This is a genomic window from Azospira sp. I13, from assembly GCF_003112695.1.
GTDB lineage: Bacteria > Pseudomonadota > Gammaproteobacteria > Burkholderiales > Rhodocyclaceae > Azospira.
This window is the reverse complement of the sequence record NZ_BFBP01000002.1, coordinates 259178-299678: the sequence shown is the minus strand read 5'-3', so window position 1 is coordinate 299678 and position 40501 is coordinate 259178. Positions and strand designations below refer to the sequence as shown.

The window sequence follows — 40501 nt, the reverse complement described above, 5'->3', positions numbered from 1 at the left end:
TAGCTCAGTTGGTAGAGCAGCGCATTCGTAATCGGAGCGTTGCTCTAGACAGTCTGGACTACAAGGCAAGCAATACAAGGCTTCGGGAGTGCCAGCGGCGTANNNNGCCGCAGTGACGAACGAACACGGTTTGAACAAGTTTCGGTTTTTGCCGGCATAGCTCAGTTGGTAGAGCAGCGCATTCGTAATGCGAAGGTCGGGGGTTCGACTCCTCTTGCCGGCACCACTTGAAGTAGGAAGGGCAGCTCACGCGAGCTGCCCTTTTTGCTATGGAGGCTCGGCAGCGATGGCAGACAACGGGAACGGTAGCGCGACTCTAGACCCGCAGCTCACGGGCAACGTGGGGCTGTACTACTGCTGCTACCGCCTGTCCCTGCTCGGGTGGAATGTCATGCCGACCGCGCGCAACGCCCGCGGCGTCGACATCATCGCCTATAGCCGCGACGCCTCCCGCTTCGTCGGCGTCCAGGTCAAGGCGCTGAGCAAGCGCAACCCCGTTCCGCTCGGCACGAGCCTCGACAAAATCATGGGCGACTTCTGGGTCATCGTGAACAAGGTCGCCACGCCCACACCATCCGCTTTCATCCTTCTGCCGTCCGAGGTGCGCGAGCGCGCCCACCGGGGCGAGAAGGACGGCCGGGTGTCCTTCTGGCTGCAACCGACCGACTACGAGCAGGACCCGTTCCGCGAGGCTTGGGAGCGCATCGGCCACGGCGGCGTCTGAGAAGGTCTCGCGTCAGCGGCGATTTCTCGTCTTCTTGTCCCTCGGGAACAGTCCTCGGTCCCGCTTCTCCAGATATTCGCCAAAAAGTTCCAGCGGCGGGACACCAAGCGCTTCGGCGAATTCCACCAACTCCACGGCGTCGATCCGACGTTCACCACGCTCGCACTTGGACACGAAGGTCTGGGTGTTTTCAAGGCGCTCGGCCAATTCGACCTGCGACACGCCCACGCGCTTACGGGCCGCCTTGAGGACGGACAGCAAGAGCTGATAGTCGGTGTTGTGGGTCGATTGGGACATCGTGCAGTGACTCGAAGATCAGTGCACGCTAAAGTCCGTGTTGGATTAGTCCAAAATCGACTATTTATTGATAGGAGGATGCATGAAGCGAACAGCGATTCTTTTACTGGCGGTGGTAGTTCTGGCCTGGGTCGGGTCGAAGATGGTTCCACAATCTGAACCCACCTCAGCGGCAGCGCCATCGGCGCAGGCAGCGAAAGCACCACCGCCACCCGAGAGCCCCCTCTCCGCCGCAGAGAAGAAGGCCCAGCAGGAAAAGTGGTTCGGAGCAGAAACGATCGTGGCTGCCCAGCGGGCAGTGAGGGCCTCGCTAAAAGATCCGGATTCGGCGCAGTTCAAGGATGTCTACGCGAACTACACCGAGGAATTCCAGGTGGTCGCCTGCGGCCGGGTCAACTCCAAGAACAGCCTCGGTGGGTACACAGGCTTCAAGCGCTTCGTGTCAAATGGCAAGAGTGCCATCATCGAGGGACGAGACAACGTTGCCGACGCATGGGCTGGGGCATGCCTGTAGCACGCCTCCACGGGCTTAAACGTCCTTTCTAGCTACCCACTGCGTGTGCTCACGAGAGAAGGCATTCTCAGCGTCACCCACAAACAGCGAGAACTTCTCGGGGGTATCAGGGAGCAGGGATTGCTCCTTGATGAGGCCAATCTCGTGGGAGGCAAGCGCATAAGAGGCGGCCAACTCCGAGAACCTCTTGGCCTGCATCCAGCTCAAGACACTGGCCGCCATCGCAACGAACACGTCCGTGGGCCAAAAGGGCTGGTCCACGTAGACCATGCGCAGCACCGCGCAGACTACTGCGATAGTGTTCACACCGATCAGCGCCCAGAAGAAGTGCCGCGACATCCGTCGATTGAACGCGGCCTTCTTCGCATACCAAGTGAGCTGGTCTTTGATTCGGCAGTCCGCGTAGGTTGCTTTGCGCTCTTCCAGCGTGCGGGCGCGCATCTGCTCCATCACCGGCGTGAACTGCTGGCCATCGAGGTGTTCAGTCAGCGACTGGCACACCTCACGGTTCTGCTCGACGATCTGCTTGAGCGTCTGACGAAAGTCGTTGCGGGCGCTCGTATCATCCCCTTGGAACGGCTCTGCTCGGCAGACGTAGCGCCAGGTGATGGTCTTGATCGATTCGGCCACGGCCCTGCCTGCGTACCAGAATCGGTCAGGGCGCATGGCAAACAGGTATATCGAGCAGCCCAACGCACCCAGCAGGGCGAGAAGTTGGGCTGCTGCGACCGACCAATGGGGAATGCTGACGATCGACAGGATCGCAGCAACAACCAGCATCACGAGATGGACGCGCAACGCTCGAAAGAAGTGCTGCTGTGACTTCAGGGACAGGTCATCGGCAGATCGATAGAGTGCGGGGAAGTCTTGCTCCTGCATGCAGCCTGACCCCGTCACTTGTATCCAAGCCGCTGGTAAACCTCGTCCTTATAGTGCCAGTTGCCCTTCGCTTCCATCTTCCAGTTCGCGAGAGCATGCGCAACGATTTTCGGAGAGAACGGAACGAAGATGGCGCCGATGTCCTTGATGATGGGCGGGCACGTAGCATCGACCATCTGACGCGAGCCGTCGAGATTGATTCCGATGATCCGGCAGCCCTTTTCCCGAGCCACCTCCATCTCCCAGCGTACGTACTTGTGCTTGCTGCGAGTGTCTTGACCGATGAGGACTGCAAACGTGCCGGCCATGTCGATGCGCTCGCGACACTTGCGTTTGATGTACGCCTCGTCCTCAGAGTTGATTTCTTGCCCAAGCTGGCAATTGGCGAAGTTGAAATCGATGTGCTCGTTTTCTTTCCAAGCGAGCATCAAGCGGTAGTAGTGAATGTCGGTGCTGCTGAAGCCTACAAAGGTTCTCGGAAGTCCCATTCCCCTATCTCCCTGCGATGGATGATTAATTCGGCATATGTGGGGGACATTATCCGTATTTCAAGGCATTCTCGCTCGATGAGTTCGGCTGCACGGTCTCAACAGGCGGCCCGTGTCGCGTCCGGATGCCTCGGTCTAGGCGCTGAGCTACGCCGAGCCGAATCGGCGTCCTGGACTCACCGGGGCGATGGGCAAAGTGTTGGTATCGACGAGCGACTATCTCGGGCATTATTTGATTCGTCGGCGCCAACAGTCGGCGCTCGGCCTTCGGCGGCCCAAACAGCCGAGACCCGCCCCCGCAGACTGAGGGGAGCGCGCGGGTCCATCTCTGCGACGCACAGCAGGCAGTCCCCATGCAGCAGGTCGCTGCTTGGGGAACTCCAACTGGAGCCGCTGAGATGGCATACGAACCGAAGAAACTCACCCCCGCAGAGCTGGCCGAGCTCCACGCACTCCCCGACGAATCGCTGCTGACCGCCCAAGAGGCTGCCGCCTTCCTGCGCCTCAAGTACGGCACCCTCGCGTGGTATCGCTGCCAGGGCGGCGGCCCCGCGTTCGTCCGCGTCGGGCCGAAGCTGATCCGCTACCGCCTGGGCGACCTGCGCGAATACGCGAAGGGCCAGCCGATGGGCGAAGGCGTCCAGCGCGCGGCCATGGCGATGCTCGCAGCCCGCACCGCCAAAGCGGAGGGCTGACCATGTCCGCAAAAGAAAACGCCCGCGGGCAAGGCGGGCGCAAGGAGTCCTACAGGAGGGAGATGGAGCATGTACAAGCTCACGAGAGCAATCATGCCCCGGCCCAAGCTGGTCTTACGCCATCGTTCGAGGCAGCACGCGCCTACCGCCAAGCCCGCCTGGAGCTGATCCCGCTGAGGGCGCGCGACAAGGTGCCCGCAGACCGTCGCTGGCAGGCCCGCGAGTATGACGACGCGCAGACCCTGGAGCGCGCCCAGCGCGGCGGTCTCAACCTGGGCGTCCGCCTGCCCGCCGACGTGGTCGTGGTGGACGTCGATCCGCGCAACTTTCCCGAGGGCCACGACAGCCTGGCCGAGCTCGCGGCCGCCGTCGGCCTCGACCTCGCGTCGGCTCCCCACGTCATCACCGGCAACCTGGACCAGCCCGGCCACCACTACTACTTCCGCAAGCCCAAGGGCGCGGTCCTGCTGGACAGCGTGGAGGGCTTCGAGGGCGTGGAGTTCAAGTCGCTCGGCCGCCAGGTCGTCGCGGCCGGGTCGGTGCACCCGACGGGCGGGCGCTACGAGTGGGCGCCCGACTCGCCGCCTCTGCCCGAGATGCCCGACCTGCCGCCGAAACTCCTGGAGATGGCGCGCCGCCCCGAGCGCAACACGGCATCGGACGCGGGCGAGATAAGCCCCGAGCAGCTCGCGCGGTCGCTGGAGCACCTCGACCCGACCGAGTTCCGGGACCACGACAAGTGGCGCGAGCTGATGATGGCCTGCCACCACGCGACCGACGGCGAAGGGCGCCAGGAGTTCATCGACTGGAGCACCTCGGACCCGGCATACGCGGACCACGAGTGGCTGGTCGGTCGCCGCTGGGACTCCCTGCACTCCGACCGGGACGACGCAGTCACCATCGCCACCTTGCGCAAGCACCTGATCGAGGCGGGCGCCGACGTGGAGCCCTCGGACCCCGAGGACGACTTCGACGTGTGGGAGGAGGACGCCGAGCCCGCCCAGCCGCAACGTCGCAGGAAGTTCATCACCATGGACGAGTTGGAGGCGCTTCCGCCGCCGAAGTGGCTGATCCCCGGCGTGCTCACCGAGGGTAGTCTTGCGGCGATCTACGGCGCCCCCGAGTCGGGCAAGTCGTTCCTCGCGGTGGACATGTCCATGGCCGTCGCGGGCGGCATGAGCTGGCACGGCCGTACCGTCGAGCGGGGCGCGGTTCTCTACATCGCGGCCGAGGGTGCGCCGGGTCTGGGCAAGCGGGTTCGCGCCTGGAAGGTCGAGCACCGGGCGCAGGGGCGGGAGTTCTCGTTCTGGCTGGACAGGGACGAGCTCAACCTCGCGGCTGAGAAGGACGGCGGCGTGCGCGCCTTCGTGCGGGAGGTCGTCGAGGCGCTCGGCCCGCTCAAGCTGGTCATCATCGATACCCTGAACCAAACGGCGGCAGGCGCCGACGAGAACTCGGCGAAGGACATGGGGCGCTACATCTCCAGCATGAAGCGGCTGAGGGATGAGACGGGGGCGACCGTGGTGGTCGTGCACCACTCGGGCAAGGACCTGAGCAAGGGGATGCGCGGCAGCACCGCCCTGCTCGGAGCGATGGACACCACGATCGAGGTGGAGCGCTCGACCGACGGTCGCTCGCTGGTCGCAGCGGTCAAGAAGCAGAAGGACGCCGAGCGCGAGGTGCCGATGCGCTTCAACCTGGAGAAGGTGGCCGAATCCCTGGTCCTGCGGGCGACCGTGATGGCCGACGCGGCGGGGGAGTTTGACGGCAGGGCGGACCTGACCTTGGAGCTGGCACGCCAGATCGCCGCAGAGCGCGGGGGACGCGTCGCGCTGAAGGAGCTGGCAGAGATTCTCTGCCAGCGGGACGGCGTGTCGGACAAGACGGCGCGGCGCAGGATCGAGGACGCGGTCCCGAAGGGGCGGGACAACGCGAGGGCCTCGGGCGACGGCGGAGTCGTGTGGCAGGAGCCCGCGAACGCTAGCAACCCGAAGCTGGGAATCGACGTCAGGACGGAGGGGTGAGCGCGGCAAGTCGATTGTCACGGGGCACCGAGAATCGAGCTCGATTGTCACGCCCAGTGACAATCAGATTGTCATCGATAGTCGCGTTCGATTGTCACGGCGACAATCTAAGCAGAACAAGGACTTGGGACAAGTTCGGCCACCCGATTGTCAGCTCGATTGTCACTGGCTGGATTGATTGTCACGACGGTCGTCAGTCTATAGACGACGACCGTGACAATCGCGGTGACTATCAAGAACGACGATCGAACAAGGAGGGAAGCGGTGGCCGAAAGCGCCCGACCCTGGCCGTTATGGCCCTCGCGCGCGAGGTGGAACGGAGGCCGACCGGACCCGCTGATCGTTGATTCGCGGGTCGATGCCTCCTAACTGGTTGATCCGCAAGGCGGAACGATGGCGTCCTGCGCACGCCTGACACGACACGATCACGCCGTAAGCCATTTTTTCGGAGACCGGCGATGATCCCCAACAGCTTCACGCCCGAGCGGCGGGAGGTGTTCTTCCAGGTGCTGGAGGACACCTGCTCGCCGAAGCAGGCAGCCGCCGCGGCAGGCATCAGCCGCAATACGGCCTTCTATCACAAGGCCAACGATCACGAGTTCCGCAGCCGCTGGGATAAGGCGGTCGAGGTCGCGCTCGATGCCCTCCTGGACGAGGCGTACCGGCGCGCGGCCCTCGGGTACGACGAGCCTGTCATCCACCAGGGCCGCGTCGCGACCGTGGCCGACCCGGAGACAGGCGAGGAGCGCCCGCTAACCGTCCGCAAGCACAGCGACCGCCTGCTGGAGGTGCTGCTCAAGTTCCGCTACGGCGAACAGATGGCCGACAGGCTCAAGGTCAAGGTCGAGGACACGGGCCTGGACGCCGACGCGCTGCTCAGGATGCCGAGCGAGGAGCGCAAGGCGCTGACCGAGCTCCTGGCGAAGTACAAGAGCAACCGCCGCGAGGAGGACGACGATGAGTGAGAAGCTGACCGTGGCCGAGGCCCTGGCCCGCGCCGAGATGATCGACCGCAGCCTGGACGCCTGGCAGGGGACCGCCCCGCAGGGCATCGAGGAAATGGGAGGGCGTGACGCCCTCGCCGACCGCTGCGAGATGGCCTGCTTCGGCCCCGTGCCGCGCCTGGACCATGACGAGTGGGAGCGCCTGAGCCTGGAGTACGAGGACAGGCGCGCCCACGGAAGCATCAACCGTGGCGAGCGGTAACGGGTACGCGGTCGGCGTCGAGGTGGATGGGGTGCGATACCCCAGCGCCCGCGCCGCCGACCTCGCCCTGGGCCTCCCGCCCAACACAGTCTGCCACCGCGCGCACAGTCGCAACTACCCGACCTACCGCTGGCTGGGCGAGACGCCCGGCAGGCGCCCGGTCAGGCGGCCCGAGGACTGCGCCGTCGGCAGGCCGCTGGCCGAGCCCGAGCGCTGGAACTACGACGGAGGCGCGCGACGCGCTCCCGTGATGGACCCGAACTTCGACCCGCCCCGGCTGGTGCGGCGCGTCGGCTGGCTCCGCTGCATGGCCTGCGGCCGCCCGCACTTCTCCGAGGACGTGGCCCGCGTCCGCCTGTGCTGCACCTGCGGCGGCCTTGGCGGGCTGCCCATCGGCGCCGATCCCGACGGGGACCTCTGATTGGTTGTCGGGACGCCGACGACCGCAAGCCCCTGATCCGCAAGCCGCTGTGATGGCGGCAGCGACACTGGAACACGGCGTGGCAAACGTTGGCTCGCTCCGGGCCGCCCGCACGACACATTGACAGCATCCGGTCGCGCATTGGCGCGTGACCACCCCGAAGGCTCGGGGATGCGCTCGTGGAGGCGACCGGAGGAGACCAACCTCACAGGAGCCAGAAGCCATGACCATCCTCGCAGACGCACCCCTCCTCACGCCCGCCCAGATCGGCGAGCTCGCATCCTCCCTCGACGGCCTGCACGGCCGCGTCCTCAAGGTCATCGACCGCCTGCAGAAGGACGTCGAAGCCCGCAAGAAGGACATCGCCAGCCGCTGGAAGAGTGCCCCCGGCGTCTCGGCTGGCGACCTCGCCCGCTTCGCGCAGAACGAGACCGTGGCCGCCGTCCGCCAGATCAAGGACAACAGCAAGGCCGAGCTCGACAAGATGCTCAAGGAGGCTGGCCCCGCCCACGCCCGCCTGATCGCCCAGCGCCCGTTCTACGACAGTCCCGTCAAGGTGCTGAGCCGCGCCGCCCTCGGCGACACCCGCCGCACCGAGTACCTGAACCAGCTCGCCTACGCCGGCCCCGCCGAGCTCGGCCACATGGCCCAGGTCGCGGTCGCCACCCAGAACGTGCCGCTGGCCGCCGCCGTTCTCTCCCTGCTCGACCGCATGCCCAGCAAGGACCGCCCGGTCGGGCCCGCCGAGCTGGCCCACGCCATGCGCCTGGACGACTTCCTCAAGGTGCAGGAGTACATCAAGCTGGGTGACGTGCGCCTTCAAGGGATTCTCGTCGCCATCCGCACCTGGACCGCCGGCAAGTCCAACCCGCTCGACACCGTGCAGCTCGCCATGCGGGAGCGCGGCATCGACCGCGACCTGATCGGGGGCGGCGATGAATAAGCAGCCCGCCTACGAGGCCAGCCACCCGGTGGCCGTCGCCCTCGGCGGCATGGTCCGCGCCCTGCGCAGCGGCGCAGACCTACTCGAAGCCCTGGCCGAGCAGGCCCGCCGCGTGGGCGTGGCCCCGTACTCGCCCGAGTTCGACGAGGCCGCCGCACTGGCGGGCATGCCCTACAGCCGCGCGTGGGATGCCTACCTCGACCGCGAGACCTGGGCGCAGGCCGAGCGCCAGCCCCTCGCGCACATCCACTGATTGTTTGGTGCCTGCGGCCGGGGTCGGAACAGAGGCCGAGGTGCCCCGGCCGTGCTTCGGAGGGTCGTCCCACAAGGACGGCCCTTCTTTTTCATGCAGTTGCGCGGCGTCGCGCGCCGATCGACAGTCGGAGGGCAACTTTTTGAGGGGGCCCCCGCTCCCGGAACCCCACGAAAGCGACCTAATGCTCCTACGGACCAACCAAATAGGAGAGCACCATGGAACTGCAACAGATGAGCACCAAGTCCCTGCTGGCCCTGCACAACGCCATCGCCGGCGTGCCGGCAGGACCCAAGACCTTCGCGACCAAGGCCAAGCTGATCGCGCGGATCGAGCAGATCGCGGCAGCCGGAAGCATCGACCTCGCGTCGTTCGGGCAAGGCACCGAGCCCGAGGTGACCGAGCATCGCGCACAGCCGCAGGCCGAGGCCGCCGAGACGACCGAGGCCCCGACAGAAACCGAGAAGAAGCCCAGCGGCAAGGGCATCGGCCGCCTCGCCCGCGAGTTCCTGATGGACCCGGCAGGCTACCCCCACGCGCTGATCGCCGAGATGGTCAATGCGCAGATCGAGGGCGCGCAGGCCACGGCCAAGTCAGTCAGGTGGTACGCCCACGACATGCGCAAGAAGGGCATCGAGGTCCCGCCCCGGCAGAAGGTGCACGCCGCCGAGATGAACGAGGAGGAGTCGGCCGAGTGGCTGGCGACCGTGGTCGTGGTCGAGCCCGCACGCACCGATGAGGGCTGAACGTTGCCCGGACGTGTCATTAAAAAGGGCCACCTCGACGGTGGCCCTTTCGTTTCATCGCCTTGGGCGCGACGGCGCCCCGATAGAGGATCAGGCAGCGCTCGGCCGCTTGAAAAGCGACAAGGCAAACTGGAAGCGGCTGGACAGGTGCTCGATGGATTTCCCGAAGTCCTGACCGAGCTTGAACAGCAGGGCGTCGTGCAGATTGTCCCGTGCGCGTCCGATCAAGTCCTCGGCCTGCTGTGCGGGGTCGCTGCGCAGAGCCACGCTGCCGAAACCGCCTGCGTAGTCGGTCAAAGCGTCCAGGAGCCAATCGTTCCCGTAATGGGTCCGCAGCGCGACGTAAGCCTCAAGAGACGGGAAGGGGCAACCCTGGCCCAGCACCAAGTCGCTGGGCTTGGCGTTGAGCGGGTCGTCGTAGGACTCGAATACGGCAGGAGAGCCGACCAGTTCCTCGCACGCCTGGAAAAGATCGTCGGGATCGGTGATGCCCTGCTCGTTCATGATCTTCTCTGCCGCCAAGGCGCGGATACCCGACGCGAATTCAAGCTCCTTACCCAGCAGGACCAGATGCTCACGGATGGCTTCGATAGTGTTGATGGCGTTCATGCTCATTTCTCCAAAAAGTAGGTTGGTGAGACGCTCGGTCGAGGTGGCCTACCTCGGCGAGCGCCTCGTTCAAGTAGCGCGCTGGAGAGGAGTTTCATGCGCCGATCAAGTGCGCGTCCACCAACGTTTGCATCGGCGCGTGCGCGCTACGCTAGGACCAATTCGTTGATTGACGCGGCGTCCGCAGGCGTGGTTGCGAGGCGGGGCGGCCACTGTCCTTCAGTCCATTCGAGGCCAAGGGCGTCGAGCACGTAGGCGCTGGCCTTCTCCTGGTAGCCGCGCAGGTGGTCCAGCGTCGGGTTCAGGTAGCCCATCGTCACGTTGCCCGCGGCGTGGTTCAGCAGGAACTTCAGCTCGGCAATGGGGACGCCCGCCTGCAATGCCAGCGTGGCGTAGGTGTGCCGCAGGGCGTGCCCCGTCAGGCCGTCCAACTCGTGCTGCGCCACCTCGGCGACATGCCCTGACTTCGAGTCGGCGGGGAACAGCCACGGGCTCTTGCGGTGGAGCTTCGGGTTCTCGGCTAGGCGGTGGCCGAGCAGGTCGGCGAGTGGCCCCGACAGCGGCAGGTCGAATGCTCGCGCTGCTCCACCCTTGGGCTTGGGTACGTGCAGGCGACGCGCGCCTAGGTCCAGCTCTGACGCCCGCGCCTCGCAGGCCGAGGTGCGCCGCATCCCCGTCAGGATCATGAACAGGTGCAGGTCGCGCCGCACAGGGTGGAGTCCGAGCACTGCCTTGCCCCACGCCCGCAGGCGCTCGGCCTCGACGTCCACCTTGCGCCGCCGCAGGCCGTGGTAGTCCACGTTCGTGGTCGGGTTCGACGGCAGGTCGGGGTGCTCCCGCAGGCCGCGGTTGTAGACGGCGCGCAGAACGCGGAACACGTTGTCGGCCGAGGGCGCGCCGTGCTTCTCGGTGATCTTGCGGTGGCGCTCGCGCACGCCCGCGCGGTCCGCGCCGAGCTCGGCCAGAGGCTTGTCGAGCCAGTCGGCGAGGTACTGCTCGCAGTTGTAGCGGTAGTCCTCCTTGGTCCTCGGCGACAGGGGCTTGGCCGCCAGGTGCAGGTCGAGCGCGTCGCGCAGTGTGATGCCCCGCGCCCTGGCCTTGCGCCGCTCCTCGTTCGGGTTGGCCCCGCCGCGCATATCGACCAGCGTCTTGCGGGCGGCGTCGCGCGCCTGCTTGGCGTCCATCGCCGGGTGGTCGCCCAGCTTCGTGCGGACCTGCTTGCCGTTGACGAGGGACTGGACGTAGAAGCTGCGCTTCGTGGGCGTGACGATCAGGTAGAACCCGCGCATCTCGCTGTCGGCGTAGAGGACGGACTTGCCCCGCTCGGGGGCTGGTGCCCTCTCGACGAGGGCTTGGGTTATCTTCGACTTCATGTGCTGGCTCCGAGTTACGGGGCCACGGCACGAACACAGTTTTGCACCAAACAGTGCTGTGTTCAGACGTGCCGTCTTTGCCCCTGTAGAGCCATTAAGTCGTGGATTTCCCTTATTGTAAGCGCCCCTGGGCCATCTAATTTCAAATCATGGCAAAGCTCGCGCGCGCCGATTCGTAATGCGAAGGTCGTAGGTTCGACTCCTATCTCCGGCACCAAGTAAACGGGTTTGTGTTGAAAAGCCGCCATGGGCGGCTTTTTTCATTTTTTGCGCAGCGCTCTGCATGCTTGTGGCTGACCGGAAATGGTTCTGAGGGGCTGTGTTTGGCTGCCTGCCTTCCCATGGGGGCGAAATAACTTATACTGGGGACCGTTTTTCTTCCCCAGAGGCGTGGGCGGTGATGCCCTCGCCTTTCTTATTTCCAAGCCATGAGCCAAGGCCCCTGTTACCACTGCGGTCAGCCCGTCCCCGATGATGTGGATCTTCAGGTCCGTGTCGCCGAATCGTCCCAATCCATGTGTTGTGTCGGTTGCCAGGCAGTGGCTCAGGCCATTGTCGATAACGGTCTGGCCGACTACTACCGCAATCGTGATGCTCTGCCGGAGTCGCGCCGGGAGGCATTGCCTGAGGTGCTGGATAATCTCCGGCTCTTTGATCACGTGGACTTTCAAAAGAGCTTTGTTCGTGCCCTTGGCGAGCATGAGCGGGAGGCTTCCCTCATGCTCGAAGGCGTGACCTGTGCAGCCTGCATCTGGCTGAACGAACAGCACGTCTCCCGTCTGCCCGGGGTTTCCGGGGTAGATATCAACTACACCACCCGGCGAGCGCGGGTGCGTTGGGATGAGAGTCGGATTCAGCTGTCCGACATCCTCGCAGCGATTGCGGCGATCGGCTATCGCGCCTATCCCTATGATCCTGCCCGTAATGAGGAACTGGCCCGTAAAGAGCGCCGCGATGCGCTCTGGCGCGTGTGGGTGGCCGGCTTCGGCATGATGCAGGTCATGATGTACGCCATCCCTGTCTATATGGCCGAAGGGGATATGACGGCGGATATTGAATCCCTGATGCGCTGGGCCAGCCTGTTCCTCACCTTGCCGGTAGTTTTCTATTCTGCAGCCCCCTTTTTCCGCAATGCCTGGCGAGACCTGAAACTGCGCCGGGTCGGCATGGATGTGCCGGTGGCCTTGGGCGTTGGGGCGGCTTTTCTGGCTAGCCTGTGGGCGACTTTCACGGCGGCGGGAGAGGTGTATTTCGATTCGGTCACCATGTTCGTCTTTTTCCTTCTTGGCGGACGACTCCTGGAAATGAGCGCTCGACAGAAGGCGGTTGGTGTGACCGAGGCATTGGCCAAGCTGCTGCCCGCTTTTGCCGAGAAGCTACTGTCCTATCCGGCTGACCGTAGTTTGAGTCAGGTGGTAGTTGCTGATCTGGCGCCTGGCGATGTGGTGCTGGTGCGGGCTGGTGCGGCTATTCCTTCCGATGGGCGGGTGCTGGAGGGCGTTAGTTCGGTGAATGAGTCCTTGCTGACCGGGGAGAGCCTGCCGGTTGCCAAAGGCGTGGGCGACTTGGTGACAGGCGGTTCTGTGAATGTGGAAAGCCCTCTGGTGATCCGCGTCGAGAGCGTGGGGGAGGGGACCCGTCTGTCGGCTATCGTGCGCTTGATGGAACGGGCTGCTATGGAAAAACCCCGGGTGGTGGAGATGGCTGATCGGATTGCCAGTCGTTTCGTCGCCGCCCTGTTGCTGGTGGCTGCGCTGGTAGCCGTGGTGTGGTGGCAGCTGGATCCGAGCAAAGCGTTGTGGATTACCGTTTCCGTACTCGTCGTTACTTGCCCGTGTGCCTTGTCCCTGGCAACGCCGATTGCCTTGACGGTGGCGAGCGGGGCCTTGGCTCGGGAAGGCTTGTTGGTGACCCGCGGCCACGGCATCGAAACCCTGGCGCGCTCCACACATTTCGTTTTTGACAAGACGGGAACCCTAACGACCGGGCACATGCGCCTCCTGGAGATACTGCCTATGAATGGCTGGGTGACGGAGGAGGCATTATCTTTGGCCCAGGGGCTTGAGGCGATGTCTGAACACCCCGTTGGCAAGGCCCTGCGGGCACACGGTGGCGGGCCAGGAGGGGGCGATGGCTTGTCGGCCGAACTCAATAATGTTCCCGGGCAAGGTATCGAGGCCGTCGTGAATTCGCAGCGCTGGCGTATTGGCCGCCCTGACTTCGTTGCCGAGCTGGTGGCAGGCGCGATCCCTGATGCTGTGGCAACCCTGGCGGCACGTGGTGATACGGTTGTCGCCTTGGGTGGTACGGCTGGCTGGGCAGCCTTTTTTGCCCTGGGTGACGATATTCGTCCGGAAGCGCGGGCCCTTGTGGATGACTTGAAAGCCTCTGGCCGGCGGGTGATTTTGCTTTCCGGGGATGCTCCCAGTGCAGCGGGGCGTGTTGGTAAGGCGCTTGGGGTGGATGAAGTGCGGGGTGGGGTTTCTCCCCAGGGCAAGCATGATTACGTCTCCCAGCTTCAGGCCGAGGGTGCTGTGGTGGCAATGGTAGGGGATGGTGTCAATGACGCACCGGTTCTAGCCCAGGCGCAGGTATCCATCGCCATGGGCGGCGGTGCCCAGTTAGCGCGGGCCCAGGCAGACTTTGTCCTGCTCTCGGAAAATCTTGACCATTTGCGGCGGGGTGTGGCGCTCTCAACTCGTGGTTTGCGCATCATTCGCCAGAATCTGCTGTGGTCCTTTGCCTATAATTTCATCGCCCTGCCGCTGGCCATGCTGGGTTTCATTACCCCCTGGATGGCGGGGATCGGCATGTCAGGCAGTTCCCTGCTGGTCGTGCTTAACTCGCTGCGCCTGCAGCGTGCGACTTAAGGATGGTTGCTGATGGAAAGCCTGTACCTATTGATTCCCCTATCCATTGTTCTGGTATTCGGGATTGGTGTCACTTTCTGGTGGTCGGTGCGCAATGGTCAATTTGATGACCTGGAAGGGCCGGCCTACCGCATCCTCATGGATGACGAGCCAAGCCCCCGTAAGCCCCAGGAAATAAGGGCTGACGAAGGGGCGGAGGATGGGGGCAAATAGGTCCCGTTTGATCTGGGTCAACAACCGGGGGCAAGGTTTTCAGGGAGAATGCTTCTCGATTTTCAGGGCCCGTTTTCATCGAAAACGGGCTTCTGGCGAGTTTGTTTCTCTGTTGGGGTTGGGGTGCGTGCGTAACGCACCCTTTTTTTTTCTGTACGTCCTTTTTTGATTTGCCCCGAGCCCCTTTTGACTTTGTGCGAAGCGGCTTGATCTATGTCAAAAGCGATGGGGCTCGGCTACAATAGCATCCCTGCGAGTGCTGCCCAAGGGTCTTTAGGGAGGTGGCATGAAGATTTTCTTTTTCTAGTCGAGAGGTGGGTCCATGTCGGAAACGCAATCCACATACAACTATAAGGTAGTACGGCAATTTGCCATCATGACCGTAGTTTGGGGCATTGTTGGCATGCTTGTCGGTGTCATCATCGCCGCCCAGCTGGTTTGGCCGGAGCTCAATTTTGGGCCTTGGCTGACCTATGGTCGTCTGCGTCCGCTGCATACCAATGCAGTGATTTTTGCTTTTGGTGGTAGCGCACTGTTCGCCACCTCATACTGGGTTGTGCAGCGTACCTGCCATACCCGCCTGTTTGCCGATGGTCTGGCTGCCTTCACCTTCTGGGGATGGCAGGTCGTGATTCTGCTGGCCGCTGTTTCCCTGCCCCTGGGTATCACCACCGGCAAGGAATACGCTGAGCTGGAGTGGCCCATCGACATCCTGATCACCCTGGTGTGGGTTGCTTACGCCCTGGTGTTCTTCGGTACCATCATCAAGCGTAAGGTCAGCCACATCTATGTGGCCAACTGGTTCTACGGTGGCATGATCCTGGCTGTGGCACTGCTGCACTTGGTGAATAGCGCCGAAGTGCCTGTTTCCCTGCTGAAGTCCTACTCCGCCTACGCTGGCGTGCAGGATGCAATGATTCAGTGGTGGTACGGTCACAACGCCGTGGGTTTCTTCCTGACCGCTGGTTTCCTGGGCATGATGTACTACTTCGTGCCGAAGCAGGCTGAGCGTCCGGTTTACTCCTATCGCCTGTCCGTGGTGCACTTCTGGGCCCTGATCTTCACCTACATGTGGGCAGGTCCTCACCATCTGCACTACACCGCCCTGCCTGACTGGACCCAGTCCATCGGTATGCTGTTCTCCCTGATTCTGCTGGCTCCCTCCTGGGGCGGCATGATCAACGGCATCATGACCCTGTCCGGCGCCTGGCATAAGCTGCGCGACGATCCCGTCCTGAAGTTCCTGATCACTTCCCTGTCCTTCTACGGCATGTCGACCTTCGAAGGTCCGATGATGTCCGTGAAGTCCGTGAATGCACTGTCTCACTACACTGACTGGACCGTTGGTCACGTGCATGCTGGTGCTCTGGGCTGGGTGGCCATGGTTTCCGTGGGTTCCCTGTACTATCTGATCCCCCGCCTGTTCGGCACCAAGCAGATGTATAGCGTCAAGCTGGTTACCGTGCATTTCTGGATTGCCACCATCGGCGTCGTGCTGTACATCGCCTCCATGTGGATCGCCGGTGTGATGCAAGGCCTGATGTGGCGCGCTTTCAACCCTGATGGCACTCTGACCTACAGCTTCGTTGAAGCAGTGAAGGGCTCCTACCCGTTCTGGACCATCCGTCTGGTCGGTGGTGTTCTGTTCCTGGCCGGTATGCTGATCATGTTCTACAACGTGCTGAAGACCATCGGTCAGAGCCAAGGCGCCGACGAGCGCATCCTCGCTCCTGCCGCTCATCACGCTTAATCAGGGAGAACGCTACAAATGCTTACGCATGAAAAAATCGAAAAGAACGCTGGCTGGCTGATCGTTCTGACCGTTATCGTGATCAGCTTCGGCGGCCTCCTGGAAATCGTTCCGCTGTTCTTCCAGAAGTCCACCACCCAGGCTGTGGAAGGCGTCAAGCCTTATGACGCCGTCCGTCTCGCCGGTCGTGATGTGTATATCCGGGAAGGCTGCTACAACTGCCACTCCCAGATGGTGCGTCCGTTCCGCGCTGAAACCGAGCGTTATGGCCACTACTCCGTGGCTGGCGAGTTCGTGTATGACCATCCGTTCCAGTGGGGCTCCAAGCGTACTGGTCCGGACCTGGCCCGGGTTGGCGAGCGCTACTCCAACGAGTGGCATGTCGCTCACCTGAACAATCCTCGCGATGTGGTTCCCGAGTCCAACATGCCGGCATACCCGTTCCTGGCCAAGACTGCCGCCAAGAACAGTGTGGGTGCCGATATTGAGGCCAAGATGCGTGCGCTGCGCAAGGTCGGTGTTCCTTACACCGATGCTGAAATTGCCGGTGCCAAGGCTGAGATTGGTGATAAGACCGAGCTTGATGTTCTGGTTGCCTATCTCCAAGGCCTGGGTCTTGCCCTGAAGAATACCAAGTAAGGTATGGACATCAACGATCTGCGTTCCATCGTAACGGTGCTGGCGTTCTTTTCGTTCGTCGGCATCGTGTGGTGGGCATACGGCAAGGGGGCCCGCAAGGGTTTTGACGAAGCGGCCAACCTGCCGTTCGCAGATGACGATGCGGAGGTGATCAACGATCACTCCCGCAAAGAACTGAGGAAAACATCATGAGCGATTTCGTTAGCGAGTTTTGGAACTTGTACGTCGTCGTAATCTCGCTGGTATCTATCATCGGTTGCGGCATTTTTTTGAAATTCCAGAGCGTCCATAAGGGCTCTACGGACACGACCGGTCACGTCTGGGACGAGACCCTGGCTGAGTACAACAACCCTCTGCCGGCCTGGTGGAAGTGGATGTTCTACATCACCATCGTGTTTGCTCTGGCCTACCTGGCCCTGTACCCCGGTCTGGGCAAGTTCCAGGGCGTCCTGGGCTGGTCCTCCGTTGGCCAGTACAAGGATGAAGTGAAGAAGGCCGATGCTACCTACGGCCCGATTTACGACAAGTACCTGAAGATGGATCTGAAGGCAGTGGCTGCCGACAAGGAAGCCAATGAAATGGGCAAGCGCCTGTTCCTGACCTACTGCTCCCAGTGTCACGGTTCCGATGCCCGCGGTTCCAAGGGCTTCCCCAACCTGGCTGATGCCGACTGGCAGTGGGGTGGTGATGCTGACACCGTTAAGACCACCATTCTGGAAGGTCGCAACGGCGTGATGCCTCCTCACGCTCAGCTGGGTGACGAGACCATCAAGGATCTGGCTAACTTCGTCCGCTCCCTGTCCGGTCTGCCCCATGACGCCGCTCTGGCTGCCAAGGGTAAGGAAGCTTTTGGCACTGTTGGTTGCTCCGGCTGCCATGGTCCTGAGGCCACCGGTACTGCTGCGCTGGGTGCTCCCAACCTGACCGACAAGGTCTGGCTGTACGGCTCCTCCGAAGCCACCATCACCGAGACCATCAAGAACGGCCGCAACAACCGCATGCCGGCTTGGAAGGACTTCCTGGGTGAAGGCAAGGTGCACATTCTCGCCGCCTACGTGCTGAGCCTGTCCGGCGCCGAGAAGAAGTAATGCTGTAAGTTCGTGGAAGGCGCGGTGCAGAGTATTCTGCGCCGCGCTTTTTTTTCTTTAACCATCAGAAGCGGTGACCTCTATCAAAATCGCAGCTATTCCCCGGGGAATAGTGTGATTCTGATAAACGTTACGAGCGTGCCATGAGTCAGATCGAGAACAGCACGACGTCGGCTGCCGCCGATGTCGGTTCGCTTTACGAGAAGCACAAGAAGATCTACGTCCGGTCGGTTTCCGGCTTGTTCAGTAATTGGCGCTGGGGCTTCGTGCTGCTGACCCAGGCTCTTTTCTATGGACTCTGCTGGGTCGATTGGAACGGGCGTCAGGCGGTCCTGTTCCATCTTGTCGAGCGCAAGTTCTACATCTTCGGCATGGTGTTTTGGCCTCAGGACGTGTTTTACCTGGCCTTGCTGCTCATTATCTCGGCCTATGCCCTGTTCCTGTTTACCGCGGTTGCCGGGCGTCTATTTTGCGGCTATGCCTGCCCCCAAACCGTCTATACCGAAATATTCCTTAGAATAGAATCCTGGGTTGAAGGTGACCGTCCGGCCCGCCAGAAACTCGACAGGGCCCCGCTGGATGCACGCAAGGTTCGCCTCAAGACCACCAAGCATGGCTTGTGGCTGCTGCTTTCCTTGTGGACCGGCTTTACCCTGGTTGGCTATTTCACACCTGTCCGGGAGCTGACGGCTTCCCTGGCCTCCCTCGACTTTGGGCCCTGGGAATATTTCTGGATCTTCTTCTACGGTGGCTTCACCTACATGCAGGCAGGCTTCCTGCGGGAGCAAGTCTGTAAGTACATGTGTCCCTACGCCCGCTTCCAGGGGGTGATGTTTGACCCAGATACGCTCATCATCACCTATGACCCCGAGCGCGGCGAGCCCCGTGGTACCCGCAAGAAGGGAGCAGACCCGCGCAGCCTGGGTAAGGGCGATTGCGTGGATTGCGGTATCTGCGTTCAGGTTTGCCCTACCGGGATCGATATCCGCGATGGTTTGCAGTACGAGTGTATTGGCTGTGCCGCCTGCATCGATGCTTGCGATGCCGTTATGGACAAAATGAGCTATCCCCGGGGCTTGATCCGCTATTCGACGGAAAATGCGCTCGCTAAGCACTACACCGCCCGCGAGATGATTGCCCACGTGATGCGGCCGCGTGTGTTGCTCTATTCGAGCATTCTTGCGTTGATCACCTTGGCGACCATCTGGGGTTTGAGTGTCCGGGTGCCGTTGAAGGTGGACGTCATTCGCGACCGGGCCACTCTGGCTAGGGAAGCGGACGATGGGCGCATAGAGAATGTCTACACCTTGCGCATCATGAATACGGAAGAAGTGGTCCGCCGCTACAGTCTTGGTGTGGATGGCCTGCCTGGCGCTGAGATCGTTGGTGAGCGCATCGTCGAGGTGGGTGGCGCCACCACCGAATCGGTCCTCGTTTCCGTGCGAGTCCCGCCTGATGCCGGCCCCAAGGGTGGCAATCCTATTTATTTCGATATCAAGGCCCAGAATCACGACAAGGTAGCCGTGCGTGAAAAGGCCAGCTTCATGCTTCCCTGATTGACTGAGTGAGACCCCATGAGAACTGCATCCCAACCCTGGTATCGCGAACCCTGGCCCTGGATTCTGGCGGCCGGCCCTATCGCCGTCATTCTGGCAGGTGTGGTCACCGTCTGGCTGGCCATCACCAGCAATGACGGCCTGGTCGCCGATGATTACTACAAGCGCGGTCTGGAGGTGAATCAGGTCATTCAGCGCGATCGGAAGGCCGAGGAGCTAGGGCTTCAGGCAGAGATATTTCAGGGGGGAGAAGGTGCATTCCGAGTCATGCTGTCGAGTACCCGCGGCGCCGCACTGCCTGAGAAAGTGAAGCTCTATCTGGCCCATCCGGCCAAGGCAGGTTTTGACCTGGAAATTACCCTGGCATCCGATGGGCAGGGTGTTTATAGTGGCAAATTGAATCATCCGATTACGGGTAGCCGCTGGCTGGTCCGCCTTGAGGACGAAACCGGTGCCTGGCGCCTCTCCGCTGATTGGGTAATGGAAAAACAAGAGTCGCTCTCCATGAAGGCGACCTCATCGGTTTCTTCTTCTAATCGTTAAAAACGGGAGGTAATACCATGGCTTGGAAGGAATTGTTTACTACTGATATCGGCTTGCTGAGTGCTTTCACCATCGGCTTCGTGGTGGTGATGGGGGCTTATTTCGGCATCTACTTCAGCAAGAAAATGAACGAACAGCCGGGACAGAAGTAAGACTGCGTTCCATCAGTCTGGATAAAAAAAGGCCTGGGATTTCCCAGGCCTTTTTGTTAGGTAGTGCTGCCCAATCAGCGATAGACCAACACAGGAATCTTGGAGTGGGTCAGTACCTTGTTTGTTTCGCTGCCCAGCAGCAGCCCGGTAATGCCCTTGCGGCCATGGGAAGCCATGAAAATCAGGTCACATCCCACTTTCTCAGCGGCGTCGATGATGGCTTCGTAAGGAATATCGCTGGTGACTGCAAGCTTCTGGCACTTGACGCCGGAAGCGCCGCACAGTTGCTCGACCTGGCCGAGGAATTCCTCGGCCTGCTTGTCGGCTAGCTCGGAAAATTTTTCCGGGGTGGTTGGATCAATCAGTGCTCCTTCGCCGTAGTAAGTCACCGGGTATTCGGGCTTGGCGTAGAAGGCGGTAATGGTGGCACCGCTTTCCTTGGCGAAGGACACGGCCTTCTGGGCGGTTTCACGGGATAGCTCGGAGCCGTCGGTGGGGAGTAGGATGTGCTTGAACATGCAGGGTCTCCTTGAGGGGATCAAATTGTCGTAGTCCCCATCCTATGCCACTTTGGGCGGAAGGCCAAATGGCAGGCGGGGCGCCATATCTTGGAGCGTAGCGATGTCCAGCGGGATTCGAGTCAGCATGCACGGTGCGGCGGGAGAGGTTACTGGTTCCTGCACGCTTGTTGAATGGGAAGGGGGGCGTTTCCTCGTCGATTGCGGCATGTTCCAAGGAGGAGGAGATGCCTACGGCAAGAACCAGCGCGCACTGGGTTTCAATGTCAGGGATCTGGATTTTGTGCTACTGACCCATGCCCACATCGATCATTCCGGGCTGCTGCCACGTCTCTCGGTATTGGGTTATCGGGGGCCCATTTATGCTACCGCGCCGACAGTGGACCTCCTGGAGGTGCTGCTCCTGGATTCTGCTCATATCCAGGAGAAAGAGGCGGAATGGCAGCTGCGTCGGCGCAATAAATTTGGCCGCACCACCCGGGGGGTCTTGCCTCCTCTCTATACCGTGACCCAGGCTGGCACCTGCCTGAAGCAATTGCGTCCTGTCGAATACGGCGAAGTTCAGCGGCCGCGAGAGGGGGTCGAAGTAGTCTTCCGGGATGCCGGCCATATCCTCGGCTCGGCCATTCTGGAAGTGCGCCTGCAGACTTCGGCCGGACGTCGTGTATTGGTCTTTTCCGGCGATCTGGGCCAGCCCGGACGACCTGTCTTGAGGGATCCCGAGTTCATTACCCGGGCCGACCTGCTGTGCATCGAATCCACCTACGGCAACCGCTTGCACCGCCCCCTGGCGGAAACGGAAACAGAAATCGTCCGGGCTTTTGACCATACCTTCAAGCAGAAGCGCGGCAACATCATCATTCCCGCTTTTGCCGTCGGCCGAACTCAGGAAATTCTATATGTACTTGGTGGATTGGTCCGCCAAGGGCGCCTGCCGCCGCAGAAGATCTACGTCGACTCCCCCATGGCCAATGCCGCGACCCGCATCACCCTCAAGTATCGGGATCTCTGGGATGAGGAAACCCGGGATCTGATGGCCTGGCTGGCTGCCAATCCTCAGGCAGTCCAAGTGCGTTTCACCTCCGACGTGGAGGAATCAATGGCCCTCAACGATATCCGGGAAGGCGCCGTCATCATCTCCGCCAGCGGCATGTGCGATGCGGGGCGGATCAAGCATCACCTGGCCTACAACCTGCCAAGACCCGAATGTACGGTGCTCATCACCGGCTTCCAGGCCGCTGGCACCCTGGGGCGTCGCCTGGTGGATGGGGCTCGGCTGGTACGGCTTTTCGGCCAGGTAGTACCCGTTCGAGCCGACATCTACACCATCGGAGGCCTCTCCGCCCATGCCGACCAGGCAGCACTATTGGACTGGGCGGGGCATTTCCAACAGCCTCCGGGGCAGACCCGGGTGGTACATGGTGAAGCCGATGCAGCACGGGCCCTGCAGGAAGCCCTCGGTGATCGCCTGGGCTGGCCAAATGTGCTGGTTGCCAGCGGCGACGCACCCGTCATAGTGTGATATAAAATTCCTAATATTCCGGCTTCACTGCAAAAGGCACTGACCATGGCAGCCAACACCCCTTCCTCCGCCAAGCATCACAAGAATTTCAACCTCTCGGGGGCCAGCCCTCTTGAGAATCTCGGCGAGCAGATGGAAAAGCAGCTTGATCCTTTCGGCATCACCACCTCCATGCTCAATGCCCAGGCGGCCTGGCTGATGCATCCCCAGGAATTGAGCCGCGTTCTGACGGGATTGTCAGAAGATTTGCTGGCCCTCCAGGCCCACGTCATGCGCCGTGCCATCGGCCTGCCTTCCGAAGATGTCATCAAGCCCCACCAGGATGATGGCCGCTTTTCTGATCCGGTATGGGAGCAGTCCCCCACTTGGGACATCATGAAGGAGTGGTATCTGGCGTTCACCCACCGCCTGGAGGACATGTATTTTGAAACACCGGGCTTGTCGGATAAGGAGCGGCGCCGTGCCGCCTTCTGGTTGCGCAAATGGCTGAATGCAGTGGCGCCCACCAATTTCTTCTGGAGCAATCCGGTTGCCCTGCGCAAGTTCGTTGAGAGCAACGGCGAATCCCTGACCAAGGGGCTGCAGAATTACCTCAAGGACAGCCAAGCCGGATCCATCCGTATGGTGGAGGAAGATGCCTTCACGGTGGGCCAGGATCTGGCCACCACGCCGGGCAACGTGGTTTTCCGCAATCGCCTGGTGGAGTTGATCCAGTACACCCCCACGACTGCCCAGGTCCGTCGCCAGCCCCTGGTGATCATTACCCCCTGGATCAACAAGTACTACATCCTCGATCTGACCGCCAAGAAGAGCCTGGTCAAGTATCTGGTGGATAAGGGCTTTACCGTCTTCATCACCAGCTGGAAAAACCCCACCGAGGATATGTCCCAGGTTGCCTACGAAGACTATGTCGTGGAAGGGGTTGGCGAGGTGATCGAAGCCGCCCGAACCATCGCCAAGGTGCCTCAGGTCAATGCGGTGGGTTATTGCATCGGCGGTACGACCCTCTCGGCCTACATGGCCTGGGCCAACCGCAAGTTCGGCAGCCCGGAGAAGGTGCCGGTCGCTTCCTGGAGTCTGTTCACCACCCTGACGGATTTCTCTCGGCCCGGCGATATCGATGTCTTCGTCGATCGGGCCAGCGTCAAGTGGATCGAGGATTCCATGGCCAAGAAGGGCTTCCTCGATGGCAAGGATATGGCCTCCTCTTTCCGCATGCTGCGCTCCAACAGCCTGATCTGGCACTACTACGTCCATAGCTATCTCTATGGCGAGGCCCTGGCGCCGTTTGATGTGCTGTTCTGGAACAACGATTCCACCCGCATGCCCTACGCCATGCACTCCTACTACTTGCGGGAGATGTACCTCAACAACAACCTGATCAAGAAGGATGCCCTGACCCTGGGCGGGCAACCCATCGATCTGGAACGCATCACCCAGCCGCTTTACGCCGTTACGGCGGAGGACGACCACATTGCTCCCTGGCGCCAGTGCTATCGCATCCGCAAATACGTCAGCAGCCCGACCCGTTTCGTCCTTTCTTCCTCCGGCCACATCCTGGGTATCGTTAATCCACCCGTGAATCCGCCCAAGCGTAGTTACTGGGTTGGCGAGCCGGCCCGCGGCGAGAACGTCGAGCGCTGGGAGGCTGCTGCCACCAAGCATCCCGGCAGCTGGTGGGAGGACTGGGTACAGTGGCTGCTGCCCCGTAGTGGCGAACTCGGTGCGCCGCCCAAGCCGCACAAGGATTTTCCCGCCCTGGCCGCGGCTCCCGGGACCTATGTTCTCGAGCCCTGAAACCCGGGTGTGGCGCTGCTTTCCAGGGTGCTCGACTTAATCCAGATCAAGCTAATCATCCCGGATTGTGATATCGTGAGCGGCTTTGTTTTTTAGGCCCCAGACGCAATGAGTACCAGCCCGTTTCCCCCTCTCAAGATCAAAGGTAAGTCCCTGGTGCCCATCGTCCAGGGGGGAATGGGGGTTGGCATTTCCGCTCACCGCCTGGCCGGTACCGTGGCCTCCCTCAATGGCGTCGGCACCATCGCCAGTGTGGATCTGCGCCGCCACCATCCCGATCTGATGGCCGAAACCGGCCGTTCCCGCAACCGCGAAGCCATTGAAAAGGCCAACCTGATCGCCCTGGACCGGGAAATCAAGATGGCCCAGGACATCGCCCAGGGGCAGGGTGTCATCGCCGTCAACGTGATGCGGGCCGTGACCCAGTACCAGGACTACGTGCGTCAGTCCTGCCAGTCCGGTGCCGATGCGATCGTGATGGGGGCTGGCCTGCCTCTGGATCTGCCCGAGCTGACCGATGGCTACCCCGATGTTGCCCTGGTACCGATCCTCTCCGACGTGCGCGGCATCGTTCTGCTGCTGAAGAAGTGGATGCGCAAGAACCGCCTGCCCGACGCCATCGTCATCGAGCACCCCAAGTATGCCGGCGGCCACCTGGGCGCTGCCAAGAAGGAAGACGTGGATGATCCCCGCTTCGACTTCGAGGTGGTTATTCCCGGCGTCCTGCAGGCCTTCGAAGAAATGGGCATTGCCTCCGAAAAGATTCCCCTGATTCCAGCCGGTGGCATCAACAGCCATGAACGGGTGCGCGAGCTGATCGATCTGGGCGCTTCCGCCGTCCAGCTGGGCAGCGCTTTCGCCGTGGCCGAAGAGGGCGATGCCGACATCGAATTCAAGAAGGTCCTGGCCGGCGCCAAGGACAAGGATGTGGTGGATTTCATGAGCTGTGCCGGTCTGCCGGCCCGGGCCGTGAAAACCCCCTGGCTGGAAAAGTACCTGAACCGGGAAGAGAAGCTCATGGCGGCCGCGGCCGGCAAGGAGCACAAGTGCACCCTGGCCTGGGATTGCCTGCTGCAATGCGGCCTACGGGACAGCAACCCGAAACACGGCCAGTTCTGTATCGATAACCAGCTGGCGGCCGCCGTCACCGGCGACGTGCAGAAAGGCCTGTTCTTCCGCGGCGCTTCCAGCCTGCCTTTCGGCTCGGCCATCCGCCCCGTCAAGGAACTGGTACATTACCTGCTCACTGGCGAAAAACCCGTCTTCACATGATTCCCTCTGCGCTTCAGGACGCCTCCTCCTCTTCCGCTTCCCGCCCCGGTATTTCGGTACCGGCCGGGGGGGGCAAGGATTCCCTGGACCTGTTGCGCATTGTCCGCATCAACGAGCAGATCAAGGCGGTGGTGGCCGTCGCCTTCAAGATCAACATCATGGCGCTCAACGCCATTTTCCTCGCCAAACGGGCCGGCAGCGCCGCCCTGGGCTTTGGTGTGCTGTCCAACGAATTGCGGGTCTTCTCCCGTGATTTGCGGACCCAGATGGAATCCCTCCGCCAGCTGATCCACGGTTCCGTCATCGAAGTTTCCCGTCTGCTGCAGCATTCCCGCTACTCCCGCCTGCTTGAGGCCGGCGCCCGGCTGGCCGGCGGCAATGCACGCCTGGCCGAGGTGCTGGCGCGCCGGGACAAGGAAGCGGCAGTGCGCCTGGAGCGTCTGGCCAAACTGCGCCGGGAGCTGAAGCTGGCCCTGGAGGATGCCTTCCAACTGGTGGAGTTGGGCGGTGTGCTGGCCAAGTCGGCCAAGATCGAGGCTGCCTATGGGCAGAGCTTTGCTGCCTCACTGGCCCAGGTGTCCGGTGAATTCGACGGCATCGTCGAGGAAATCCGCGTCTCCCTCGAAACCCTGAAAAAATCCAATTTCTTCGGCGGCAAGCAATGAAGACCATCCAGACCATCTTTCAGGACGGCACCCACAAGTGGGTCGCCATCGTGCGCGACCCGGAGCGTCCCGGCTCTCTCATCGATACCAACGAATATCTGGTAGCCAATGGCGTCCAGGGCCTGATCCTGGACCCGGGCGGGGCAGAAATATTCCCCGCAGTGTTTTCTGCGTTGGCGGCGGAGTTTGATCCCTCTTCCCTGGTTGGCCTGTTTGCTTCCCACCAGGATCCGGACATCATTTCCTCCCTGGCCATGTGGCTGGAGTTCAATCCCAAGATGCACTGCTACGTCAGCTGGCTCTGGGAGAGCTTCATTCCCCACTTCGGCGGTACCAGCGATACCTTTGTCCCCATTCCCGATGAAGGCATGGATATCGGCCTCAATGGACTCACCCTGACGGCCGTGCCGGCCCACTACCTGCACTCCTCCGGCAATTTCCATCTCTACGATCGCCAGGCCCGCATCCTCTTTTCCGGTGACGTCGGTGCCGCCCTGTTGCCTCCGGGCGAGGGCGGTCTGTTCGTGGAAGATTTCGACCGCCACATCAAGCATGCCGAAGGCTTTCACCGCCGCTGGATGGGCTCCAACGAGGCCAAGCGTCGCTGGTGCGAGCGCGTCTCCCAGATGGAGATCGATCTGCTGTGCCCCCAGCACGGCGCCATCTACCAGGGGGCGGATGTGCATCGTTTCATCAACTGGTTCGACGAACTCCAGGTCGGCATCCTGCGGGCCTGATGCGGCACTTTTTCGGCCTCTCCTGTGAGGCCGAAGCGCGCCTCCCGGCGCTTTTGATTCCCGTCAAGGAGTCGGTCCGGCCCCCTGGGCCAGAATCCATCCGACCCCCAGCGAGGATTCCGGCATGACCCCCATTCGAGATTACATGAGCGCCGACCATCGGCGCTGTGACGACCTGTTCGCCGCCGTCGAACAATCCCTGACCCGTTCCGGCACGGCCGCTGCCGACCTGTTCGAGGCCTTCTGTCATGCCACCCTGGCCCATTTCCAGGCGGAAGAGGAGTTGCTCTTTCCTGCCTTCGAGCAGGCCACCGGCATCCGCATGGGGCCCACCCAGATGATGCGTCTTGAGCACCAGCAGATGCGCACCCTCATGGACGAAGCCCGTGCTGCCCTGGTGTCTGGTGATGAGGAGGGCTATAGCGGTGCAGCGGAAACCCTCTTGATCCTGATGCAGCAACACAACATGAAGGAAGAAAACGTGCTGTACCCCATGTGTGACGAAAATCTGGCAGCCTACCAGGCCGAGTTGATGCCCCTGCTGCAGAAGGCGACCGGGAGCGAGCGTTCATGAGCGCCCGGGACCAGGCCGCCGTCGTCGTCGACGCCCGGCAGATGGAGCCCCCCGAGCCTTTCGTGAAAACCATGGAAGGCCTGGATGAGTTGAAGGACGGCGAAAAGCTCTTGCTGATGCTCTACCGGGAACCCCATCCCCTGTATCGCACCCTGGCGCTCAACGGCTACACCTACCGCGCCAGTACCGAGCCGGACGGCACGGTGGAAATCCTCATCTGGAAGGCGGTCTGAAGCACTCCGCTCCCCGTCGAGCCAGTCTTCCCTCCGCCCGCCCTTGCCCCTTTCTGCTGCCGTCCCCATGCAATCCCTGTTGTCCTTCGACCAGGCGCCTCCCCTGGCTGGACCCCTGCGCTTCTTCCTGACGGCCCCCGCGTTTGCTGCCGGTGCCGGCCTGCTCCTTTTGCTGCTGGGGCCGGGCCTGCTGGCTTCCCGGTGGACGCCGGGAGCACTGGCCTTCACCCACCTGCTGACGGCCGGCTTCATGCTGCAGACCATGGTGGGGGCCCTGCTGCAGATCCTGCCGGTGGCCACCGGCGCCGGGGTCGAGCATCCCCTGGGCGTGGCTCGGGCCGTCCACGGCCTATTCACCGGCGGCCTGCTGTTGCTTCTGGGCGGCTTTCTCAGCTTTCGTCCCCTCTACTTCCAGGCGGCTGTCGGCCTGTTCGCGGCGGGGCTGCTCATATTTCTCTGGGCGGCAGGGCGTGCCCTGGCCCGGGTGCCTGCCAGCAGCCCGATCCAGTGGGCCCTCAAGCTGGCTGCGGCGGGGCTGGCCATCACCGTGCTGTTGGGCCTGGTTCTCGCCAGCGCCCTGGGATTTTCCCTGCCCTGGCCCCTGTTGCAGATCACCGGCATCCACCTCAGCTGGGGGCTGGTGGGCTGGGGCGTGTTGCTCCTTTCCGGCGTCGCCTATGTCGTCGTGCCCATGTTTCTCCTGACGCCATCCTTTCCCGGCTGGTTGTCCCGCATCCTGGCCCCCGGCCTGTTCCTGGCCCTGGCTCTGTGGAGTGGCGCCGAGGCGGCTGGGCTGGCCCTGGCGCCCTGGCTGGGGGGCGTTCTGATGGCCGGTTGCGGGGTCTTTGCCGGCGTCACCCTGTGGCTGCTGGTTCGCAGCAAGCGGGCCCGCCTTGATGCCACCCACCGTTACTGGCGCCTGGGCCTGGGTAGTGGATTGGCGGCCCTGACCCTGCTGGCCCTGGGCCTGCTGATGCCTTCCCTGGGCGGGTGGAACGGCTGGCCCTTGCTGTTCGGTGTGCTGATCCTGGTGGGCGGGTTCATGTCGGTGATTAGCGGCATGCTTTACAAGATCGTGCCCTTCCTCATCTGGCTGCATTTGCAGAATGCCGGCCAGGGCCAAGTGCTGGCGCCAAACATGAAAAAGATCATGCCCGAGAGCGCCATGGGGCGGCAGATGGCCTGTCATGCCGCTGCCTTGGCCCTGCTGGCGGCGGCCGTACTCTGGCCCGAGTGGCTCGCTCGGCCGGCGGGTGCTGCCCTGCTGGTTTCCAGCCTGTGGCTGATGCGCAACCTGATCGGCGGGGTACAGGTCTATCGCCGGCATCTGCAGACCATTCGCGGGCAGCTGGCTGCCAGCAGCTGAAACGGAGCCTTCATTTTGCGGAACTTCCTTAGCGCCCCTCATCGGGTCATGTTTGCCCTGGGGGCGAGCCAGTCACTTCTGGCCATGCTGTTCTGGGTCGTAGACCTGGGCGGGCGTTACGCCGGGCTGTATTCCCCGCTGGGCTGGGCCTTGCCGGGCATTTGGCTGCACGGCGCCGTCATGCTATTCGGCCTGTTTCCGCCCTTCATTTTCGGCTTTCTCATGACGGCCTTGCCCAAGTGGGTCAGTGCCCCGGCGCTGGAACGGGGGCGTTACCTGCCGGCCTGTGCCGCCATGGCCCTGGGCTGGGGATTGTTCTGGGCGGGCCTGGCCTGGGCACCGGCCGCCGGGATCGGCCTGCTGACTGCCGGCCTGGGTTGGGCCTGGGGCCTGCATGCCCTGTGGCGGGCAGTGACCTGGCCCCAACCCCAGGCCTTCGTGCCGGATCGCAGCCATGCCTGGGCGCTCCTTGTTGCCTTGCTGCTGGGGCTGGTGGGGCAGGCGGTGTACGGTCTCGGTCTTTTGCTGCACGAAGCCGAGTGGGTGCGGGCGGGTATCGTCCTCGGCCTATGGGGGTGTCTGCTGCCGGTCTTTTTCAGCGTCAGCCATCGCATGCTGCCCTTCTTCACTTCGGCCGTGCTCAAGCACTATCAGTTGTACCGGCCCATGTCCCTGCTGTGGCTCATCCTCGCCTGCTTTGGCGCCCATGGCCTGCTGCTTCTGCTGAGCTGGACGGGCGCCCTCTGGGTGCCGGACTTGGTGGCCGCCGCCACGGTGTTCCATTTTTCCTGGAAGTGGCAACTGCGTCGCAGCTTCGTCGCTCCCATGCTGGCCATGCTTCATGCCGCCACCCTGTGGTTGGGCATCGGCCTGCTGCTATTCGGCATTCAGAGCCTGGCTACCGCCTTGGGCGGGAGTTTCGGCGGTCTGGCACCGTTACATGCCTTGGGTGTGGGTTACTTCGCTTCCATGGTGCTGGGCATGGTGACCCGGGTGACGCTTGGCCATTCCGGCCGGGCTATCCAGATGGGGGATGAAACTACCTGGCCGCTGTTCGGGCTGTTCCAGGCGGTGCCGCTGCTGCGGCTGGCTGGGGAATTCCTGATGCTGCCGGGGTTGCTCAACCTCAGCTGGCTGGCGGCCATCGGCTGGTTGCTGGTGTTCGCCCTGTGGGTGCGTCGCCACGGGGCCATGTATTGGCGGCCACGTCCCGACGGCCAGCCGGGCTAAGCGACGAGTAACGGGGAGCGGGCATGTATCTGGCGTTGAAGCATCTGCATGTCACCTGCGTGGTGCTGTCCGGCCTCGGCTTCATGCTGCGGGGCTACTGGATGCTGGTGGGTTCGGCCCGCCTGCAGCGTCCCTGGGTTCGCGTATTGCCCCATGGGGTGGATAGCCTCTTGCTGGGCAGTGCCCTGACCCTGGCGGTTCTCTCCGGCCAGTATCCCTTCGTCCTGCCCTGGCTGACGGCCAAGGTGCTGGGCCTGCTGGCCTATATCGGCTGCGGCACCGTCGCCCTCAAGCGGGGGCGCAGTGCCGCTGTGCGGGGCACCTTTTTCGTCCTGGCGCTGCTCTGCTTCGCCTATATCGTTTCCGTGGCCCTGAGCCGCAACCCTGCCGGCTTTCTTGCCGGCCTGTGAAAGGAATGCCATGAGCAACAGCCTCTTGGGCGCTGCCGCCCCGAGTTTCGACGAGCCCCTGGAAATGCTCGATGCCTGTCATGGACGCATCCAGGCCCAGATCGAAACCCTGCGCCGCCTGGCGCAGCATCTGCCGCGCCACGGCGCCGACCAGGCTGCCCGGGATGCGGCCCAGGGCGTGTTGCGGTACTTTTCCGTGGCGGCCCCCCACCATCATGCGGATGAGGAGGAGGATCTCTTCCCCGCGCTGCTGGCCAGCCAGGCCGTTCAAGCCGATGGCGAGACGGCGGCCGTGGTGCAGGCCCTGATCGAACGCATCCTGCGGGAGCATCGGCAGATGGACCGCTTGCGGGACGAGGTTCTCTCCCGCCTGCAGTGCATCATCGCCGCCCAGCCGGGGGAGTGTAGCGAGGCCTTGCCATCCGCCATGGTGGAAGACCTGGCGAGCCTCTACCTGGGCCACATCGATCTGGAAACCCGGGAGCTGCTGCCCCTGGGGCGGCGTCTGCTCTCCACCGAGCAGGCCATGGCCGTAGGCCGCAGCATGGCTGCCCGGCGCGGTGCCGTGTTCCCGGAAGGCGAGCGTTCCGCCTGAGCAGCGGTGCGGTGCCGAGGCCATAAAAAAACGGCCCGTAGGCCGCTGGGGATGTGCAGAAGGCTGGCGGTGTGTGCAGCGCCGGCCCCGGCATCGCATCCGGTGGGGCTCAGGCCGACTGATGGGTCATCAGCTTCTTCAAGCCCGGAATGTCCAGGATGCGGATGTGCTTCTGCTGCACGGCGATGAAGCCTTCTTCCTGGAAGCGGGAAAAGGCCCTGGAGACGGTTTCCAGTTTGAGGCCCAGATAGCTGCCGATTTCCTCCCGGGTCATGCGCAGGTAGAACTCGGCGTGGGAATAGCCCCGGGCAGTGAAGCGTTGGGAAAGATTGAGCAGGAAGGCGGCCAGGCGCTCTTCCGCCCGCATGGTGCCAAGCAGCATCATGACCCCATGGTCGCGCACGATTTCCCGGCTCATCACCTTGTGGAAGTGGTGCTGCAGGGCGACGATTTCCCGGGAGAGGCCTTCCAGACGGGGGAAGGGGATGATGCAGACTTCGCTGTCTTCCAGGGCGACGGCGTTACAGGAATGGTGCTCGGTGCTGATGCCATCCAGGCCCAGCAACTCGCCGGCCATCTGGAAACCGGTCACCTGGTCGCGGCCGTCTTCCAGCAGCACGTCGGTCTTGAAGAAGCCGGCGCGGATGGCGTAGATGGATTCGAAGCCTTCCCCGGCCCGGTAGAGGTGGTCGCCGCGCTTGATCTTGCGCCGGGTGCTCACCAGTTCGTCCAGCTTGGACATTTCGGTCTCGTTGAGACCGTAGGGAAGACACAGTTCTTGTAGGTTACAGTTCGAGCAGGCGGTCTTGATGACCGACAGGGTAATTTCTTGGGCGCTGGTCTTCTTCAACGGCATGCTGTTCCTCGCTGGGCCAGGGGCTTTTGAATGGTGCTGACCTGCGCCGGAAGGCCCTTTGGAAGCCTTTGATCCAGGTCAACGTGCCCCAGTTCCTGCACCACGATAATAAGCCGCACCTAATGTGTGGTTCTGCAATGACTGTTTTTAAATGACATTTACCGCCAACAACCTGGTTTTCGATCCCCAGATCATCCGTCGCTTCGATGTGAATGGACCGCGCTACACGTCCTATCCGACGGCCGACCGCTTTGTCGAAGCCTTCGATGCCGAGGCCCTGAAGTTGTGGCTGGGTAAACGCAATATCGGCGGTATCAGCCGACCCCTGTCATTATACTTCCACATCCCCTTCTGCAACACCATTTGCTACTACTGCGCCTGCAACAAGATCATCACCAAGGATCACGGCCGCAGCGCCAAGTACATCAAGTACCTGGGCAAGGAAATGGCGCTTCAGGCCGAGTACCTGGACGGGGATCGGGAAGTCTCCCAGCTGCACTGGGGCGGCGGCACACCCACCTTCCTTTCCCATGAGGAAATGCACCAGCTGATGGATCTCACCCGTCGCCACTTCAAGCTGGTGGATGGGGCCGAAGTATCCATCGAAGTGGACCCGCGCAAGGTGGACCGGCCCACTGTGGCCCTGCTCGGCGAGTTGGGCTTCAACCGCATGAGCCTGGGGGTCCAGGATTTCGATGAGCGGGTGCAGCAGGCCATCAACCGCATCCAGACCGAGGAAGAAACCTTCACGGTGATGGATGAAGCGCGCAAGAGCGGCTTCAAGTCCATCAGCGTGGACCTCATCTACGGCCTGCCCCACCAGACGGTGATGGGCTTTAACCGCACCATCGAACGGGTCCTGGCCATGGATCCGGAGCGCCTCTCCATCTACAACTATGCGCACCTGCCGGGCCTCTTCAAGCCCCAGCGGCGCATCAATGAGAGCGACCTGCCCAACGCCGACACGCGCCTGCAGCTGCTTTCCCTGGCCATCAAGAAGCTGACCGATGCCGGCTACGTCTTCATCGGCATGGACCACTTCGCCAAGCCCGACGACGAGCTGGCCGTGGCCCAGCGCCAGGGCCGCCTGCACCGCAATTTCCAGGGTTATTCCACCCATGCGGATTGCGACATGCTGTCTTTCGGCATCTCCTCCATCGCCAAGGTGGGGCCGACCTACAGCCAGAACTACCGCACCCTGGACGATTACTACGACCGTCTGGATGCCGGCGTGCTGCCGGTGCTGCGCGGCATCGAACTGACCGCCGACGATCTGCTGCGCCGTTCCATCATCCAGGCCCTGATGTGCCATTTCGAGATCTCCACCGAGTCCATCGAAATCGCCCACCTGATCGACTTCAAGAAGTACTTCGCCGCCGAATTGGAAGACCTGAAGGAGCTGGAACGGGGCGGCCTGGTCAAGGTGGACGACAAGTGGATCACCGTGCTGCCCCCGGGGCGGCTCCTGGTGCGGGCCATCTCCATGGTTTTCGACAAATACCTGCGCGCCGATCGGCAGCGCACCCGTTACAGCAAGGTCATCTGACCGGAGCGAACGGGTACCGCGTTTAACTTGAGGCAAGCCTCAGGGGGGAAAAGCCGGGCGCTGGGGGAAACCTCAGTGCCCGGTATAATTTTGGGCACCCGGTTTGTGGTGTTTTACCTGCGGAGGCGTGGGCTGGCTGGGTGGCCTCACGGGCGGCCTTCTCAGCCCGCCACCGTTGCTACCCCCGACTTCCAGCGATTCCAGCCCCTTCTTTCTTTGCGGTGACCGACTTGGCCGACTCCCTCCTTCCGACCCTGCTTTCCGTCCTCCTGGTAGGTTTTCTCGGCGGCACCCACTGCATCGGCATGTGCGGCGGCATTGTCGGCGCCCTGTCCCTCGGCGGTGGGAGCAATCGCTGGTCCCTGCATCTGGCCTACAACCTGGGGCGCATCGCCAGCTACGGGCTGGCCGGCCTGCTGGCCGGCGCCCTGGGCGCGGCCAGCGCCCACCTGGGGGAGCAATGGACATTGCGTATCGGGCTTTATCTGCTGGCCAACCTGATGCTGGTGGCCATGGGCCTGTACCTGCTGGGCCTGACCCGGGCCCTGGCCTGGAGCGAACGGGCCGGCCAGGGGTTGTGGCGGCGCCTACAACCCCTGACCAAGCGCTTCCTGCCGGCCCGCCGGGCCAGCCAGGCGTTTCCCCTCGGCCTGCTGTGGGGCTGGCTGCCCTGCGGGCTGGTCTATAGCGTGCTGGCCACCGCCCTGGTCAGCGGCAGCCCCCTGCGAGGCGGGGCGGTGATGCTGGCGTTCGGCCTGGGCACCCTGCCCAACCTGCTGCTCGCCGGCCTGCTGGCGACCCGTTTGCAGGCCCTGGTACGCCTGCCCTGGGTGCGGCGGGTGGCGGGCGTCGGCGTGCTGGGTTTTGGCGTCTGGGGGTTGGTGGGCGTCTGGCAGTTGTGGCGACAGCTTCCTGCCTGAATCCCGCCTGAACACTGCCTGCGCCGGCTGCGGTGTGCTGCTGCTCCCGCCGGTGTGTGGTGCAGCATGTGGGGGAAAAGCTACTGCCTGCCCGGAGAGGCAATAGGGACGGGCATTTCCATGGGGTACCCGTGGAACGCCGCGACACAGGCTGGTGTCCGGGGTTGGGTTGGGAAGAATGGCGTCCCTATTGCCTTCCAGGACTATTCAATCTTTCGGACCTTGCCGGGCATCTCGGTGCCGAGTGTTCGCTCGGGATTTGCTGGCTCCGCCGGGGTCCTTGAATTTTCCTTCGCCAGCGATCCGTAACCCGCAGCTGAAACTTGTAGCTGCGGCCTTTACGTTGCTGCGATGAACGCTCTGCTCCTGCCTTCTTGGCAAGCGCCGGCTGTTGTTGCCGGCTTAGCTGGAGGCAGCCTGGTAGAGGGCGCGGAAGACGCTCCAGCGCCGCGGGTCCACCTGGCCGGCATCGAGGGCGTTGCGCAGGGCGCAGTCCGGCTCCCGGTCATGGCGGCAATCGCGGAAGCGGCAGTGGCCCAGCACCGGGTGCAGTTCCGGGAAGGCGTGCTCGATCTCACCCCGCGTCAGGTGCTGCAAGCCGAAATCCTGCAGGCCCGGGGAATCGATCAGGTCACCGGCCTCCGGCAGGGCCGGGTCCAGGTGGTAGAGCCGGGCGTGGGTGGTGGTGTGCTTGCCCGAATCCAGGGCTTCGGAAATTTCCCGGGTGGCGGCCCGGGCTTCAGGAATGAGGGCGTTCACCAGGGTGGATTTGCCCATGCCGGATTGGCCCACCAGCAGGCTGGTATGGCCCGCCAGCAGCGGGCGCAGGGGCTCGGCGCCTTCCCGGGCGGACAGTTCCAGTACCGGCACGCCGAGCGCGATGAAGGGGGCCAGGGCCTGGCGGGCCGTTTCCAGTTTGTCCGTCAGGTCGCACTTGTTGAGCAGGATGCGGGCCGCCACGTCCTGGGCCTGGGCCGCCACCAGGGTACGGCAGACCAGATCGAAGCTGAAGCCCGGTTCCGTGGCCACCACCACCAGCACCTGGGTGACGTTGGCGGCGATCAGCTTCTGGCGGAATTCGTTGGAACGGTAGAGCAGGGAAGAGCGCGGGGTGATGGCCTCGATGGCGCCCTGGTCCCGGGCGGGGCGGCTGATCTCCACCCGGTCGCCGCAGGCGATGTCGCTTTTCTTGCCCCGGGGGAAGCACAGCAGGGTTTCTCCGCCGGCCAGTTCCACCAGGTACTGGCGGCCGTGGGCGGCAATGACCTGCCCGGAATCTCGTTTGCTCATGGATTAGGAATGAAAGTGGGGCTGCCTCGCAAGGCGGCCGGGGAAGGGACGATGGGGAAAGGAGCGATGGGGAAAGGAGCAGGGCACGGCAGCGCCCGCTGGCTCGCCAGGGAGCAGGACGACGCCGGGTGACAGCGAGGGTGGCCCCTCATAGCCCGGCCATGGCCTCGATCTTGGCGGCGCAGATGAAGTCGTTGCGTGACAGCCCTCCCACATCATGAGTGCTGTAGGCCACGAGCACCGTGTTGTAGCCCACCTGCATCTCCGGGTGATGGTTCTGCCGCTGGGCCAGCCAGGCGACGCCGTTGACGAACAGCATGGCGGCCTCAAAGCCGGTGAAGCGGAAGGTCTTGGCAATACCGCCGTTTTCCCGGGCCCAGCCCTGCAGCAGGGGCAGCCACATGGCCACCGTGGGGTCATCGAGGCGATGCTGGGCGCCCGAAAGGGGGCGGCAGGTATCGCGGGCCAGGTCGTCCAGGATCATGGCGGGCTCCTTCAGGGCTGGCCGGCAACCGCAGGCTGCTGGCCGAGCCTGGCAATGTGGGCAATGCGCAGGGCGGCCGGCGGGTGGGAGTCGTAGAACAGGGAATGCAGCGGGTCCGGCGTCAGGGTGCTGGCGTTGTCTTCGTAGAGTTTGACCAGGGCAGCCACCAGTTGTTCGCCATCCGCATGGGCCACGGCATAGGCGTCGGCCTCGTATTCATGGCGCCGCGAGAGCAGGCTGGAAAGGGGCGTGAACAGGAAGGTGAACACCGGCAGCACCATGAAGAACAACACCAGGGCCAGGGCCGTGTTCTGGGCCGTGACGCCCAGGCCGGTGTAAAACCAGGGCGCCCCCATGAGCTGGCCGAGGAGCCAGAGGAAGGCCAGGGAGAGGCCGAACAGCATGGCGATGCGTTTGACGATGTGGCGATGCTTGAAGTGGCCCAGCTCGTGGGCCAGCACCGCTTCCGCTTCCGCCGGGCTGAGGCGGGAGAGCAGGGTGTCGAAGAAGACGATGCGCTTGTTGCGGCCGAAGCCGGTGAAGTAGGCGTTGCCGTGGGCGCTGCGCCGGGAGCCGTCCATGACGAAGAGGCCGGCAGCGGCGAAGCCGCAGCGCGCCAGCAGGGCTTCGATGCGCTGCTTCAGCTCCCCGGCTTCCAGGGGGGTGAATTTATTGAATAGCGGGGCGATCCAGGTCGGGTAGATGAAAAGCAGCAGCAGGTTGAAGGCCGACCAGAAGAGCCACACGTAGAGCCACCAGTAAGCCCCCATGGCGCCCATCAGCCAGAGCACGGCAACGATCAGGGGGGCGCCGATGGCGGTGCCGAGCAGACTGCTTTTGAGCAAATCCTTGAAAAACAGGGCCGGCGTCATGCGATTGAAGCCGAAACGCTCTTCCAGGACGAACTGGCGATACCAGGCTGCTGGCAGGTCCAGCAAGGAGGTGATGGCGGCCAGGCTGCCGATCACGCCCAGGCCATAGGCCAGGCTGTTGTCCGTGCCGAGCCAGGCCAGCCACGTTTCGTGCAGGTACTGCAGGCCGCCGCCCAGGGTGAAACCCAGCAGGATGATGGCTTCCAGCAGGGTGGCAAGCATGGCGAAGCGGCTACGGGCAACGGTGTAGTCGGCCGCCTTGTGGTGGGCCTCCAGGGCGATGCGGGCGGCGAACTCCGTCGGAACGGCATGCCGGCAGGCCTGCACATGGCGAATCTGGCGGCGGGCCAGGATCAGCCGCAGGGCCAGGGAAAGGAAGAGAGCGGCGAGAAAGATCAGAGTGAAGGTCACGGTCGGGCTAGGGCAGAGGGGTGGCTGGGGACGGCAGTCAATCTGTTCAGAACTCGGGAGCCCCGGTGAAATCAGGGTGTTGGCGCGCCGGGCGGCGGTGGCTATGCATTAAGGCAATCCGTCGGCATGAAGCTGTGACAAAATAGAGCCTTTGCAAGTTTCCCCTCGGATTATGGCACAGGACGCAAACCACCTCGTCTGGCTGGACATGGAAATGACCGGTCTGCAACCGGATCATGACCGCATTATCGAAATGGCCATGGTGGTAACAGATGTGAATCTGGAAGTGCTGGCCGAATCCCCCGTCTGGGTGGTGCATCAGAGTGATGCGGTGCTCGACGGGATGGATGACTGGAACAAGAACACCCACGGCAATTCCGGGCTCATTGCCCGGGTCAAGGCATCCACCACCGACGAAGCCCGGGTGGAGGCCGAGGCCCTGGCCTTCATGGCAGAGTGGGTGCCGCGGCGTGCTACGCCCATGTGCGGTAATTCCATTGGTCAGGATCGCCGTTTCATGGCCCGCTACCTGCCCACCCTAGAAGATTACTTCCATTACCGGAACCTGGATGTCAGCACCCTCAAAGAGCTGTGCCGCCGCTGGGCACCGGAGGTGGCCAAGGGTTTCACCAAGGTCGGCTTGCATACGGCAGTCTCGGACATTCACGAATCCATTGCAGAACTGCGGTACTACCGCGAAAAATTCCTCCGGGTCTAAGAACCTGGAGACAAACTCACCACGTTGGGAGGAACGATGAGAAAAATCCTGGGAATGGCCAAGCCTTTGCCCCTGACCCTGAGCCTGGCCCTGTCGCTGGGGCTGTTGGCTGGCTCGCTGCATGCGGCGCCGCCCAAGAAGGAAGTCGCCCCTGCGCCAGCCCCTGCGGCCGCGCCGGCAGCACCCCAGACGCCGGAAGAGCGCCTCAACGCCATGAAGGCCAACATTACGGCCTCTGTGGCTGCCGGCAAGAAGGCCTCCTTCTTCTGTGCCAACTGTCACGGTGAAGACGGCAACAGCAAGTATCCGGAAGTACCGAACCTGGCCGGCCAGAATCCCGCCTACCTGCTGGAGCAGATTCGCAAGTTCGGCTCTGGCCAGCGTAAGGACGAGTTCATGCAGGGGCTGATCAAGGTGCTGTCGGAAGACGAGCGGGTGCAGATTTCCCTGTTCTACTCTGAAGCCAAGGTTGTCCCCAGTGCCGCCGATCCTGCCCTGGTGAAGCGGGGCCAGGAAACCTATGGCAAGCTCTGTGTGCGTTGTCATGGCGACGAGGCTCGGGGTAGCGACAAGATTGCCCGTCTGGCTGGCCAGCAGAAGGAATACCTGATCCGCTCCATCACCCGTTATCGGGACAAGACCGGCGAGCGTATTGACCCCCTGATGCAGATTGCCACGGCGCCGTTGAACAACGATGAGATCAAGGCGGTCGCAGCCTTCCTCTCCAACAAGCGCTAAGCAGTACTGAAGGCGCAGCGGAGTACGCCGCGATCCATGCCCGGAATACCCTAGATGGGGTGCTCCGGGCATTTTTATTGCCGCAGGATTGATTCAGGGGGGGCGAGGGTGCGGACTGGGGCTATTCCGGCGGGTGCTGCTTGACGGAGTTGGATGCTTCCCGGCCCTTAGTTGCGGCGCTGGTACAGGCGCAGGTGTTCGTACTTGTCGCCGGGGCGGGAGCCTTCCCAGACCCGCTCCCAGCCGCCGCCACCAGCGCTGGTGCTCTTGATCGGCACCAGGGCCAGCAGCCAGTTGCAACGGCGCCCGGCACTACTGTTCTGGGCCAGGGGGCGGATGTCACCGAAGATGTCCAGGGAGGCCCGCAGGGCTGGCGGCAATTCTCCACGCACCGCCACACAGTTGGCCTGTGCGGGCAGGGCCCGGCTTAGTCCGGCCACCACGGGGCGGTAGCTCTTGCCGTAGTCCACCCAGGGGAACCACAGGGCGACCACCAGGCCCCACAGCAGCGTGATGCCGGCAGTCCAGTGGGTCAGCCCCCGGTAGGGGGAGCGGGGGGAGGAGTAAACCAGCCAGATCCAGGCAGCGGTGAGCGCCAGGGCGAAGAGCGTCGGCAGGAGGGCGAAGCTGCCTTCGAAGCCCGGTGCCAGCTTGATGAAATTGCGGGCGATCTTCGGCGGCACCCCGAACACCATGGCGCTCCAGCCCAGCCAGATGAGGCCGGCGGCGAAGGTGAAGGTGGTCATGCCGAACCAGTCGAAAAGGTTGGCCGTACCACGGCGCAGGGTGCGCAACCCGCCGGCGGCGAAGAGCGCCAGGGGCGGTAGCAGGGGCAGGGCGGCGACACTCTTGATATCCACGCTGCCGGCCAGGGTGAGGAAGCTGGCCGCAAAGGCGGTGAGGGGCAGTAGCAGGGCCATGGCTGGGCGAGCACGCAGCAGTTCCGTGCGGCGGGCCCACAGGGTCCACAGGGCCAGGGGCAGGGCCGGCCAGCCGTACCAGGGCAGCAGGTTGGTCAGGGCCAGGGCGTTGCGCAAGGCGGCTTCCCGGGGGCGCCACTGGGCTATTTCACCGCTCCACCAGATGTCCGCCTGGGCAGGCGTCAGCACTAGGGGCCAGAGCAGCGGGCCAAGCAGGGGGATGCCCAGGGTCACCAGTAGCAGTCCCGGAATCAGGGTACGGCGGGGGGCAAGCCACGGCAGGAGAATGAGGGGTAGCAGAATGCCCGGCAGAGCAGCCAGGCCGGCGGCAAGAAAGGCACCGAGTCCCGCTACGCCAAAGAGAGCTGCACCCTGCCAGGGGCGGCGGGGTATCAGGGCCAGGCCGGCCAGGCTGGCCGCCTGGGCGGCGAGAAAGGCGATGGCTGGCTGGGTTTCATGGATGTGGACCAGCAGGCCGAGGCAGCCAGCCAGGAGTAGCGGGGCGCTTGGCCCTTCTTCCCGGCCGTGGAGTTCGCGACTGGCCAAGGCCAGGGCCGCCAGGGCCAGGGCGGCGAAGAGGGCGGTGGCCAGGCGGGCGCCATCGAACCAGGGCAGGGCCCAGGAGAAGGCGCGGGCGCAGAGGGCGGCCACCCAGTAGTAGAGAGGCATGGCATCCGGCCAGGCCTCGCCGCCCAGTTGCAGGACCAGGCCCCCATCCCCCTGCAGCAGACGCCAGACGATTCCCAGATGGGTGGCGTCTTCTGCCTTCCAGGGGTCGTGACCGAACAGTCCGGGCAGCAGGAAGAGGGCGAGCAGGCCCAGCAGGGGCAGGCCGCGGAAGGGC

45 protein-coding genes and 1 tRNA gene (1 of these 46 only partly in view) are annotated in these 40501 nt (G+C 63.0%); 35 read left to right on the top strand and 11 right to left on the bottom strand.

From position 1 onward, the window contains the following. Positions 1-150: 150 nt before the first annotated feature. Together AZSI13_RS01445 and AZSI13_RS01440 are read left to right on the top strand one after the other, a co-directional pair. A tRNA-Thr gene (locus AZSI13_RS01445) sits at positions 151-226 on the top strand. A gap of 60 nt (positions 227-286) precedes the next feature. Beyond that, positions 287-724, top strand: coding sequence for a hypothetical protein (locus AZSI13_RS01440; RefSeq protein ID WP_109039401.1), 438 nt, complete (start codon positions 287-289; stop codon positions 722-724). A 12-nt stretch (positions 725-736) separates the two neighbouring features. Here AZSI13_RS01440 and AZSI13_RS01435 read toward each other — a convergent pair whose 3' ends face one another. Further along, positions 737-1021, bottom strand: a complete 285-nt coding sequence (locus AZSI13_RS01435; protein ID WP_109039400.1) for a helix-turn-helix domain-containing protein — start codon at positions 1019-1021, stop codon at positions 737-739. Between the two features lie 82 nt (positions 1022-1103). Between AZSI13_RS01435 and AZSI13_RS01430 the strand changes: the two genes are divergently transcribed. Beyond that, complete coding sequence (locus AZSI13_RS01430) at positions 1104-1535, top strand: hypothetical protein (protein WP_109039399.1); 432 nt, start codon at positions 1104-1106, stop codon at positions 1533-1535. Between the two features lie 15 nt (positions 1536-1550). Here the strand turns inward: AZSI13_RS01430 and AZSI13_RS01425 are convergent, their stop codons facing one another. Together AZSI13_RS01425 and AZSI13_RS01420 are read right to left on the bottom strand one after the other, a co-directional pair. After that, a complete protein-coding gene (locus AZSI13_RS01425; RefSeq protein WP_109039398.1) occupies positions 1551-2414 on the bottom strand; it encodes a DUF4231 domain-containing protein in 864 nt (287 codons plus the stop codon). Between the two features lie 14 nt (positions 2415-2428). Further along, positions 2429-2902: a TIR domain-containing protein gene (locus AZSI13_RS01420; RefSeq protein ID WP_109039397.1), complete on the bottom strand. Its 474-nt coding sequence runs from the start codon at positions 2900-2902 to the stop codon at positions 2429-2431. A gap of 398 nt (positions 2903-3300) precedes the next feature. Between AZSI13_RS01420 and AZSI13_RS01415 the strand changes: the two genes are divergently transcribed. From AZSI13_RS01415 to AZSI13_RS01380, 8 genes are all read left to right on the top strand, one after another. Next, a complete protein-coding gene (locus AZSI13_RS01415) occupies positions 3301-3597 on the top strand; it encodes an AlpA family transcriptional regulator (RefSeq protein WP_109039396.1) in 297 nt (98 codons plus the stop codon). Positions 3598-3599: 2 nt separating this feature from the next. Beyond that, a complete protein-coding gene (locus tag AZSI13_RS01410) occupies positions 3600-5621 on the top strand; it encodes an AAA family ATPase (protein WP_201262273.1) in 2022 nt (673 codons plus the stop codon). A 458-nt stretch (positions 5622-6079) separates the two neighbouring features. Continuing rightward, complete coding sequence (locus AZSI13_RS01405) at positions 6080-6586, top strand: hypothetical protein (protein WP_109039395.1); 507 nt, start codon at positions 6080-6082, stop codon at positions 6584-6586. Continuing rightward, positions 6579-6827, top strand: coding sequence for a hypothetical protein (locus AZSI13_RS01400; RefSeq protein ID WP_109039394.1), 249 nt, complete (start codon positions 6579-6581; stop codon positions 6825-6827). The genes AZSI13_RS01405 and AZSI13_RS01400 overlap by 8 nt, the downstream gene beginning before the upstream one ends. Beyond that, on the top strand, positions 6814-7248 hold the full coding sequence (locus AZSI13_RS01395) for a hypothetical protein (protein WP_109039393.1): 435 nt from the start codon (positions 6814-6816) through the stop codon (positions 7246-7248). The genes AZSI13_RS01400 and AZSI13_RS01395 overlap by 14 nt, the downstream gene beginning before the upstream one ends. Before the next feature lie 223 nt (positions 7249-7471). Further along, the gene (locus AZSI13_RS01390) at positions 7472-8191 is read left to right on the top strand and encodes a hypothetical protein (RefSeq protein WP_109039392.1); all 720 of its coding nucleotides are present in this window, start codon (positions 7472-7474) and stop codon (positions 8189-8191) included. Then, positions 8184-8444, top strand: a complete 261-nt coding sequence (locus tag AZSI13_RS01385) for a hypothetical protein (protein WP_109039391.1) — start codon at positions 8184-8186, stop codon at positions 8442-8444. The genes AZSI13_RS01390 and AZSI13_RS01385 overlap by 8 nt, the downstream gene beginning before the upstream one ends. 218 nt (positions 8445-8662) lie before the next feature. Continuing rightward, positions 8663-9190 (top strand): hypothetical protein, encoded by a 528-nt coding sequence (locus tag AZSI13_RS01380; protein ID WP_109039390.1) that lies wholly within the window; start codon positions 8663-8665, stop codon positions 9188-9190. Between the two features lie 90 nt (positions 9191-9280). On the opposite strand, the gene AZSI13_RS01375 is transcribed toward AZSI13_RS01380, so the two are convergent. Together AZSI13_RS01375 and AZSI13_RS01370 are read right to left on the bottom strand one after the other, a co-directional pair. Next, on the bottom strand, positions 9281-9799 hold the full coding sequence (locus AZSI13_RS01375; protein WP_133247241.1) for a hypothetical protein: 519 nt from the start codon (positions 9797-9799) through the stop codon (positions 9281-9283). Positions 9800-9945: 146 nt separating this feature from the next. After that, on the bottom strand, positions 9946-11172 hold the full coding sequence (locus tag AZSI13_RS01370; protein ID WP_109039388.1) for an integrase family protein: 1227 nt from the start codon (positions 11170-11172) through the stop codon (positions 9946-9948). Positions 11173-11600: 428 nt separating this feature from the next. On the opposite strand from AZSI13_RS01370, the gene AZSI13_RS01365 reads away from it, so the two are divergent. The 9 genes from AZSI13_RS01365 to AZSI13_RS01325 all read left to right on the top strand — a co-directional run bounded on the left by AZSI13_RS01365 (position 11601) and on the right by AZSI13_RS01325 (position 19983). Beyond that, entirely contained in the window at positions 11601-14042 is a 2442-nt protein-coding gene (locus tag AZSI13_RS01365; protein ID WP_109039387.1) for a heavy metal translocating P-type ATPase, read from the top strand. A 12-nt stretch (positions 14043-14054) separates the two neighbouring features. Further along, positions 14055-14255, top strand: a complete 201-nt coding sequence (ccoS, locus tag AZSI13_RS01360) for a cbb3-type cytochrome oxidase assembly protein CcoS (protein WP_109039386.1) — start codon at positions 14055-14057, stop codon at positions 14253-14255. 322 nt (positions 14256-14577) lie between these two features. Continuing rightward, positions 14578-16005 carry a cytochrome-c oxidase, cbb3-type subunit I gene (ccoN, locus tag AZSI13_RS01355; RefSeq protein WP_109039385.1) on the top strand — a complete coding sequence of 476 codons (1428 nt, stop codon included), beginning with the start codon at positions 14578-14580 and terminating at the stop codon, positions 16003-16005. An 18-nt stretch (positions 16006-16023) separates the two neighbouring features. Next, positions 16024-16644 carry a cytochrome-c oxidase, cbb3-type subunit II gene (gene ccoO, locus AZSI13_RS01350; RefSeq protein WP_109039384.1) on the top strand — a complete coding sequence of 207 codons (621 nt, stop codon included), beginning with the start codon at positions 16024-16026 and terminating at the stop codon, positions 16642-16644. Positions 16645-16647: 3 nt separating this feature from the next. Then, positions 16648-16836, top strand: coding sequence for a cbb3-type cytochrome c oxidase subunit 3 (locus AZSI13_RS01345; protein ID WP_109039383.1), 189 nt, complete (start codon positions 16648-16650; stop codon positions 16834-16836). Further along, positions 16833-17732, top strand: a complete 900-nt coding sequence (gene ccoP / locus AZSI13_RS01340) for a cytochrome-c oxidase, cbb3-type subunit III (RefSeq protein WP_109039382.1) — start codon at positions 16833-16835, stop codon at positions 17730-17732. The genes AZSI13_RS01345 and ccoP overlap by 4 nt, the downstream gene beginning before the upstream one ends. 143 nt (positions 17733-17875) lie before the next feature. After that, complete coding sequence (gene ccoG / locus AZSI13_RS01335; protein ID WP_109039381.1) at positions 17876-19288, top strand: cytochrome c oxidase accessory protein CcoG; 1413 nt, start codon at positions 17876-17878, stop codon at positions 19286-19288. Between the two features lie 18 nt (positions 19289-19306). Continuing rightward, positions 19307-19831, top strand: a complete 525-nt coding sequence (locus tag AZSI13_RS01330; protein ID WP_109039380.1) for a FixH family protein — start codon at positions 19307-19309, stop codon at positions 19829-19831. A 17-nt stretch (positions 19832-19848) separates the two neighbouring features. Continuing rightward, the gene (locus AZSI13_RS01325) at positions 19849-19983 is read left to right on the top strand and encodes a DUF3149 domain-containing protein (protein ID WP_109039379.1); all 135 of its coding nucleotides are present in this window, start codon (positions 19849-19851) and stop codon (positions 19981-19983) included. A 74-nt stretch (positions 19984-20057) separates the two neighbouring features. Here AZSI13_RS01325 and AZSI13_RS01320 read toward each other — a convergent pair whose 3' ends face one another. Further along, positions 20058-20501: a universal stress protein gene (locus AZSI13_RS01320; RefSeq protein WP_109039378.1), complete on the bottom strand. Its 444-nt coding sequence runs from the start codon at positions 20499-20501 to the stop codon at positions 20058-20060. Between the two features lie 115 nt (positions 20502-20616). Between AZSI13_RS01320 and AZSI13_RS01315 the strand changes: the two genes are divergently transcribed. From AZSI13_RS01315 to AZSI13_RS01265, 11 genes are all read left to right on the top strand, one after another. Further along, the gene (locus tag AZSI13_RS01315; RefSeq protein ID WP_109039619.1) at positions 20617-22023 is read left to right on the top strand and encodes an MBL fold metallo-hydrolase RNA specificity domain-containing protein; all 1407 of its coding nucleotides are present in this window, start codon (positions 20617-20619) and stop codon (positions 22021-22023) included. A 45-nt stretch (positions 22024-22068) separates the two neighbouring features. Then, positions 22069-23820, top strand: coding sequence for an alpha/beta hydrolase (locus AZSI13_RS01310; RefSeq protein ID WP_109039377.1), 1752 nt, complete (start codon positions 22069-22071; stop codon positions 23818-23820). Positions 23821-23928: 108 nt separating this feature from the next. After that, a complete protein-coding gene (locus AZSI13_RS01305; RefSeq protein WP_109039376.1) occupies positions 23929-25092 on the top strand; it encodes a nitronate monooxygenase family protein in 1164 nt (387 codons plus the stop codon). Further along, the gene (locus tag AZSI13_RS01300; protein ID WP_109039375.1) at positions 25089-25757 is read left to right on the top strand and encodes a chemotaxis protein; all 669 of its coding nucleotides are present in this window, start codon (positions 25089-25091) and stop codon (positions 25755-25757) included. The genes AZSI13_RS01305 and AZSI13_RS01300 overlap by 4 nt, the downstream gene beginning before the upstream one ends. Further along, on the top strand, positions 25754-26494 hold the full coding sequence (locus AZSI13_RS01295) for an MBL fold metallo-hydrolase (RefSeq protein WP_109039374.1): 741 nt from the start codon (positions 25754-25756) through the stop codon (positions 26492-26494). The genes AZSI13_RS01300 and AZSI13_RS01295 overlap by 4 nt, the downstream gene beginning before the upstream one ends. A 124-nt stretch (positions 26495-26618) precedes the next feature. Then, positions 26619-27068, top strand: a complete 450-nt coding sequence (locus AZSI13_RS01290; RefSeq protein ID WP_109039373.1) for a hemerythrin domain-containing protein — start codon at positions 26619-26621, stop codon at positions 27066-27068. Then, positions 27065-27301, top strand: coding sequence for a DUF2249 domain-containing protein (locus tag AZSI13_RS01285; RefSeq protein WP_109039372.1), 237 nt, complete (start codon positions 27065-27067; stop codon positions 27299-27301). The genes AZSI13_RS01290 and AZSI13_RS01285 overlap by 4 nt, the downstream gene beginning before the upstream one ends. Before the next feature lie 67 nt (positions 27302-27368). Continuing rightward, on the top strand, positions 27369-28667 hold the full coding sequence (locus tag AZSI13_RS01280; RefSeq protein WP_109039371.1) for a hypothetical protein: 1299 nt from the start codon (positions 27369-27371) through the stop codon (positions 28665-28667). A gap of 15 nt (positions 28668-28682) precedes the next feature. Beyond that, positions 28683-29897 (top strand): NnrS family protein, encoded by a 1215-nt coding sequence (locus tag AZSI13_RS01275; RefSeq protein ID WP_268807485.1) that lies wholly within the window; start codon positions 28683-28685, stop codon positions 29895-29897. 23 nt (positions 29898-29920) lie between these two features. After that, positions 29921-30307 (top strand): SirB2 family protein, encoded by a 387-nt coding sequence (locus tag AZSI13_RS01270; RefSeq protein ID WP_109039369.1) that lies wholly within the window; start codon positions 29921-29923, stop codon positions 30305-30307. Positions 30308-30317: 10 nt separating this feature from the next. Further along, complete coding sequence (locus AZSI13_RS01265; RefSeq protein WP_109039368.1) at positions 30318-30902, top strand: hemerythrin domain-containing protein; 585 nt, start codon at positions 30318-30320, stop codon at positions 30900-30902. Positions 30903-31011: 109 nt separating this feature from the next. On the opposite strand, the gene fnr is transcribed toward AZSI13_RS01265, so the two are convergent. Then, entirely contained in the window at positions 31012-31758 is a 747-nt protein-coding gene (gene fnr / locus AZSI13_RS01260; protein ID WP_109039367.1) for a fumarate/nitrate reduction transcriptional regulator Fnr, read from the bottom strand. A 151-nt stretch (positions 31759-31909) separates the two neighbouring features. Here fnr and hemN point away from each other — a divergent pair, with 151 nt between their 5' ends. Together hemN and AZSI13_RS01250 are read left to right on the top strand one after the other, a co-directional pair. Next, on the top strand, positions 31910-33304 hold the full coding sequence (gene hemN / locus AZSI13_RS01255) for an oxygen-independent coproporphyrinogen III oxidase (RefSeq protein WP_109039366.1): 1395 nt from the start codon (positions 31910-31912) through the stop codon (positions 33302-33304). Positions 33305-33534: 230 nt separating this feature from the next. After that, on the top strand, positions 33535-34224 hold the full coding sequence (locus AZSI13_RS01250) for a sulfite exporter TauE/SafE family protein (protein ID WP_109039365.1): 690 nt from the start codon (positions 33535-33537) through the stop codon (positions 34222-34224). Between the two features lie 402 nt (positions 34225-34626). Here the strand turns inward: AZSI13_RS01250 and rsgA are convergent, their stop codons facing one another. The 3 genes from rsgA to AZSI13_RS01235 all read right to left on the bottom strand — a co-directional run bounded on the left by rsgA (position 34627) and on the right by AZSI13_RS01235 (position 37281). Further along, positions 34627-35514 carry a ribosome small subunit-dependent GTPase A gene (gene rsgA / locus AZSI13_RS01245; protein ID WP_109039364.1) on the bottom strand — a complete coding sequence of 296 codons (888 nt, stop codon included), beginning with the start codon at positions 35512-35514 and terminating at the stop codon, positions 34627-34629. Positions 35515-35662: 148 nt separating this feature from the next. After that, on the bottom strand, positions 35663-35998 hold the full coding sequence (locus AZSI13_RS01240) for a 4a-hydroxytetrahydrobiopterin dehydratase (RefSeq protein ID WP_109039363.1): 336 nt from the start codon (positions 35996-35998) through the stop codon (positions 35663-35665). An 11-nt stretch (positions 35999-36009) separates the two neighbouring features. Then, a complete protein-coding gene (locus AZSI13_RS01235) occupies positions 36010-37281 on the bottom strand; it encodes a M48 family metallopeptidase (RefSeq protein ID WP_109039362.1) in 1272 nt (423 codons plus the stop codon). Between the two features lie 172 nt (positions 37282-37453). Between AZSI13_RS01235 and orn the strand changes: the two genes are divergently transcribed. Beyond that, positions 37454-37999 carry an oligoribonuclease gene (gene orn, locus AZSI13_RS01230; RefSeq protein WP_109039361.1) on the top strand — a complete coding sequence of 182 codons (546 nt, stop codon included), beginning with the start codon at positions 37454-37456 and terminating at the stop codon, positions 37997-37999. 54 nt (positions 38000-38053) lie between these two features. Beyond that, complete coding sequence (locus AZSI13_RS01225; RefSeq protein WP_235609588.1) at positions 38054-38737, top strand: c-type cytochrome; 684 nt, start codon at positions 38054-38056, stop codon at positions 38735-38737. A gap of 167 nt (positions 38738-38904) precedes the next feature. Here AZSI13_RS01225 and AZSI13_RS01220 read toward each other — a convergent pair whose 3' ends face one another. After that, a protein-coding gene (locus AZSI13_RS01220) for a hypothetical protein (protein WP_109039359.1) crosses the window boundary here: on the bottom strand, positions 38905-40501 show its 3' portion. It continues 32 nt past the right edge of the window; the window shows 1597 of its 1629 coding nt (coding positions 33-1629); its start codon lies beyond the right edge, outside the window; it ends in the stop codon at positions 38905-38907.

Coding starts and splice junctions, on each gene's coding strand:
- AZSI13_RS01375 (WP_133247241.1), bottom strand. CDS start 9,799: ATGAACGCCATCAACACTATCGAAGCCATCCGTGAGCATCTGGTCCTG.
- AZSI13_RS01290 (WP_109039373.1), top strand. CDS start 26,619: ATGACCCCCATTCGAGATTACATGAGCGCCGACCATCGGCGCTGTGAC.
- AZSI13_RS01390 (WP_109039392.1), top strand. CDS start 7,472: ATGACCATCCTCGCAGACGCACCCCTCCTCACGCCCGCCCAGATCGGC.
- AZSI13_RS01380 (WP_109039390.1), top strand. CDS start 8,663: ATGGAACTGCAACAGATGAGCACCAAGTCCCTGCTGGCCCTGCACAAC.
- fnr (WP_109039367.1), bottom strand. CDS start 31,758: ATGCCGTTGAAGAAGACCAGCGCCCAAGAAATTACCCTGTCGGTCATC.
- rsgA (WP_109039364.1), bottom strand. CDS start 35,514: ATGAGCAAACGAGATTCCGGGCAGGTCATTGCCGCCCACGGCCGCCAG.
- AZSI13_RS01320 (WP_109039378.1), bottom strand. CDS start 20,501: ATGTTCAAGCACATCCTACTCCCCACCGACGGCTCCGAGCTATCCCGT.
- ccoG (WP_109039381.1), top strand. CDS start 17,876: ATGAGTCAGATCGAGAACAGCACGACGTCGGCTGCCGCCGATGTCGGT.
- AZSI13_RS01400 (WP_109039394.1), top strand. CDS start 6,579: ATGAGTGAGAAGCTGACCGTGGCCGAGGCCCTGGCCCGCGCCGAGATG.
- AZSI13_RS01385 (WP_109039391.1), top strand. CDS start 8,184: ATGAATAAGCAGCCCGCCTACGAGGCCAGCCACCCGGTGGCCGTCGCC.
- AZSI13_RS01325 (WP_109039379.1), top strand. CDS start 19,849: ATGGCTTGGAAGGAATTGTTTACTACTGATATCGGCTTGCTGAGTGCT.
- AZSI13_RS01405 (WP_109039395.1), top strand. CDS start 6,080: ATGATCCCCAACAGCTTCACGCCCGAGCGGCGGGAGGTGTTCTTCCAG.
- orn (WP_109039361.1), top strand. CDS start 37,454: ATGGCACAGGACGCAAACCACCTCGTCTGGCTGGACATGGAAATGACC.
- AZSI13_RS01370 (WP_109039388.1), bottom strand. CDS start 11,172: ATGAAGTCGAAGATAACCCAAGCCCTCGTCGAGAGGGCACCAGCCCCC.
- hemN (WP_109039366.1), top strand. CDS start 31,910: ATGACATTTACCGCCAACAACCTGGTTTTCGATCCCCAGATCATCCGT.
- ccoN (WP_109039385.1), top strand. CDS start 14,578: ATGTCGGAAACGCAATCCACATACAACTATAAGGTAGTACGGCAATTT.
- AZSI13_RS01430 (WP_109039399.1), top strand. CDS start 1,104: ATGAAGCGAACAGCGATTCTTTTACTGGCGGTGGTAGTTCTGGCCTGG.
- AZSI13_RS01300 (WP_109039375.1), top strand. CDS start 25,089: ATGATTCCCTCTGCGCTTCAGGACGCCTCCTCCTCTTCCGCTTCCCGC.
- ccoO (WP_109039384.1), top strand. CDS start 16,024: ATGCTTACGCATGAAAAAATCGAAAAGAACGCTGGCTGGCTGATCGTT.
- AZSI13_RS01270 (WP_109039369.1), top strand. CDS start 29,921: ATGTATCTGGCGTTGAAGCATCTGCATGTCACCTGCGTGGTGCTGTCC.
- AZSI13_RS01365 (WP_109039387.1), top strand. CDS start 11,601: ATGAGCCAAGGCCCCTGTTACCACTGCGGTCAGCCCGTCCCCGATGAT.
- AZSI13_RS01280 (WP_109039371.1), top strand. CDS start 27,369: ATGCAATCCCTGTTGTCCTTCGACCAGGCGCCTCCCCTGGCTGGACCC.
- AZSI13_RS01420 (WP_109039397.1), bottom strand. CDS start 2,902: ATGGGACTTCCGAGAACCTTTGTAGGCTTCAGCAGCACCGACATTCAC.
- AZSI13_RS01440 (WP_109039401.1), top strand. CDS start 287: ATGGCAGACAACGGGAACGGTAGCGCGACTCTAGACCCGCAGCTCACG.
- AZSI13_RS01240 (WP_109039363.1), bottom strand. CDS start 35,998: ATGATCCTGGACGACCTGGCCCGCGATACCTGCCGCCCCCTTTCGGGC.
- AZSI13_RS01435 (WP_109039400.1), bottom strand. CDS start 1,021: ATGTCCCAATCGACCCACAACACCGACTATCAGCTCTTGCTGTCCGTC.
- AZSI13_RS01225 (WP_235609588.1), top strand. CDS start 38,054: ATGGCCAAGCCTTTGCCCCTGACCCTGAGCCTGGCCCTGTCGCTGGGG.
- AZSI13_RS01265 (WP_109039368.1), top strand. CDS start 30,318: ATGAGCAACAGCCTCTTGGGCGCTGCCGCCCCGAGTTTCGACGAGCCC.
- ccoS (WP_109039386.1), top strand. CDS start 14,055: ATGGAAAGCCTGTACCTATTGATTCCCCTATCCATTGTTCTGGTATTC.
- AZSI13_RS01305 (WP_109039376.1), top strand. CDS start 23,929: ATGAGTACCAGCCCGTTTCCCCCTCTCAAGATCAAAGGTAAGTCCCTG.
- AZSI13_RS01295 (WP_109039374.1), top strand. CDS start 25,754: ATGAAGACCATCCAGACCATCTTTCAGGACGGCACCCACAAGTGGGTC.
- AZSI13_RS01415 (WP_109039396.1), top strand. CDS start 3,301: ATGGCATACGAACCGAAGAAACTCACCCCCGCAGAGCTGGCCGAGCTC.
- AZSI13_RS01330 (WP_109039380.1), top strand. CDS start 19,307: ATGAGAACTGCATCCCAACCCTGGTATCGCGAACCCTGGCCCTGGATT.
- AZSI13_RS01310 (WP_109039377.1), top strand. CDS start 22,069: ATGGCAGCCAACACCCCTTCCTCCGCCAAGCATCACAAGAATTTCAAC.
- AZSI13_RS01345 (WP_109039383.1), top strand. CDS start 16,648: ATGGACATCAACGATCTGCGTTCCATCGTAACGGTGCTGGCGTTCTTT.
- AZSI13_RS01425 (WP_109039398.1), bottom strand. CDS start 2,414: ATGCAGGAGCAAGACTTCCCCGCACTCTATCGATCTGCCGATGACCTG.
- ccoP (WP_109039382.1), top strand. CDS start 16,833: ATGAGCGATTTCGTTAGCGAGTTTTGGAACTTGTACGTCGTCGTAATC.
- AZSI13_RS01285 (WP_109039372.1), top strand. CDS start 27,065: ATGAGCGCCCGGGACCAGGCCGCCGTCGTCGTCGACGCCCGGCAGATG.
- AZSI13_RS01410 (WP_201262273.1), top strand. CDS start 3,600: ATGTCCGCAAAAGAAAACGCCCGCGGGCAAGGCGGGCGCAAGGAGTCC.